This window comes from Streptomyces sp. A0642 (genome assembly GCF_004795105.1).
Lineage (GTDB): Bacteria > Actinomycetota > Actinomycetes > Streptomycetales > Streptomycetaceae > Streptomyces.
Genome location: NZ_SSBL01000035.1, coordinates 1 through 55,670, shown reverse-complemented (window position 1 = coordinate 55,670; position 55,670 = coordinate 1). Strand labels below are relative to the sequence as shown.

Sequence of the window (55,670 nt, the reverse complement as noted above, 5' to 3'; positions counted from 1 at the left end):
GCTCAAGAAGGCGTACGAGACGAGCCCCGAGACGGCCCGCTTCAACCTGTTCGCCCGGGGCGCCGCCGGGGAACTCGCGGAGGCCGGAAGTGCGATCATCCGCGACGACGCGCGAGGCCTCGCGCGTCAACTCGGCGTTGCCGCGTAGGGGTACAACTTGTACCCCTCCAGGAGGGGGTAGCGACTGTACCTGTCGCTACCCCCTCCGGCTTTTACGGTGGTCTCTCGACCACCCGCCTACCCAAGGTCTGGCGATGCCCGGCATGACCACCACACCACGCGGGTCGGGGTACCCCGGCTACAGCGAGACGATGACGCGCACACCCGAGACGGCAGAGAAGGCCCGGCGCTTAGCCCGCGTGGCTATGTGCGCCTGGAACATGGACGACGCGGGCGACAGCGCCGCACTGCTGCTGACCGAGCTGTTCGCGAACGCGGTCCGGCACGCTCGTGGCGAGTGCGTCCGGGTGATCATCGACCGTCCCGAAGAAGACCTCGTCTACGTCGCCGTGGTCGACCGCGAACCGTGGCTGGTGCCGGAGCCGCGCGAGGCGGGACCGGACGACATCGGCGGTCGCGGACTGGTGTTGGTCGAGGAGGTGTCGGACCGGTGGGGATACGACCTGATGGGCTCCGGACGCGTCCCGTGGGGCAAGCGCGTCTGGGCAGAGATGAAGGTGACGCCATGACGGAGAACGAGACCGGGAACGAGCCGTTGCCGTCGGTCGGCGACGAGGTGGTGGACGGCCTGACCCGCGCCGTCGTGACCGATGTGCGTGGCGGAGTCGTCTGGCTCCGGCACAGGACGGGCGGCGGCACGGAGTGGCCGGCGGAGGATCCGAAGCGGCTCAGGATTCGACGGACGCGCACCGAGATGATCGCGGCGGGAGACCTGTGAGGTCTTGCCGCAGCGGGCCGTAGCCCGCACTCGAACCCCGCTGCCCGCGTCACCCCCGTCGCGGGCAGCGGCTGGAGACGGCGCCCCGGAACCCACCCGTGAAGGGTTCCGGGGCGCCGTTGCGCGTTCCGGAATTCTGGAATGCCCCGACCTGCCGGTCGCACCCGCACGACGGGCCAGGCCGCCATCCGCTCCGACGCGCCGACCCTTTTTCCTTCCTCCCCGTGAAGGCCTTCGCAAGGTCGGGGGACGGAGGGTCAAGGTGGAGCGCCCGCACCGCAGACGCGTCCGTGAGGCACGATCGGACGTGGTGAGGAGCGGACGTACGACCTTGACGTGGAGGAGCCCGGCCGGACACTGGAGAGGCCGGGGAGGGATACCCCAGCAACGCGAAGGGCCCCGCACAGCGGGGCCCTTTCTCTTCGTTCTGCGCCGTCAGGCGGAGGTGCTCCCGGCGGCTGCCGTCTGCTGTTCAGCGGCACCGTTCTGCGTCGGTACGGGCGCCGTCGGCGAACCGGCCGAGGAGTCCGTCGAAGCCGTCTCCGGGGCTCCCTTCTTCGCCGTGGTGCGCTTGCCCCGCGGCCGTCCCTTGGGACGCTTCGCGGGCTCCTCGGCGCCGATCTCCCTCAGCTCATCCGCAGTCCACCCTCCGGCCTCCGCCGTCGCGAAGGCCTGTCCGTACGGCTCGTCCAGGGCAGCCAGCTGCCGCTGGAGTTCCTGACGCTGTCCCAGGATCTCCGCGAGCGGCTCGAAAGCCGCCTCGCGTGCTGCCTGCCGTTCCCTCATCCGCTGCATGATGTCGTGTGCGCTCGCCATGCCGTGATCGTACTGGCTCGCACTCGGGCGCGGGCGCGCGGGACGCCGTATCACCGCAGCGCACAGGCATTTTTGACGGTCAGTTGTTCCTACCTGACACCCTTCCGGCGGCCATAGCCACCGGAAGCAAGATGGAGCTTACTGGGCCCAGTAAGCGTGATCGCCGGTTTCCTGGCCACTATGGTGGCGGCCGGTGATCATTGGTCCGAGCACGGACCGGGGGTAGGAGAGGGGGCTGTTGTGGCAGAGCCATCAGCAGCGGGCCGCCGGCGGAGTTCGCCGCCGCGGCGGCGCGAGCGAGAGGCCGACGGCCCCCGTGACAACCGCGTCAAGGTCTCCTACAACGACAGCGAGCTGACGATCCTCAACGAAGCCGCGAGCCGCGACAACCAGGCCCTCGCGTCGTGGATCGCGAGCGCCGCTCTCGCCGTCGCCGAGGAGAAGGTCGTTCCCGTTTCGGCCGCCATGAAGGACGTCCTCGCCGACCTCGTGAAGGCGCGCACCCAGGTCACGCGTGTCGGCACCAACGTGAACCAGATCGCCCGCGTCTTGAACTCCGAGGGCGAGGTGACCGACCCGCAGTTGTCAGCCGCCCTGCGCGCGGTACAGCAGGCCGTGCGGCGCCTGGACGAGGCGACGCTCCAGCTGATGCGTGAACGCAGGAACCGGCTGTGATGCCGAAGCGGGCGCGCGACGGCACGGACACCTGGGGCCTGCTCGACTACCTCTACGGTCCGGGCAAGCGCGACGAACACGTCGATGCGCACATGGTCGCCTCGTGGGGCGACCCCTACGTCGAGGACCCGGCGCGGTCGACGGAGATGACCATCGCCGATCTGGCGCTCATGCTGGACGCCCCGGTCCACGCCCTTCTGGGCAAGCGGCCGGCGAAGCACGTCTACCACGTCGCGGTGCGCAACGCGCCCGAAGACCGGCTGCTCTCCGACGCCGAGTGGGCGCGCGTGGCCCGCGAGATGATGCACGTTGCCGGAGTCTCTCCGCACGGCGACGACGAGGCCTGTCGATGGGTGGCGATCAGGCACGCGGACGACCACATCCACATCGTCGCGACAGCCGCCCGCCAGGACGGGCGCAACATGTGGCTGCGCCAGGACATCGCGAAAATGCAGCAGGCCGCGCGACAGTTCGAGGTCGAGTTCGGACTGCGTCAGCTGACGCACCGCGACAAGACAGCCAGCGAGTGGCCGAAGACGGGAGAGGAGGAGAAGGCGGTGCGCCGAGGGCTCGCTGAGCCTGCCCGCCTCACTCTCCTGCGAGCCGTACGCGAGGCGGCCGCGGTCGCGGTCAGCGATGCTGATTTCTTCGCCCGCGTCACCGCCTCCGGCATCCGGGTCAAGCAGAGGGTCGCGCCCGACGGAAACGTCACGGGCTACTCCGTGGCGCTGCCGGGAGACCGCAATGCGGAGCAGGCGGCGGTCTGGTTCCCGGGTACCAAGCTGGCACCCGACCTGTCCCTGCCGCGGGTACGCGAACGCTGGCAGACGCCGACGGTTGTGCCGACGGTCGCAGCGGCCGAGATGTGGCAGGAGGCGGAGCGTCGGGTGCGCGCGGCCGCCGACCAGCTCGGCGCCGGCGGGCTGAGCCAGGGAGCCGGTGACGTCTCCGCACTCGGCGACCTCATCGTCATCGCCGCCGTCGTTTCACCGCGCATGGTGCGCGAGCGAATGAGGGAGGCCGCCCGCGAGTTCGAGCGCGCGTCCCGCGTCCCGGGTGACCGGATCCTGGAGGGGCAGGCGCGCACTCTCTACCGGGAGTCGTCACAGCTTTTGTCGCAGTCGGCGGCGGCACTCGGCCGCAACGACACCGCTGCCGGTCTCGGCTTCCTGCTCGCTCTGGTGAAGGCCATCGAGGCGTCCCAGCGCTGGCACCAGGCGCAGGACCATCGCGTCCAGGCGCAGGCCTCGGGGCGGGCCGGTCGGATGCTGCGCGAGGCGGTCGAGGTGACCGCCGGCGCGGCCGCCGCCCGCGAGTACCGGCCGCGCCCCAAGCGTTCGGCGGCACGGCCGGGCGGCCCCCGCCGGACACCCGTCGCGTCCGGCGAGCGGCCGATGGCGGGAGTGCTCCAGCAGGCCCTGCCCGAGCACGCGACTGCGGTGCTTGCCGATCCGGCGTGGCCCGCCCTGCGCAAGCGCCTGGTCGCGGTCGAGAAGACCGGCGAGGATCCGGTCGATGTGCTCGCCGCTGTAGCCGCTCGCCGGGAGATGACCTCAGCGGACTCCGTTGCAGAAGTGCTTACATGGCGTCTGGACGGGTGGCAGCGCCAGCGCGGTTCGACGGCGCCCGCCTCCGGTAAGAACCCGTCGCCGACGTCCACGGGGGGCACCGGACGCGCCGGTACAGCCCGCAAGACGGGGGCGCCCGGGCCGACACGTCGGCCGCCGGGCGACGAGCAGCGCAAGGGGCCGAAGCGGGCCCGATAACGAGGGGATGAGGCATGACGACACCAACGCCAGAGGAGCAGGCAAGCGAGGCCTTCGCGGCGGCCGCCGCCGAGGCGGTGCAGACCGCCAGGATGTCGTTCCAGTTGGTCATGGCCATCGCGGACGCGGTGCGCCGTCACCAGCAGAAGAAGGCCGGGAAGGAGGAGGAACTGCCGCCCGCCGAGAAGGCGGTGGTCGATGCCTCCGAGGAGATGAAGAAGTTCCTCCCGCCGGACATCAGCGCGGCGCTGATGGAAGGCGCGGACTGGCCGCAGCTCGCGCAGCAGCTCATGGCGCTGCGCAACGCCGGGGTCGACCTGGAGGCGATGCTCCCGCGCGTCGGCGAGATCACGGTGACGGTGCGGGACGCGGTCGCGGCGAACGCCGAAAGGATTGCCCGTGAGGGCACGGAGCCGTGGGCCAAGATGCTGCGGGAGACGATGCCGGCGGGGCCGGTGCGCGAGGCGATTCTGTCCTCCCCGGCGTGGCCCGAGATCGCGGCGAAGATGTCGGCGCTGGACGAGCGCGATGTCGACGTGCGGGCGATTCTCACGTCCGCGCACGAGGAAGGCATCGGGGTCGACCAGGCTGTTGCGAAGGTCCTCAGCGCCGCCGAGGCCCCGACGACGAGCCGCGACGCGATGCTGTCCTGGGGGCCGCTGACGACGGGTCTGGACGTCCCCAAGGACCTGGACCTCTCCGACCGGGAGCGAGCGCTTCGGCAGCTGGCCATCGACCCGCAGGAGAACGCGCGCTTCACGCGGATGGTGCGCGAGGCGATGCCCGGGATGGAGCGGGAGGCGGACCTTCTCGTGATGTCGAAGCAGTGGCCCCTGGTCGCCGCGCGGATGGCCAGGGGGGACGCGGGTAATCAGGTGGCGGAGCGTCTGGCGCGTCTGTCGAAGGACACCTCGTGGCAGGAGGGGCCGAAGTCACAGATGGGCGGTCGGCTGGTCCTGGCCGCCAACGACGCACTGCGTAAGGGGGGCGGCGGACCGGCGGAGTCCCGGGCGAAGGTGAACACCACGGCGGCCCGGTCGACGTCGCCGAGCGTGGGACCTACTAAGGCGACCGCGTCGAAGGGCGCGGCGCCTTCACAGCCCGGTGTGGCTCCGCACCGGGAGGCCGGGCCGGTCGCGAAGGGCGGCAAGACCCGGTAGTTGTTCACCGTCTGGACGCACGTGTGCCGCAGACCTTTTCGGGTCTGCGGCACACGTTCGTTTCGGGTCAGGGGCGGGTCGCGCCGACGTAGTCGCCCTGCGGCATCGCGGAGGTCAGCGGTGCGATGCTCACGGTGCGTCCGGTGCGCGGCGCGTGCAGCACGTTGCCGTCGCCCGCGTAGATCGCGACGTGGTAGATGAAGCCGCTTCCGCCCTTCGCCCAGAACAGCAGGTCGCCCGGCTTGAGGTCGCTGCGGGACACGGGGTGATCGGAGGTGGCGCCGTACTGTGCTTGGGCTGTCCGGGGCAGTTTCAGCTTCGGCCAGTACCCGTACTGGACGAGGCTGGAGCAGTCGAACCCGATGGTCTTGCTCGCGGCGCACGAGCCGTTGAGGTAGCCGTTGGTGCCGTCGCAGAAACCGGTCGAGGGGCCAGCCGGACCGCCGCCTCCGTACGCGTACGGAGTCCCCATCCGGGTGGCCGCCTTCCGCAGGGCGTCCGGGCCTGAACCGGACCCGGAAACCGTGAGCAGGCCGGGGCCTTCGAAGCGCTTCATGCCCGCGAGGATGACCTTCACGTAGTGGTAGGTCTGACCCTCCTTCTGGCCCTTCTCACGGGCGAACCAGATGGGAGGCACGCCGCCGAATCGCTCGACCGCGCCCCATCCGGCGTTGTAGCCGGCGAGCGCGAGGGCCTGGACTCCGCCGGGGTATCCGGAGGTCTTCGCCGACTTCAGCAGCGAGCACATCATGCGGCCCTGCGCGATGACGGCGTCACCGATGTCCCAGAGGGAGACCTCTCCGTTGCCGTCCGAGTCGCGCCCCCAGGTGGCCCAGGTCCCCGGCATGAACTGCGCGGGGCCTGCGGCGCCGACCTCGCTGACCGCCTTCTTGCGGTCGGTGCTGAATCCGCTCTCCTGGTAGAGCTGAGCGGCCAGCAGCGCCGGAGACATCCCCGGTTCCTTGCAGTCGGCGTCGGCCTTGAGGATCCACTTGCGGAACTCTTCGGGAACGCCCTGCAACCCGCCCCCGCCGTCGGTCGTTTCGGCGGCCGATGCGTCGTCGTCCACGATCAGCACTACCACCCCGATGAAGGCCAGTACGGCGAGGCCTATCACCGCGGCGACAGCCCCCATGATCACCTTCATGCGTCATCCCCCCGTGCGTGTTTCTCTTCTCGCAGTCGTGTCGCTTGTGTGACTTTTGCCGTACTAGATCACGATGCGATCGGCATGTGCGCCTCCATTGGGGCAGGGCCCGGGCCGTGGGCGGCGCCGCGGTTCCCGTAGGGTCGGATCAAGGTCTCGCATAGGTGCACTTCGCTCAGCGAAATATCGGCCTCGTCATTTCGTGCAGCGAAATAGGGGCGTCCGAGCGGGACCATTGGCGACTCGGGGGTGTGGCTGATGGGTTCGAATGCTGACGCGGCGAAGAAGGCCGGTGTCACCGACCGTGATGCGGCATCCGTTTCGAAGCAACCCTCACTTTGCGGGCAGAGCCCGCGCTTTCGCGCATTGCTGTAGAGCTGCACCTGCGATCTGACCTCCGGCTACCGCGAAAACACCGTCCAGGTTTGTCCGTGGTTCACGCTAGCCTCAGTGATCCCAAGAACCCAATATCGTGACTTAAACGAAGCTACACAGGGGGGAGTTGCGGCATGACCACTCAACAGGTGACGCCAACCCCGGGCGACGTGGCACCGGTTGTGCTCCGGTGGGCCCTGATGCCGGTAGACGGCAACGGCATTGCAGGAGCGACGGTTGCCCGAATGCTCGACGGCGACGCCGGCGGAGCCCGCGCCCGAATCATGATGCCGGGCGAGCGCGTCCCGTACGGGGTCGCTCCGGTCCTCGTGTCCGACACGACCCTGCACGGGGCCACGCGCGTGGAGGAGACCTTGCTGCGGTGGGGGGCCATGCCGAAGCCGTGGCTCGTGTGGGTGGCTGACGCGCCGGCGCGGCCGGTCCAGGACGCGCGCTTCTTGATCCGTGCCCTGGAGGGACGACTGGCCGGAGTGGCGAAGGTGCCGTACCTGCCTGTCCTGCGGGCCGTTAAGGGGCCTGACGAGGCCTTGGAGTACAAGGACGTCCAGTCCGCAGCCGAGAAGCTGCGGCGCACGATGGAGAGGAACTGATCATGGCCCTGGAACGGCTCGCCGCGACGATGTACCTGGCGGCGGATGACGACAAGAAGGAGGGCGGCGGCAACCTGATCCCCGGCGCCAAGCCGACGAAGATCCCCGGCATGGACGGACCCGTCGCTGAAATCTTCGGCTACGGCCTGTGGCTGCTGATCCTGGCCGGAGTCGGCGGCGCGGCGTTCGGCGTCTACAAGCTCGCCGTTGCGGACAAGAGCCGTAACGGTGGCGGGTCCGAGCCCTTCAAATGGATGGGAGGCGGCATCGCCGCCATTTTGTTGTCGAGTTCCCTGATCGCCATCCTCAACGGCATCGCAGGCTGAGGGGGCTGACATGGCACGCACCAGGGGGACATGGAACACCAAGGGCACGTGGCTCGCGGGCGTGGCGCTCGTCGCCGTACTCGCGCTGACGGCCTACGCCCTGCTCAGCGGAGGCGACGACGAGCCGGACACCCCGGCCAAGGGCGGGGCGAGCGCGAGCGCGAGCCCGTCTCCGTCGGCGACGTACGCGCCGCCGGACGACTGGACCGAGCCGGAACGGTGGTCGGCGCTCCCGCGGGGGGAGCGCACCGACGAACGGGGCAGTCAGGTCGGCTTCCCTCACACCACGGAGGGGGCGGTCGCGATGGCGGCCGCAGCCAACACCACCGTGGTGGAGGGCAGCACGTCCAACGTCGATGAGCAGCTGCGCCTCTACTACGGGTACATCGGGCAGGCCGACCAGTCCGCGGCGGCCGCCGAACGGGTCGAGCTGAGCGCGGGCGAGAGCGACAAGACCATCGCGCGGAGCATGGGAGTGAAGCCGGGGCAGCCGCTTCCGTCCGGCGCCTACGTGCGCAGCAGCGTGGTCGGCTACAAGGTGGTCAAGAAGTCGACTGACGAGGTCGGTGTGTGGCTGCTGTCCCGGGTGGTCCAGAAGGCGGGCGAAACCGTCAAGGAGGAGGGCTCCTACTCCCGCACCCTGGTTGGCGCGCTGTGGCAGGGCGGGGACTGGAAGCTCTCGGTGTCCGCCACCCGGCGCGCGCAGGATGCCGCTCAGGGCCAGTCGGAGCCGCAGATGGTGGCCCCCGGAGACGCCGGGTTCAACGCGGCCGGATGGACGGCCATCAGGGCAGCGTCGTGAGGGGCGAGCGGCGACTGGTGTCGTTCCTGCTCGTTCTGCTCGCCGTGTTCGGGCTGTCCGCATCCGCGGTGCAGCCCGCAGCGGCCGACGGGATCGTCGGCGGCGGCATCAAGGTGACCTGCCGGGTCGGCGCCGGTCCGCTCCTGGGCGCGGTCGACCTCGGTGCCGAGCTGCTCACCGGCTCGTCGCTGTGCGACAAGGTCGGAGAAGTCGGCTCGAAGGTGGTGGACGAGGCATGGAAAAGCGTCCAGGACTCCATCCTCGGAGACATCATCAAGAGCGCTGCGGACGTGACGAAGTGGGTGATCAAGAAGACGCTCACCGTCGCGTTGCTGGGCCCGTCGGTCGACCTTGAGGGGCTCGGGCTGTGGGGTGGCAACGCCACCTTGGCGGGCATGATGACCTGGCTCGGGCTGGTGATCGCCGCAGCCGGGATGATGTGGCAGCTGGGCAAGATGGCCCTGACCGGGCAGGTGAAACACGCCGGCCGGGCGATGACCGGCTGGGTGGAGAACCTGTTCCTGTCCACCATCGGCGTCTCGATGTTCGCCATCCTGCTGGTGCTCGGCGACGCACTGAGCGCCGGGGTGGTCAACGCGACCTTCGACGACGACGGCCAGGCCTACGAGCGGATCATCGCGGTTCTGCTGCCCACCGCGGTTTCCAACCCCATCACGCTGCTGTGTGTGGTTGCGGTGCTCCTGCTGATCGGCTTCATCCAGCTGGTCATGATCTTCCTTCGGCAGAGCGCGATCCCCATCATCTGCCTGCTGCTGCCCGTGGCCGGCGGCGGCCGCGTCGGCGGTGACACCACCCGCAAGTGGGCGCCGTCCCTGATCACCAGCGGCCTGGTCATCATCGCGTACAAGCCGACGGTGGCCATCATCATCTGCGTCGGCTTCGCGGAGTTCGGGCACGCGCAGACCCTCTCCGAGTGGCTGCGCGGAGCGGCCACCTTCGTCCTCGCGATCCTCGCCCCCGGCCCGCTGACGAAGATTTTCGCGCCCTTCGGCGCGGCAGCCGGCGCAGGGATGAGTGCGGGCGGAGCCAGCGGAGCGCTCAGCGCGGCCGCGGGCTACCTCGCAGGGAAGGCCGGAGGCGACGGTGACGGCGGAGGCGGCGGCGGAAGCCGTGGCGGCGGTGGCGGGCCGGGGCCGGATGGTCCGGACGACCCGGATGACCCGGACGACCCGGACGACAACCCGATCAGGCACGCGCAGCGCGTCGAACAGAGCATGGGCAGGCAGGGCGGCAGCCCAGGCGAGGAGACCGGAATCAACGTGCCTGGCCAGGTTGGACCCGAAGGCGTGGGCGTCGAAGGCCTCACGGAGGGCGCAGGTACCTCCGGCACCGCCGCGGCGGGGGCGGGCGCTTCCAGCGTGGCCCTCCCGGTGGCCGCGACGATCCAGGTTCTGGACGGTGTCAACGACGCGGTCCAGGGGGCCAGCGGAGCAGTGGGCGGAGGAGACCAGCAGTGAGTGCCCATGAAGTGCCGAAGACCTTGATGGTCGACGGCTTCCGTGCCCGCCGGAGCTTCGGCCTCGGCGGGCTGTCGCGGACCGCGACGATGATCGCGGCCGTGGCCCTGATGGCGGACGGACTGATCGCCACTCAGGTCCCGCTGTCCCTGCTGGTCACCCTGCCGGTGACCGGCATCGTGTTCGCCCTGGCGGCCGCCAAGCGGCACGGCATGTCCGCCCTGTCCTACTACTGGGCCAAGGCCTCCTGGAGGAGAGCGGCCCGGTTCGACGCCACCTCCTACCGGCGGCTGTTCCTCCCGCACCCGTACGCCCTGGACCTCCCGGGCGTCGGGGCCTCATCCACCCTGATCAAGGCCCACGATCCGACCTCCGGGCGGCCCGTCGGCGTCGTCCACAACCGGACGACCGGGCACATGACCCTCACCACCCTGCTCGCCCCGGGCGGCAGCCTCATGGCGCCGACCGGGGCCGTGCAGAGCAGCCTGCGCACCTGGTCGTCCGTGCTCGATGCGATGAGCACGGACGAACAGGTCAAGGGCGCGTCGGTGACGATCCAGATCACCCCGGGAGCGGGGGAGGCCCTCGGCGACGACGTGAAGGCCCGCCAGGACCCGAACGCCCCGCAGCTGGCCAAGCGGATCATCAACGAGCTGGTCCGTACGACTCCGCACGCGACCGCCAGCGTGGCGCCCTGGATGAGCGTCACCGTGGACCCGAACGCGACGGTGAACGCGCCGGCGGATCTCGCCGAGCAGGTAGCCGAAGCGCTGCGGGTGGTCGACGGGCTGGACCTGTCGGGGACCGGCACGGACATCGAGCGCCGGGCCACCGACATCGACCTCCGCCGGATTGTCCGCAGCGCGTACGACCCGGAGGTGTTCAACGCGAGGGACGCGGAGTTCGAGGACCTGTCGTGGTCGGAGTGCGGGCCGCAGGCCGCCGACGACGGGTGGGAGGAGTACGCGCACGACGGCGGCGTGTCCGTGAGCTGGGTGCTGCGGGAGATGCCGCGTCGGCCGCTGCCGTACAGCATGCTGCTGCCGCTGCTGGCCCCCGGCCGGTACCAGCGGCGCATCACCATCGCCTACCGGGTGCTCGACCCGTACGAGGGCGAGGCGGTGCTGGAGCGGGAGATCAGCCATGCTCACCAGCGCGCGCAGGCGACCGCCGAGGTGAAGGGCCGCGCGAAGTACAGCCAGCGGGCTGACGCCCAGCGAGCGGAGAAGGCGGCCGCCCAGGTCGCCAGCGGCTCCCAGGTGGCGGACTGGACGCTCATGGTCACCGCGACCGCCCGCAGCACGGCCGACCTGCCCGCCGCCCGCCAGGAACTGGCCCGCGCGATCAAGGCGACCCGAGGTATCCGCATGAGGCCCGCCTACGGTGCGCAGGCCGCGGTGTTCGCGGCCCAGCTGCCGATCGGCTACAACCCGCTGGTGAAGGACTGACGATGGCGCGCAAGCCCAAGCAGGTGCCCGTCACCACGCCCAAGCGTGTGGTGCGGGCGGTCGAGCAGGCCCCGAGCCGCGACGAGCGGCGGGTCGAGAAGAAGCTCCGGGGCCGCTTCGCCCCGCGGTTGGGGTGGGGCGGGCGCTTCGGCGGCCGCGTCCCGGTCGAGGACACGGGCACGGTCTACACCGGGCCGACGACTCAGGCCGGCGGCATCTATCCGTTCCTTCTGGGATCGGGCCTGCCGCCGCGCGGCGTGCCGGTCGGACGGGACGTGCTCACCGGCGAGTTGGTGTGCATCGACCCGTCCGGCTGGACCGGCAAGCTCACGACGAACCCCGGTATGTGGGTCATGAGCCAGCCCGGCGCGGGCAAATCCGCGCTGGTCAAGCGCGTGTGCCTGGTGTACTCGGCGTACGGGCACATGGTGTGCGTGCCCGGCGATGTCAAGGGCGAGTACAGCAACCTCATCAGCGAACTCGGCGGGTCGGTCGTGCGGATCGGTGACGGCATCGGCCGGTTGAACCCGCTCGACAGCGGCCCGCTCAAGGGCCGTCTGCACACGCTGTCCGCCGACCGCCGCGAGTCTCTGCTCGATGTCCTGAACGGGCGCAGGTTGGAGACGCTCGTCGCGCTGCTGTCCACGAAGCATGGACTCGGGCGGGCGCCGAACGAGATCGAGCGCAGTGCGCTCGATACCGCTGTCCAGGTCGCTTCCGCCGCACAGGAGTCGGGCAGCGACCCCGTCGTCTCCGACGTCGTCCTCGTCCTGCGGGCCGCCCCGGAGGAGCTGCGGACCAAGCTGGCCGCCGAGGGCGAGCGGTACCAGGACCTCACCCGCAGCGTGATCGCCGGACTCGACAACCTGATCGGCGGCCCGCTCAAGGGTCTTTTCGACGGGCAGACCACGACCCCGCTCGACATCAACGCCCCCGCGGTCTCCGTCGACATCAGCGCGCTGCGGGCGCGCGGCCATGACGTCGTGAGCGCGGGCATGATCGCCACGTGGGCCTACACCTACAGCGCGATCGACAGCGCCCGCAGCATCGGGCTGATGGACCGTTCGCTCGTGCTGCCGATGGACGAGATGTGGCGCGCGCTGCGGTCCGGGCCGGGCCTGGTGGACGCGATGGACGCGATCAGCCGCCTGAACCGCACGACGAATGACGTCACGATCTACGTGACGCACAGCCTTTTGGACGTCGAGGCGCTGCCGACGGAGACCGACCGGGCCAAGGCCAGGGGGTTGATGGACCGGTGCGACACGTGGGTGATCGGCGCATCCTCCGAGGAGGAGCTCCGCCGGGTCACCGGCAAGCGGTCCCTCACCGAGCAGGAGCGCATGATGATCGGCTCGTGGTCGTCGGCGACGTCCACCGGGCTCGACATCGACCCCACCTTCGATGACGCCGACGGCAACGCGGCCCCCGAGGAAGAGGGCACCCGCCACCCGGGCCGAGGGAAATATCTGATCAAGATCGGCACCCGGCCCGGCATCGCCGCGTCGCTGGAGCTGACCGCGACCGAGCAGCGGCTGTACCGCACGGACACCAACCGACGCAGGATCACCACGGGAGGTGGTAGCTGATGATGACGGAGAACGACCGCGCGTGGGCGGCCGGAGGCATCGTCCTCGGCGGTGCCGTGACGCTGGGGGTCTCGACATGGGCCGGGGGCGCGGCCGGCGCGCTCGTCACCGGCGACGAGGTGGCCGACTTCCCCCTGTCGGTGGTGGGTGCGTACCAGATGGCCACCGAGTGGTCGACGGTGTGGCCGCACTCCCAGACCGCGTCCACCATCGGCGCCGGACTGCTGGACGTGGCCGTCGTCATCTTCGTGGTGTGGGGGCTGCGGGTGGCGTTCCGCTGGCACCGCAACCCGAGCAGCCTGGCGACGCTGCACCAGGTGCGGGAGCTGACGCCGAAGCCCGCCGCTCGCACCGCGACCCGGCTCCGCGCCTCGCTGCGGGAGGTCAAGCCGAAGGAGGTTCTGCCCCGCGACCGAGGTGTGCTCCTCGGTGACCACATGCCGTCCGGCGTCGAGCTGCGCGGGTCGGACGAGGACACCTACGTCGCCATCATGGCGCCCCGTGCGGGCAAGTCCACGTCACTGGCCATCCCGGTTGCCGAAGAGGCTCCGGGCGCCCTGCTGATGACCAGCAATAAGGCCGACGTCTACGCCGCCACCCGCCACAGCCGTGCGCAGATCGGGACGACGTTCCTGTTCGATACCCAGGGGGTGGCACAAGCGGAGAGGGACGTGTGGATCGACCTGGTGGCCCAGGCCGAGACGCTGGAAGGTGCCGAGCGCCTGGCCTCCCACTTCGTCAATCAGATCACCTCGGAGCAAGCCGATCCCTTCTGGTCACAGGCCGCCGGAGACCTTCTGACCGGCCTGTTCCGGGCCGCGTGGTGGGAGGGCGCCACCGTCCGCGAGGTCATGAAGTGGCTGTCCGACCCGAAGGAGAAGTCCCCGCTTCGCGTGCTCTACCAGCACGAACCCGTGCTCGCGGAACAGGTCGATTCCTCCATCAATATTGCCGAAGAGACCCAGAGCGGGATCTACCAGAACGCGCGTACGGCGATGAGCGCGTTGAGGGACGAGAAGGTCCTGGCGTGGGTCACCCCGGACAAGGACCGGGCCAGGTTCGACCCCGAGGCCTTCGCGACGAGCAAGGACACCTTGTACTTGCTGTCGAAGAAGGGCGGGCCGTCCTCGGCGCTCGTTGCCGCGGTCGCGGACGCGGTCTTCACCGCCGGCACCGAGGCGGGGGAGCGGGCGGGCGGTCGTCTTCCCGAGCCGATGCGCGCCGTCCTGGACGAGGCCGCGAACATCTGCAAGATCGCGGACTTGCCCGACCTGTACTCGCACCTCGGCTCTCGCGGGATCACCCCGTTCGTCATCCTCCAGTCCTACCGCCAGGGTGTACGGGCGTGGGGCGAGGTCGGCATGGACTCGATGTGGAGCGCGGCCACCAAGAAGGTCATCGGCGTCGGCATCGATGACGCGAAGTTCGCCGGGGACATCAGCAGCCTGACCGGCGCGCACTACGTGGAGCGCGGCTCGTACTCCAAGTCGAAGGAGGGCCACAGCCACAGCTGGTCCGAGCAGCGCGAGCAGGTCCTCGACCCCGCCGAGATCCGTGCCATGAAGAAGGGGACGGCGCTGCTGATGGCCACCGGCATGCCGGTGGCGCAGATCGCCTTGCGCCCCTGGTACGAGGAGAAGGCGATGGCCCACATTGGCCCGCAGATGAAGGATGAGGAGTACGCCATCACCAAGCGGGCCGTGGCCGCGTACGAGGAACGGAAGGCGGCGCGCAGTGAGCGATGAGCCTGGCGAGGTCCCGGAGCTGAACGTGCCGGTCGGCATGTTCGAGGACATCGAAGACCTCAAAGCCCAGCTCGCGCAGCTGACGAACCTGGTCAAGACCCTCACCGGCGGCGAGGGTGCCGAGCCGGGCGAGGCCTCCGGCGACGACGAAGCGGCGGCCGGCGGGGAGGCCGACGAGGAAGCCGCGGAAGAGGACGAGTGGCAGTATCCGCCGTTCATCCTGCTGCTCGACCCTCCGGAGTACGACGACGAGCTGAGGGCCCTGGTCGAGTGGGTCGAGGGCGTACTCGTGCCCGGCTACCTCGCGGAGCCGTCGGCCGACGCCCGTTGGTGTCACCTCTGGTTCGAGCACAGCGTGGCCATCGCGCGCCTGCACGCGGTGTGGCTGGCCTGGCAGGAGCTGACGGACCCGGCATCGTGCGGGTACACCGGCCCATCGGTCTGGCACCGCGACCACCTGGACCCCGCCCTGCGAGAGCTGCGGGGCTCCTCCGGCCCGTTCTCGGGGTGCGTCAAGGGGGAGCACCAGATCGAGCACCGCCTCCCCAGCGTGGTGCCCAGCGCGTGGAGCCACGGCACTGACTGACCAGTCCCGCCGTACCGCCAGAGGGCCGCCGGACCGTTCGGCGGCCCTCTCCGCGTTTCAGCGTCAACTCCCGGCGTACGGTCTGGTCGTGGCGAGGGACAGGATCAACTCACCCCGGAAAGTCACCTCTTAAGAGGTGACTTTCCGCTAGGGTTGAGACATGACCACAGAAGCCGTCGCCCTCATCCCCGAGCCCGCTGGACCTCCGACCCTGGAAGCCGTGCCGGACCTGCCCGTCGCGACCGTCGCCGAGATCGCCGCCGGAATCACCGCCGCACTGGTGACCGGCTGGAACGCGATCCGCGCCCGGCACTCGGATGTCCCCGAGGCCGTCATCAGCATGGCCACGGGCGGCCGCGCGAGCGCCGTGGAACTGGCACACTTCGCGCCCCGCCGGTGGCGCCTGCGAGACGGCGACACCGAGCACCACGAGGTGTTCGTCACCGCCGAGTCGCTCTCGGGCGGCGCGCCCAAGGTCTTCGGACACCTGCTGCACGAGGCCGCCCATGCGGCCAATGAGCACAACGGCGTCGATGACTGCTCCGCCAGCCAGTACCACAACAAGGACTTCCGCACGAAGGCCGAGGAGCTGGGACTCGTCCAACGGCCCAACATCGACGCCAAATGGAAGAAGAAGTACGGGTCCGCCGGGACCGAGCTGGGCGAGGAGGCTGCGAAGACGTACGCCGACGAGATCGCCGCCCTGGACGCAGCGATCCACGCGACCCGCAGGCCCGACATCTTCGCCACCCGCTCTCGCGGCGGCGGCAACAAGGGCGGGACGACCGGCGGTGCGGACGGCGACACCGACGCCGGCGCGGACGGCGGAGCCCCGACCGGGAAGAAGGAGAAGGAGGACCGCAACTACGTCAAGGCCACCTGCGAATGCACCCCGCCCGCGGTCATCCGGGTCTCCCCGAAGACCCTTGAGCGCCGCAGCATCATGTGCGGCGAGTGCGTGTCCGAGTTCGAGGTGAGGGAGTCCGCCGAGTGATGGTGGTCTTTCTGGCCAGATAACCCGCGGGCCCCGGCGGTCCCCTCGCAGAGGGGGAGCCGGGGCCCGCGTCGTTGTGCGGCAGTGCCGCCGTGGTGCACCAGGTGCAGGCGCTACGGCAGCGTGGGGAGGTTCGGGGTGATGGGCTTCTGCGGGCCGATGTGCCGTGCGACCCGCGCGGCCGTCCGGCAGAGCGTCAGGACCTCTTCGAGGGTCCGGGAGGAGTGCTCGCTCCACACCTCGTAGTCGACGTACGGCGCCCCGGTGACGAGCCGGAGCAGCGTCTCCAGCACGGTGCGGGCCACGTACCGGGTGTCGGCGTCACCCATGCCGTCGTTGACGGTGCTGTCGAGGGCGTCGCGCAGGTGGTGGCCGGAGAAGGGGGCGTAGAGCTGGGGATCCCAGGTCTCGCGCTCCATCAGGCGTCCCGCGGCTTCGATGTGGAAGGCGACGTCCTCCCCGGTGAGTCGGTGGCCGCTCAGCCCGAACCAGGCTTCGGGGCGGGCGAGCTGCCGGGCGGCTTCCTCGGCGAGGGTCGTCAGGGTGCTGTTCATGGTGTTCCTCTCGGTTGGTGTCAGGCGAAGTGGCGGGCGGCGGCCGCGATGAGGCGGTCCGCAGCCGTCAAGGCGTTCTCGCGGAGAGTCTCGAGTGTCTGCTCGTCGGTGGCTCCGCGCAGAGTGCGCGTCGCGCGGATCGCCTCCTCGGCGGCCGCGGCGAGCGAGGGCACCAGGATCGACACCTGAACCCTCGGCGCCTCGATGGCGGACCGGGTGGCGTGGGACTCGGCACGGGCCGCAGCGATGGCCTGCGGGTCGGCCCCGGACAGCCGCAGGCCTTCCCGTACGGCCATGGCCCGGCGGTGGCCGGCGACGGCGGAGGCGAGGGCGGTGACGGCCTCCAGCTCCCGGTCGCGACGGTGGTCGTCCCGGGCCTCACTGCGGGTGGTGCGGGCGGTGCGGTGCTGGAGCACCCCCGCGACGACCGCACCAAGCAGCGTGCCCACGACCGCGATCACGGTACTCAGCACGAGCCCTCCTTGCCCGTCAGGAGGCGGCTGGCGGCGCGCAGGATGTCGGCGTGGTCGAAGGCCAGCTCAACCTCCAGGGCGGCGTTCAGGTCCATCCAGTACACGTTCGCCGCGTCGTCGTCGGCCACCGCCACGGTGTCGGCGGGCACCCGGGCGAGGTAGGCGTCCGTGCTGAACCGCCCGCGCGGGTCACGGCCGGGAGCGTCGAAGGTCCCGATCGGCGTCAGGTCGGCGGCGGAGACCCGAACGCGGGTCTCCTCGGCCAACTCCCTCGCAGCGCCCACCCGGGAGTCCTCGCCCGGTTCCAGGTACCCACCCGGCAGGGCCCGGCGGCCGGCGAACGGATCCCAGCGGCGCTCGATGAGCAGCACCCGACCCTTCGGGTCGACCGCCACCACGTCGGCCGTGTAGTGCCACGCGTCCTCTCCGTCGGCGGGCGGCTGCGTCACCACGGTGTCGCGGCGGGCGTCCCAGCCGGTGCAGTGCGTCCGCTCCCGGCCGTCCTCGTCGTAGCGGACCGAGATGTCCCACACGGGCCAGGTGCCGAGCGGGCGCGGGCCGCGCTCGATCGCCAGGACCTCGTACGTGCTCCCGGCGTGGCCGTGGTTGTACCGGCCGCCGACGACGCGGGGGCCGATCTGGGTGGCGATCCACTCCTCCCAGGTCATCTCGAATCCCTCCTCGCGGTCGCCCAGCAGCTCGGCGGGCATCGCGTTGTCGCACTCGTTGCAGTTGCTGCGGGCGGAGGGGTTGACGGTGCCGCAGGCCGCGCACGTCCACGAGGGGCGGCCGCAGTCGTGGCAGGCGTCGTACGTCGCCGGGTTGTCGGCTCCGCATCCGCAGCCCCACGCCGTGCGCGAGCGCTTCGCGGCGGCGAGGTCGGTCTCGTAGGTACTCATGGATCTCCTTCTCGTACGGGCCGGGGAAGTCCCGGCCCTGGTTGGTGGTCTTTCTGGCCAGATAAAGCGCGCTACACGGCCCGCAGGCGGCGCGGTGCGCTGACCGGGGGCGGGCTGCCCGGGTCGGGCCAGTCGTCGGCGCAGAGGCCGTAGGAGGGCGGCGTCCAGCTCGCCGGGGCGTACTGCGGGTAGACGTCCTCCCACGGCGCCGCGAAGTACGCCGGCAGCAGGCCGCCGCGGTTCGGGATCGGTTCGGGTGCGGCCGCGTTCTGCTCGCGGACCTGCTCCGCGACGCGTTCGGCGTGGTCGACGTGCCGCTTGCAGAACCAGTGCGGGATCGTCCAGCCGGTGCGCGGGTCCAGCTCCAGCACCTTGTGGTGGGAGTCGGCGCCGCAGATCCCGCGCTCGTTGCGGTAGTCGACCGGCGGGACGTAGTCCGGGCCGACGTGCACGATCGGCTCGGGCAGCGGCCGCAGCGGCACCACGGCCTCGTCGTCCATGGGGGAGGGGGCCGGGCGAGGCCGGTAGACGTACGGGCGCAAGCGCGGAGCCTCGCACCCCGGTGCCTGCCCGGGGCTCCAGTTGCCTGCCGCGCGGGGCGGCTCGTAGCGCGGGGCGTCGTCGGCGACCAGCGCGTCGAACCGCGGGCGACCCCCCTTGCGGCCCAGGACCCGGGCGGCGGTGTTCAGTACCCGGCCCGGCTCGCCGGGGGCGATGGCGAGGGCGTACGCCACGGCGAGCAGGAGCTCGCGCGCCGGCGGGGCGGCCCGCCGGTCGAGGTAGATGCGGTGGACGGTCTCCGCGTGCTCCGTGGCCCGGTCGAGGCGGGGGAGTTCGTCCGGCGTGCTCATCCGAAGACCTCCACCAGGCGGATCATCGCCGTCGGGTGCTCGCGCTGCCGCTGGCGCCGCACGTACTGGTTCCAGGTGCGGTTGTCGCAGCGCACCGGGATGCCGTCGCCCGGGTCGTAGTCGACCAGGCAGGTGGTGTGCACGTCCTGCGTGAGGACGTCGGCCAGGTCGTCGGCGTCGTACAGCGGCTTCTCGCCCCGCCACATGCGCTGTCGGTCGACCCGGGCCCGGGTCGAGGCGATGCGGACCTCCAGGGCGAGCGGGGAGAGCGCGGCCCACTCCAGCAGGACGTCGGCGTGGCACGGCTCGCTGGGCGCGCACGGGCACGCCAGGTCCATGCCGTGCAGCTCCGGCAGCCGGGCGAGGATTTTCTCCCGGCGCTGGTCGCCCTCGGTGGAGGTCCAGTTGGAGCGGCTTCCGCGCAGCCACGGGCGGAACTCGGCGATGGCGGTCTGCCGGGCCTCCGGCTCCTTGTAGCCGATGTCCACCAGCTGCGCGACGGTGAACGGGTTGCCGAAGTCGGACGTCCTGTCCACGATCATGCAGCCCTCGGGCTTGCGCCAGCCCTCGGTGCGCTGACGCTGGATACGGGTGCAGGTACGCATGGGATGGGGTCCTTTCTGCTGGTCAGAGGTGCGGTGCGGGCAGTCAGTGCGTCGGCCGCGCGTGGATGGGGATGTGGATCTCCCCGCCGCCGCAGTCGAAGTCGGACCAGTCGCTCTCGGGGGCGAGCGTCCATCCGTTGTCCGTCGCGGCGCGGACGGCTTCCCGGACCGCTTCGGTCCGACCGGGGTAGTCCCCGAGGTTCACCGAGGCGAGCGGCATCCCGAAGTCCGAGGTGTAGGTGTCCACCGAGGTCCCCCACCCCTTTCCGTAGTGGATGACCAGCAGGTGCGTCGCCACGAGTCCGGCCTTGGCGGCGAGTTCGAGGTACCGGGCGTGATCGGTCTGCATGACCAGCCCCTCGTACTCCGGGAAGAACTCGGCGAGGGCGTCGCGCGCCTCCTCGTCGCCCTCCTGCGCCTTGCGCAGCACGGCGACGGCGTCGGCGATCCGCTCGGCGGGGATGGTGTCGTTGCGCATGGTGGCTCCTGTCGGGGTGGGGACGATGTCGTGCACGGCGGTGAAGCCCTCACGGAGCAGGGTGTCCGAGGTGGCCTCTCGCGTGAGGTCGTGCTGCCAGCGCAGCGTGCTGTCGGGCACGCGCCGGTTGGGCGGCCGCAGCGCATTGCGGGTCAGGCAGGTGTCGAGGTCGGGCAGGAACCGCAGGGCGATGACGGGGCGACCGTGCCAGCGGGCCCGCCCGAGCAGCTCCTCACGGATGCGGGGCTCTACGTTCGTGCTGTCCAGGAACACCGTCTCCCCCTCGCTCAGGTGCCACTCCAGGAGGTAGTTCTGGCGCTCCACGGCCGCCGGCGTGACGGACTGGTCGCCCGGATCCCCGCCGATCTCGCCCCGCAGAGTGTCGAGGCACAGCACCACGTCGACCACCCCGACGGCCGTCGCAACGGCCGCGAGGGACGACTTGCCGGACGCAGCCGGGCCGATCGCGACCACGAGCGCCCCGGAAGGCAGGTTGAGGAGCGGAGACTTGGTCACAGCGGCTTCCCGTCGCAGTCGGTGTATCCGTCGGCGGAGACGTGCGGCTCGATGCAGCCGGCGTGGGCGTCGTCGCGGTCGTCGTCCTCGGGGTCGTCCACCTCCGGGATGTACGGGCGCGTGAGGTCCACGACCGCGAAGAACTCCCGGGCGGTCAGCGGCACGGAGGCCTGCGGCGTCGTGTCCGTCGCGGTCTCCGTGCCGGTCAGGTGGTCCACGACGGCGGCGAGTTCGCCCCGCCCCGCCGCTTCGTCGGCGTCGATCAGCCGCTGGAGCGCGTCCTTGACGGTGACCGTCGGGTCGACGCGCGAGGCCTCGGTCAGCGGGCCGTTCAGCGCCTCGTACCCGGCGGAGTAGCCCTCGTGGTAGCGGCAGAGGTCTTCGAGTTCCGCGCAGGCCGCGCAGTCCTCCCAGTCGGCGGCGTTGAACGGCTCGATCTCCATGGGCACCCTGGCCGTCGCGGGCAGCTCCAGCGCGGCGTGCGGCCGGGCGACGCCAAGCACGCGCGGAGCCCAGTCCTCGGGCAGGTCGCGCAGCTGCATGGCGAGCGCGGCGGCGACGCCCGGCTCCTGCTCGGTGAGCGCCCGCCACAGGGCATCAGCCCGGGAGGTCGAGTGTGTACCGAATAACGTCATGTCCGTTCCTTTCAGGATGAGTTGGTCAGAGGTGGCGGGCGGGCTCGGGAAGCGGCTCCCACTCGCCGGTCAGCCGGTCCAGGGCCACCCACGTGCCGTCCGCGCGCCGGTCGGCGTAGGCGTTGGTCTGCTGGCTGCGCGCGGTCCAGACGGCGACGCCGCCGGGGACACCGAGGTCGTCCAGGAACTTGCGCGCCTCACGGAAGGTGGTGGAGCGCTGCTCGCGCCCGGCGACCCGGACGACCTCCCCGTCGGGCTTGGTCCGGGTGGTGCTTTCCGTGGCGTAGAAGACCCTCTTGGCGTTGCGCGGGATGCGGGTGCTCACGCCTCTCCCTCCCCGTTCTCGGCGTGGGCTTCCGGGGCCGGGCCCATGCCCAGCCGCGCGAAGGCGGCACGGAAAGCCGTGACGTTCTCGCTGGTCATCGTGTACGCGATGGCCTTCTGCCAGCTGGGGTGTTCGGGGTCGTACCGGGGCGCGATGGGCGCCTCGGTACCCGAGGGCCACCACTTGCGGCGCACGCCCCGCGGCACCGCCCGGGACAGGGCGATGGTCGGGCCGCGCAGCTCGCCGTGGAACTCCACGCGCAGCTCCTCGGCGGACTTGTCGCCGTCGGCGTCCACGACGAGCTTGGCGAAGCGCAGCGCGTTGGCCGGCAGGGAGGCGAGGAACTGCTCCGCCCGCTCCGTGGTCCATGTGGTGTCGACCGTGGTGACGGTCAGCTCCGCCTTGTGCTGAGCGGCCAGCACGACCAGCTTCTCCGCGAACTCCTTGTCTGCGCCTTCGATGGTGATCTTCATGCGGACCTTCCGTGGTCGATCGTGCTGCGTGGGCGGGACGTTGCTGCGACGGGGCGCTTACGCGGACTCCGTACGGAGTCCGTCGATGACGCGCAGGTCGCCCTGGTGCTCGACCAGAGCGCTGCGCGCCTCCTGCTCCCAGGCGTTCAGGCGCATGGTGCGGCTCTCGCGTGCGGCCGCCTCGCGGTCGCCGGGGCGGATGTCGTCAGCGGCGTTCGGCAGCAGGCCCGGCACGATGTTGTCGAGGTGGTCGTGGCAGGGGCGGGTGAGCATCCCGCGGCCGACGCTCTCGCCCCAGCAGTCGAGGGTCCAGCACAGGCGGGTGACCGCCGAGTCGCCGTCCAGGGTGAGGGCGTAGCGCAGGCTGCTCTCCACGACGGCGAGGTACTCGTCCGGGTCGCCCGTGCCGCTGATCTCGACCGTCATCTGTGCGGTGGTGGGCGCACCGTTGAGGCTCATGGCGGCACGGTCCTCGGCGACTGCGGTGTAGAGCGCGATGGCGAGGTCGAGCGGCAGCGGGCTGTTCTCGGCGGTGCCGGTCGCAGCGGCGGCGACCAGTTCGGTGAGCGTGGACTTCATCAGCGTGTGCCTTCCAATGGATCTTTGCGGTTTCGAGCGGCCGGGGTGGGCCGCTAGCAACCCGTCCGGCGAATTCTTGCCCGGTTCTTCGGGTTCTACATGGGGAGTATGCCCCGCCGGCACCGACCCCGTATAGACCCCGCAGAATATTGGCGAAATTCTGCACTCGTTCGGGTGATGCGGTGGACCGGCGCGTCTCGGCTCGGATAACGTGCCATATCCGAGGCGATAAACCGGACATGACGACAGGTCAGCGAACGGTCCGCCGAGACGAAAGGAATCGAACGGACGTGCCCCAGACTGACGACCGGACCGACACGGTCCCCGACGCCACCCTCTACGAGTGGCAGCGCCGCGCACAGCGGCACCTCACCGACCTCATCGAGCACGGCGCGACCAACGACCTGCCCCCGCTGCTGTGGACGCTCGCCCCCAACGGCAACCTCATCGGCACGGCGGCCGGGGTCGGCTTCACCCCGGACCTCCAGCGCGACACGATCCGCCGGTGGGCCGACCACGTCGACGCCCGCGTGGACGTCGACTACACCACCGACGGGCGCGAGGAGCTGTACGCCGGGTGGAAGGACGACGAGCGCCGCACCCGCGGCTGCTTCCGCGCCACCATCTTCGTGCACCGCGAGGGCGCGTGATGCCGACCTTCCTCATCGTCACCGCCGTGGTGGCCGCCGCGTTCATGGCCCGGTTCTACGTGGCCCTGATGCGGGTGCACGCCGGACGGGCGAAGAACGTGTTCGAGGGCATGGCGCCGCAGCGGCTCGTCTACCGGCGTCTCAGCCGCCAGATCCGAAGGGAACACGGCCGATGAGCGACCTCACCAACGCGCCGGCGGCGGAGGCAACTCCCCTGTGCGACGGGCAGCTTGAGCTGTTCCGCCCGCCCGGCCCGCGCGTCGTCATCTCCTACGCCCGCCCCGACGGTGGCCCGCTCACCGACGCCGACTTCGAGCATCTCGCCCGGCTCGCCCGTGCGGCGACCACCACCCGAAAGAGTGGCTGACCCCATGCCGCTGAACGTGCCCGTCACCCTCACCACGCCGCCGATAGACCGCCGGTACACGGTGCACACCGAGCGCCAGCGCTGGAGCGCCGAGCAGCTCGCCGCCGAACCGGACGGCCGCACGGCGCTGGAGAGCGCAGTGCGCGAGGGCGTTCGGAAGGCCGCGTCCACCTGCGCCTACGCCCAGCTCACCGAACCGGACATCGACGTCGCCGAGCACCCGGACGGGTCGGTGACGATGACTGGCCGCGCCATGTGCGACGAGGCCGACTGCCACGACGTCGCCCAGCGGCACCACTTCGACGCAGCCGAGTCGATCGAGGCCAAGGCCGCCGCCGAATGGGTCGCGCAGAAGGAACTGGACTTCGCCCCCGGGGAACTCGCCGTCTACCAGGAGCGTGTCCGCACGGGCTACTACGACAAGCGACAGCAGCGCCGCGCCTCGATCGGCTTCGTGCTGGTCGGCGCGCTCTGCGTCGCCGCCGGCGCGGGCATGGGCCAGTACGACTACACCAAGCCCAAGGGCGCCTCCCCCGGCACCGACTTCACGGTGTGGGTCGCCCAGAACGTCGACTCCCTGTGCACCCACGTGGCGTTTCCCGCGGTCGTCGCCGGGACGCTCCTCGTGCTGTTCGGCTTCGCCCGTCTCGCCATCACCAACAACTCCAACTAGCCCGAGAGGCCACACCATGCCGCTGTCCGTACCGCTCCTCCTCGTGCCGGGAGAGCCGGACCGCCACTACACCGTCCACGTCCACCGTGTCGGCTGGAGCGTCCCGAACGTCTCCGTGCCGCTCACCGACGACCACCTCGCGGAGCTGGAGGACAACGCCCGCCGGTGCCTGCGCATGGTCTCCGAGTGCATCGCCGCCGAGCTGGAAGAGGCCGAGGTCGAGGTCATCAAGCACCCCGTCGGCGCCGAGGCGGTGGCGCGCGTGCTGTGCACCGAGGACGAGTGCGCCGCCGTCGCCGAGCAGTACCGCCGCGACGCCGACGAGGACGTCGAGGCCGAGGCCGCCCGCGCGTGGGCCGCCACCAAGCTCCAGGATCAGACCGTGGAACTCCTGCGGCTGCGTGAGGAGTTGGAGAAGTCCACGCCCGGCAAGACGCCCGCGGACATGCTCGCTGCGGTGCTGGCCGTCCAGCAGGAGCGCACCGGCGGCTCGACCGACCGTGTCCTGCTCATGCTGGACGAGGCCGCCTTCCTGTTCCGGGAGAACGGCCTGTTCACCGACCGGTCCCCGGAGGGGGTCCGCAGGGAGCTGGACCGGCTGATCCGACAGAACCGGAAGCCGTACCCGATCGAGTCCGGCGGCGAGGAGAAGACCTCGGGCGAGCTGCCCCTGGAGGTGTTCGCCAGGCAGAAGACCCGCATCGTAGACCTGGACGGCAGCGCCGACCTGACGGCGTGGGTCTCACCGTCGGCTGACGCCCCTCATCTGGACCTGCCGAACGCGTTCCATATGGCTCCCGAGCACCTGGTGCGCGAGACCGAGACGCTGGCCCGCTCCGTTGCCGCAGGCGAGACCCGCAGCGTCGGCGTGAAGCGGCTGGCGGAGCTGTGCGGAGAACTGGCCCGTCGGCACAACGCCGATCCGCAGCCCCGGCCGTGCCCCGGCCCCGGCGGGTGCCGTGAAGATGACGACCCCGCGCACAACCTGGTGCACCGGATCGGATACCGGCCCCGCGCCGTCCCGGCCGGCGAGGTGAGGACGGCCAACGTCACGTCCGGCCCGATGATGCCGCTGCACACCCTCCCGGAGACGCTGCCGGACGACAGCCAGGATCTCGTGCTCGTCTACCGCAAGGACACCCCGGGTCTCGGGCTGCTCGATGCCGTCCTCTCCGGCAGCGAGGCCGCCGTGCAGGACACCGTCACCGGCCTGCTGCGGTGGCTCACCGCGGACGGGAAGTGACGGCCATGGCACTCACCACCGTCACCCTTCCCGACGGCACCGCCGCCGTCGTCCACACCGAAGGCATCGCAACCACCAACGTCGCCCGGCACGGCGGCCGCACCGGGCTGATCAAGGACGTCCTGCACCACGTCGACACCGAAGCCGCGGTCATGGGCTGCACGGCACTGCGCCAGGCCAGCACGGTGGGCGAGAACGTCACCGTGGAGGACAAACCGTACGGCCTGTACGCCGAGGTGCGGGTCCTGTGCACCGCTGCCGAGTGCCGGGAAATGGCCGAGCACTGCGAGAAGGTCGGCGAACCCTTCGTGGACGCCCCCGCCGCCCGGGCGTGGGCCCTGGCGAAGGCCTCCGCCGACCAGGAGGCGCGGGACATGGTGCAGGAGCGGGCGGATGCCGCGGTGATGGACGCCAACCTCGCGGTGCTGCGCCAGTCCGACCCGGACGCCGACCGCCTCTTCCGTCCCGGCATCTTCAACGCCCAACTGGACGCCTCCGGGCGTGACATTGGGCTCGGTGCCGCGCTGGAGCAGTACGCGGCCGCCAAGCGCGACGAGGGCCGGATGGACCGGTTCGGCGCCCTGTTCACCGGGACCACCGACAACCAGGAAGACGCCTTCCTCCCCGCCGGCGCGATGACGGAGGACTCCCGATGAGCAGTGCCGACGCCATCGCCGCCCACCTGGACTGGCAGCCGTTCCGGCACGGGCCGGACTGCGCCAAGCCCGCGTGGGAGGTGGCCCAGCAGACCCTGGCCGACGAACGGCGCCCCCGCCGGGACGGCCCGGAGCACGCGTGCCCGAACGAGGAGTGCGGCCACCACGGGCACTACGACCGGATCACCGTGCGGGTGCTGTGCCGGTCCTGCGGCATCGCCCACCTGATCGGCGGCGAGGAGTACACCACCCGGACGACCACCACGGTGCGCACCGGCTACGGGCAGGCCCCGAAGAAGGCCGGTGGCCTGTGGCTCTACGCGGGCCCGCCGCTGCTCGACCTGCGGGACTACGTCACGCCCGGCGCCTACCTCTGCTCGCTGGAGAAGGTCGACCAGCTGTCGGAGAAGGACATCGTCGGTGTCATCACCGAGGGCCGGGGCAAGCGGGGCGCCACGATCTGGTCTGCGGCCGTCGGCCCTGATTTCCAGCAGGGCTACACGGTCTGGGCGAAGAACAGCGGCGACAAGCCGTTCAGCACCGTCGCCGCGGCGGCGAAGTGGGTGACGGCGGAGCTGAACGCGTCCGCCGCGATCGAGACCAAGGAGAACCAGTGAGCGCCATCGAGCAGATCGACGGCACGGCCGTCGTCACCACGTACTTCGAGGACCGGATCACCGCAGCGCAGAAGGAGGTGGAGGAGGCCCGGGCCCTGCTCGCCGCCGCCGAGGCCAAGGTCGAGGCGATGGAGAGCGAGCGGGACATCTTCGTCCGGGACGGCTCGCTGCACCCGGCCGCGTACAACAGCGACACCGGCCAGCCGGAGTGGGCCGTGTGCCAGTGGGCCCAGACCCGCATCGGCCGCGTCGCCTTCAAGGACATGACGACCGACGGTGACCGCGTCTACGACCGGCTGATGGCCGAGGAGAAGGCGGCCCACCGGTGGCTGCGCGAGCACGGCTACAGCGTTCCCGCGCCGTTCGGAGAGCAGGCATGAGCGAGGCATACACCGACCCGCACGCGGCGTTCAGGGCCGCCGAGATCCGCCGTCCCGACGACGTTCCCGCCGGCACGCCGCTGACCTCCCTGGTAGAGAAGCGGGCCGATGCCGGTCTGCGGCTGCTGAACACCAGCCTCCCCGAGGACTTCCCGCACCCGGTCGAGCGGGGCGACGCCGGGGACGCCCTGACCCAGCTCGCACTGGGCGAGGCGATCCGCCGGGACGTCCGCAGCGAGCGGTGCAGCACGGTGTGGGAGGCGCTGCGACTCGGGGCGACGTGGGACCAGGTGGCGGCCGCGCTCGACACCACCGAACTCGCGGTGGCCGACGACCTTCGGGTGTGGGCCGAGGGGCAGTGCACCCTCTACTACCAGCTGCTCGCGGAGAACCCGGACAACCGGATCGGCCTGGACCGCGAGACGCGCGACGAGGTGATGAGTCACGTCGCGTTCGCCCTCGGACGGGCCGCAGTCGACGCCCGCGACACCTACGCGGAGCAGGCGCCCCGACTGCGGTCGGCGGTCGCCGCGGCGCCGATGGTCGACACCGTGGGCCAGCTGCGGACGCTGCTGGCCCAGCTCCCCGACGAGATGCCGCTGTCCCTGGACGACCACCACCGGGCCCTGCCGGGCGAGGAGGACCAGGTGCACACCATCCATCCCCGGCTGGTGGGGACTGTCTCGGGTCTCGGCACTCCGGCGGAGAGCAAGCAGCCCGGGCTGATGCTCACCCAGGTGTACGTGCCCTTCCCCGCCGAGGAGGAGGAGCAGGCCGCCGTCGCCACCCGCGACGACCTGCCCGCCTACGACGAGTTCGCCCGTGCCGCCCACTACCTGGAGCGCGGGGAGCTGTCGCCCGGGTTGAAGGATGCCGCTGGGGTTCTGGACGAGGTCGCCCGCCTGGTGGGCGAGGTCGCGGCGGACTGCACGGAGCACGACGAGGACGGCTCGACCCTCCGGGTCGAGGCGAAGCGCATCACGCACGCTGCCGAGCGGGTCCGCAAGCTCAGCGGCGAGGTCGAGGCCGCCGAATGACGACCACCCAGGATCGCGGGATCGAGCTGGAGCCGGTGGAGGTGGTCGACGCCGAGCTGGTGGACGCCGACGACGCCCCCGGCGCCGGCGAGGTCGCCGTGCACGACCCGGTGGCCGCCGTGCTCGCTGCGCTGGACACGGAAGCCGCCGAGTACCAGTACCAGAACCGGCCGGACAAGACCCGTACCGGGTACGCCCGGGACTGGGAGCTGTGGGAGGAGTTCCACAAGTGGCTTGCCGAGCAGACGGGCGTCCGCCTGCCGCTCAGCACGATCACGGTGGGCACCTACGTCGCGTTCGTGAGGTGGCTGGACGAGGTCAAGGAGGCCGCGCCCAACTCGATCGAGCGTCGGGTGACCGGGGTTGCCTCCGAGGCTCGCCGGTACGGCTACGACGTGCCCAAGGCCGCCCGGGCGGCCGCCACCCAGGCGCTCAAGCCGCTCAAGCTGGACAAGAACCGGCAGAAGCGCGGCCGCGGGAAGGCCGCCGCGATCACCCCGGCCGACCTGCGGAAGATGAACACCGCGCCGCGCGAGCGCCAGCCGCAGCCGGACGCCCGGCGCCGCCGCGTGCTCGTCGTGCCGGATCTGGCCCGGCTGCGAGACCGGTCGCTGCACACCATGCGGTTCGCCGTCGCGGGCCGCAACGAGGAGATGAGCGAGCTGGAGGACACCGGCATCGTGCTCGTGGCTGAGGGCCTGGAGGTCCACGTCCCCAGCGTGAAGGGGCGTCCGGCCCGCGACGTCGTCGTCTCCTACGGGGAGAACGTCGACACCTGCGCGGTGCGCTGCTGGATCGCGTGGAAGGAAGCCAAGCTCGCCGCCGGCGCGGCCCCTGACGGGCCCGCGTACCTGCCCGTCGACCAGTGGGGCAACCTCGGCGCCGAGAAGCTGTCGCCCGACGGATGCGGCCGGGCGATCTCCCGTTCGGCGAAGTACGCGGGCATGACCGGGCGACGGATCACCGGGCACTCCGGCCGCCGGGGACTCGTCACCACCGGCCGCCGCAAGGGCAAGCGGACCGAGAAGCTGCGCGCACAGGGCGGCTGGTCACCGAACTCGCCAGTGTTCTGGGAGTACGTGGACGAGGGCGAGAAGTGGGACGACAACGCGACCGAGGGGATCGGGCTGTGAACCAGAGCAGAGGGCTCGGCGGGACCGTGTACGAGGGTCTGCCGCTGGTGGATGCCGTGCCGACCGGCATGCCGACGGCTGACGGACTGATCGCCGCGCTGGTCCTGGTGGTGAAGCCGGGCGTCGACCAGGCGGAGGTGGACGACTTCGTCACCCGCTACCGGCTGGTTCCCCGGGGCCAGACCGCCCGGGCCGTCGACTCGCAGGCCCGGTGGACGCTGGAGAGGGACGGGCGGGTGACGATACAGCTCCTGTGCGAGGAGAGCGCCGCACGCATCGTCATCCCGTCGGACCCCCGCATCCACCAGTGGACGGCCTTGGCACGGTACGGCGGCGGCAGCCTCTCGTTGATCATCGCGCCGGGCCTGCCCGACACCGACCTGACGACCATCGGCTATCACCTCGGGCCGTACGGCGGCCCGTACTGGCACATCAGCGTCGGCTGCATCCCGCTCTGACGCCCAATCACCTGCCGGACGGCACCCAGACCACGGTGCCGTCCGGCGCGCACCCAGCGGCACCGACCACTACCTGACCGCGCCGGTCGGTGCCGTGGCAGCGGGGGCCTGGGGGCCGGCGAAGGCCCCCAGCGGCCACCGGCCCCCGCCCCAGTCCTTTCCGTCCCTACCCGCAGGAGACAGCACGTGTCCGGCATCTTCGTCGCCACCCAAGCAACCGCGGACAACTGGCGGCACCTGACCGCCCTGGCCCGCAGCTACCAGCTCAGCCCCGCCCTGGAGGACGAGCGCTTCGAGCGCACCCTGCGGCGCATCGCCACGGGCGGAGACCCGATCAAGGGCGGCAGCGGCGCGCAGGTCGCCCTGTTCGGTGCCTCGCAGCTGCTCCAGCTGGAGGAACAGCACGGCCGCACCATCGAGCAGGCCATGTTCGCCCTGATCGACCTGGACGACGAGGACGTCTGGGACGCCCTGGGCGACGTGTACCAGAACAACTTCCCCGCGTACGAGCGGAAGGTCTGGGCGTTCGAGCGCGCCGGCGCCCCGCTGCTGGAACTGCTGCGCACCCTCGCCCGTGTCGCCGCGGTGCTCGACCCGGACGGCACGCTGCCCACGCTCGTCATCGACGGCGTCGAGCCCGGACCGTGGGCGGTCAAGCCGCGCCAGGTCGCGGAGTGGCGCCGTCAGCTGGTGGCCCGCGTGGAGGCTCCGGAGACGTCCGAGGGGACGGCCCGGGAGATGAGCGAGGAACAGCTCACCGCCCTCTTCCCGGAGGATCTGTTCCCCGGGCTGAGTCATGTGGAGCGGGCGCGTCTGCTGTGCGCGCAGGAGCGGGACCGGTTGCGCGGCGCGCGGATGTTCTTCGCCGATGCCGACACCACGGCGGTCGCCACCCGCAAGGCCGCCCGCCCGAGGAAGACGCCGCTCGACACCCGGCGCGTCCCCTCCCCCTCCGGGTTCCTCGTGCTCGACCAGCCGGTCGACTACGCGCCCGGCATGGCGCCGCTGGTCGCCGCGTCCTGGAGTCCCTGGCAGGTTCCGGGCAGGCCGGACGAGCCGACCACGTGGTTCCTGACGCTGTACGCGCACACGGCCGCGACACCGCCACTGGCCCCGATCGGCTTCGAGCGAATGACCGTCGGGGACGTGCTCGCCGAGACGTACGCCTCGCAGGAGAACGCCGACTTCGCCGCCCGCGCGGTCGTCGGCTGCTGGGACCTGATCACCCAGGAACGGGTGGGCAAGCCGGTGGTCGACGTCGCCGAGGAGAAGCGCAAGCCGGTGAAGCTCCGCGCCGACCGGCGCCGGGGGATCACCGACGACGGCACGGTGCAGCTGGTGACCATCCGGGGCCGCCAGGCTTCCGTGCCGCGTTCCCGGCGTGAGACGGACGGAACGGAGCCGACCCGCCGCTACGACCGCGGGCAGTGGTGGGTCCGCGAGCACTCGCGCGACCACTGCATGAACCCGGCTCTGCACCGCGAGGGCGGATGCACCCACGAGGACATCACCGTCCTGGACTACCCGAAGGGGCCGGAGGGCAAGCCGTTCCTGGACACGGTGTACGTGGTGCGGGGCGACTGAGTCGCCTTCTGCCCGTACGTACGGCGGCGGCCCCCGAGAAGTCCTCGGGGGCCGCCGTTGTCGCGCGGGGGGATCAGGGGGCAGCGAGAGCTTCGACCGCTTCGACGCTGAACGAGGTGACCTGTCCGCAGGGCCAGGGATCCCAGCGGTGGGACGGCGGGGCGGGCCGGGTCTCCGGCTCGTACCCGGCCGTGACCATCCGTTCCTCCGCCTCATCCTGGTGGTCCGGGCACACGTAGATCACGGCGTGCAGTGTGCCGAGCCGTCCCGGGCCGGGAGTCATCGCTTCGGCGATCAGGGAGGCGCCCGCGTCGCACGTCCAGCCGGCGCGAGCGTCGACCGTCCCCGCAGCGGGCCGGGTCTTGCCGATCGTCGGACCCGTGACCTGAGTTGCTGCCTGCGTCGAACCGTCCAGCGTGCCGATCTTCAACTCCATGGGTCCGATCCTCTCAGTGGCAACCGTAGGCGCGAAGGAGTTCGCGGGATGCGTCGTCTGCCGGGGCCAACGGGCGGGAGCCGTTGTCGGCGAAGGTGAGCCGGAGAACCTGTGTGGGGACGGGCTCCTTCGAGCCGTCCACCGTGCCGGGCCAGACCTCCATCGGGTGACCGCTGCGCTGCGGCACGGTGATGACCGACGCCGCCTGTTCCCCATAAGGCGTCCCGGCCAGGCAGGCGCCCGGACCGCCCAGTTCGTCGGTGTACCGCTGCGAGGCCGTCTTCCAGACCTCCGAGGCGAGAGCATGGACGCCCCAGACCGTAGCGGCCCCGAGCACCACGGCGACCGCGAAAATCCGGGGCGTCAACGGGCGGTAGCGGAAGCCCAGCAGGCGAAACCCCCACCACCCCACGACCGCCCCCGCCCCGCTGGCGGCCACGCACAGCAGCGGCCCCCAGGGCACGTTGCCGTACAGCAGATGCGCCTTCGCGGTGACGACGAGGGACGCCCCCACGGCGACAGCCCCACAGACCGCCGAGATCAGCGGCAGGGCGCTCTGCGGCACTCCCGACCGGCTCACCATCGGGTGCGTCATCACGTTCCCCCTCTTGCTCGTTGGTCCGGTAGGCAGGATTCCACAGGCGACCGACAGCCCGGGACGCTCCCGGACCGTCGGCCGCCGCGCTTTCGAGCGGGAGGACAGCGGTCACCCCGTACGGGTCGGGAGCGCCGCCAGCGGGGACGGGCGGCCCTTCGGCGTCGCACGGACCGCCGCCCAGTCGACGCGGGAGGAACGGAGCACTCGGTCGAGGTCCGCCTGCCGGTACAGCCGCACGACGGTGCCCTTGTGCCAGGAGGAGACCGTCGTCTCCGAGTGGGTCAGCAGGCCCGCGCGCACCAGGTGCTCGAAGTCCGCGTCGCGCAGCTCCAGGACACGGGCCGCTTCGTCACGCATGTGCAGCTGGCCGGCACGGGAGGCCCGTTCGACCTTGCGGCGGTCGGCGAAGGCCTCCAGGGTCAGCCCGCAGTACAAGGTGTGCCCCCGGTAGTCCCCGCGGGTTGGGAGGTGTCCCCGGCGGGAGAGTTCGGCGGCCGCCCCCGGGTTGACGGTGATGCCGAACCGTTCGGCGAGGTGCTGCTCCGCGCGGGCGGCACCGACGTCGGGGATGGTGCCGACCGCCGTACGGACGGCGTCGAGGCGGGAGGTGACCTCGTTGAAGACGGTGTCCGACCAGCGGCCGCCCGCGTCGGCGGCCGGGATCAGTCCCAGGCGCAGGGCCCGCTCGAACTGCCACTCGGCGAGGCCGATCCGGTCACCGAACTGGCGCGGTCCGTAGGAGGAGAGGGTTTTGAGGGGTGTGGTCACGTAGGTCGCTCCTTCGTCATGAGGGGTCAGAACTGCATCTGAGGGGTCAGAACTGCATCGTGGATTCCGGCAGGTCGTCAGGCGGGGGCGTGCCCCAGGGGTCGAACGGCGGCTCGTCCGAGTACAGGTGCGCGGGCGGGCGCCACAGCCGCAGCAGCGCCTCCGCGACGCTGTCGCCTCCGCCCCGTCCGACCTCGCGGCCGTCCGGCTCCGTGGCGACCGCGAAGTAGCCCTCGGGCATCGGTTCCTGGATCACGTCGCCCTCGTCATCGGTGGCGCCGTCCTGCCCGGGGTCGAACCCAAGGGTGATGGTGCCGCCCTCCCGCAGGAAGGCGTCCACCGTGATGCGTTCGCCGTCGGGCGGCAGGTCGACCAGGGTGAGGGCGGCGACCACCGCGGCGACCGGGCGCCGGTGACGGGTCAGGATCTGCGGGGCACCGTCGGGGAACCGGGTGGCGTCCGCGATCACGTCCGCCAGCTTGGGGCGGGCGGAGGTGAGCGGCCACACGGGGCAGCGGCCGGGGTCGGCGACCTTGTCCAGGGGGGCGATGGCGGCCCATGTCGGGTAGCCGAGGCTCGCCGTGGTGTCCATGGCGACCAGGGTGATCGCGCCGTCCTCGGCTGCGGCCACCAGCTGGCCCCAGCGGTTGCGTGCTTCCTCCACGCCGATCGGCGCGCCCCACTGCTCGACCAGTTCCTTGTACCGGGGTGGCACGCGGGCGGGAACACCGGCGGGCGGTATGGCAGTCGTCTCATCCATGACGACACCGTAAGGCGCCTTACGGGATTTCCGTAAGGCGCCTTACGGAAATTGACCGGATCGGAGTACGGAGTCGGATGGCCGGCGCGCACTTCCCGCCTTGGGATACTGGCGGGCATGTCCGGCATCACCGATCGCCCCAGTCCCGCCCCGACCGCGCAGGACGCCGCCCTCGCCGAGCGCCTGGCCACCCTTGCCGGAGAGGCCCTGTCGGGGCCGACCACGGAGGTGGCCGACCAGCTCCGCGCCCACAGCGCACACATCGCCCTGCTCGACCGGCAGGCGCCCGTCGTCGCGGAGCTGCTGAGCATGTGCCGGGCAGCGGCCGAGCGCTGGCAGGCGGGCGGCTACGGCCACTTCAGCGTCGCGCGGAACCTGCCCGCCGCGCCCCCGGCCATCGCGAGCCTGCTCCAGTCCGCGATCGACGGCGAAGACGACTCCCAGCTCCACGACCTGGTCGCGCGCACCTGTGCGGCCTCCACCGAGAACGCGCAGAAGCTGCTCGCAATCGGCTCCGGGGTGCACGCGTTGCTCGAAGCCGGGCCCCGCCGCTTCCCCGCCACGGCCGCCACGGAGCCGATCGACCCGCGACGCCTGCCCGACCTCCGGGCCCGGCTGATCAGCGCGCAGCAGGGCAAACCCGCCGTCAACCGGCTCGCCATGGCGCTGTTCGAGAACACCGGTACCCTCGTGCCGTTCCTGAACGGCGCCGACGACGCCGCCCGGGTGCTGCTCGCGCAGGAGAACGACCGGCTCGCCCGGGCGCGGCTGTACCACGTGGACGAGGAGATGACCGAGGCCGCCATCCGCAAGGCGGAGCGCGGCCGCAAGGGGCCGCTCGCGCCGCACCGGGTGCCCGCCACCCGAGGATTCATCGCCTTCGGCAAACCGCTCGTGCGGACCGTCCCGCAGGGCGAGGAACGGCCGGCGGACGTGGTCGCGGTGTCCTGGGGGCCGTGGGCCGCCGACTTCGCGCACGCCCCCGCGCACATCCAGCCGACCCCGGTCGCGGGCCCGCGTCAGCCGTTCTGGCGGTGGTTCGGGCCCGACGGCACCGTGCGCCACATCGAGGCCTTCGACGGCCGGGCGAAGCCGACGTGGTGGCTGACCTTCTGGACCCGTCCCACCCACGCCGTGCCCGGCATGCCGCCGCTGATGGCCGACAACGAGACCACGACGGGCGCCACCGAGACCCCGGGCCCGATGCACATCGGCACCACCGACGAGGTCGCCCACGTCGTCTACGCGTGCTGGGACTTCATCACCCAGGAACAGGTCACCAAGCGGCCGATCACCCAGCAGCGCGTCCAGCCACGCAAGCCGACCGACCTGCGCCGCGACCGGCGCAAGGGCGTCGCGGACGACTCCGCCGTCCACCTCGTCACCCTCCGGGGACGGCGCCCCCGCCCCGACGAGCCGACGCCGGCCGCGCCGGTGCCGAGCGGCCGGAAGCTGGACTACCGGCAGGTGATCGCCGAGTACGACCGCTCCCACTGCATGAACCCGCGCCTGCACCGCGAGGACCCCGACAAGCAGCACCACCACCACGAGGAGATCACCGTGGTCGAGTACGTGCGCGGACCCGACGGCGCCCCGATGCGCCCGACGAAGGAGTCCCGCACCGTCCACCAGCTCACCGCCGACGCCGCCGTCGACGCCGAGTAGACCAGCCGTCGCGTACGCAGCGGCGGCGCCGTACGACCTGAACACGCCCCACCCCGAAGGAACCTCGATGTCGAAGTCCACCACCGTCGCCTGCACGCGGTGCGCCGCAACCGTTCCGCGCCCCGCCGATGTGCAGTGGCGGCCCCTGTGGGACGCGGGATGGCGGTGGCTCGGATCGCAGAACCTGTTCTCCTGCCCCGACTGCCCGCCCCTGATCGTGGTCGACAGCGAGGGGCGGCACACGCGCGGCCCCGGCCTGCTCCCCTGAGCGCCTGCCCTGTTCCTGGGTCCTGCCCGGCCTACGGGGCGGCCCGTTGGCCGGGCAGGTAGACCATCACCCCGCCGACGATCGGCACGCACCGCGTATCGGCCGGGAGGCGGGAGACGAGGCCCAGGTTTTCGGCCTGTCCCGCCGTCCTGATGCGCTGGAGGTGGTTGCGGCCGTACAGGACGGTTCCGGGGTCCTCCAGCGTGCCGGTGATGCACAGCACCGGGTCCGGCAGGAACCTCCCGCCGTCAGCGCGGGCAACGGCCAGCTCGGCGTCGTTCGCTTCGGCCGCCGCATTCTCCAGGGGGGTCTGGCACGGCGGGCACACGATCAGCACCAAGCGGCCTCCCTCCCACTTCCCGGCCCATTCCTCGGCAGCCTTGGACGCGAGGTCTCTCGGCGCGTAGCAGCCACACCGGTTGCACCGCAGGCGCTTTCCCGTCCGCGCCCGCGGGCGCTTCTTTCCACTCATGCTCCGTCAACGACGGCCGGGCGGGGCGGTGCCGGTCCGGCCGGGACGCACTCACCCCTCAAACTCACCTCTTAAGATGTGAGTTTGAGCCGGGGCGGAATTGCCCACGAGCTGGGCGCGACGTCGCTACGCTGATCGCAGGGTGCGGCGCTCCCCCCGTGGCGCCGCACCCTGACACGACGAAGGGCCGCTCCGTACCCCGTTCCCGGGCGTACGGAGCGGCCCTGACTGTGTTTCGGCCCGCTATCCGGCTAAGGGGTAGGGGTCCGCGTCGCCGGAGGCGAGCACGGTGAGCCGTTCGGCGGCCGCGGTGGTCGCGGCGACGGGCAGGGCCAGGTCCTCGGGCATCAGCGAGGAGGGCTTGACGACGGAGACGGCTCCGTAGACGGTGCGGCCCCACATGACGGGCGCGGCGACCGCACTCCACCCGGGGACCTCCTCGCGGGAGACGGCGTAGCCCGACTCGCGCACTCCGGCGAGGGACGTGACGAACGCCGCGGCGGCGCGCTCGGTCCCCGGTCCGGCTCCGGCGGGCAGCGGCTGCTCCAGGATGGCGGAGACCAGGGAGGGGGGAAGGTGGGCGGCGATGACGCGGCCGGCGGCGCCCACGCGCAGAGACTGGCCCATCTCCACGAGGTCGGCGAGGGGGAGTCCGAACGACTCGAAGTCGTAGCGGCCCGGGGCACTGGCGGCGTAGGCCTTGCGGGGGCCGCCGTAGGGGGAGAGCACCCACAGGAGCGCGAAGCCGTCCACGACCCGGCTGAGGCGTTCCAGTACGGGGCGGGCGGCGGTGGCGTCGGGTGTGGTCGCCATGGCCTGCATGCCGATCCGGGCGGCGCCGGGCCCGAGCCGGTAGCGGCCGGGCGGCACCCGCAGGAAGATCGAGGTGGTTATCCCCGATTGCAGGATGCGGTAGACGACCGCGATGTTCAGGCCCGTGGCGGCAGCAAGCTCGCTGGGGCCGTGGTCGGTTCCTGGCAGAAGCGTGAAGGCCTGGACGACGAGCATGACGCGGTGGGCGTGAACTGTTCCGCCCGAGCGTTCAGCGGGTGCGTTTCCCGGCGTTGATTCGGTTGCGTGAATTTCCTTCGGCGTGATGCGGCTGAGCATGCTGTTCCTTGTCGCGCATGCCGCCCTTCCCCCGTGGGGTAGAAGTGGGCGGTCCTCCCCATAGGCCTGCTGCCCGCACGGCGTGGCCGGTCGGACGTGGCCCTTGAACCCCTAGACCCTCGTCACCCCCCATAGGTCACGGATCGAACAGGTGATCACAACCCTACATGCGCCACGCGGAAAGCTCAGAGGGTTTTACATCGCACCATTTCGGGTGGAAGTGCCGTGGATTTCGCCACGCGAAATGACACGAACGCATCACGCGAAATTGCATACTCAGGCATTCCCATTACCAGCGCTATTGCGCGGTGCGAAAAGCCTACGAGATGACGAGTATTGCGCGGTGCGAAAAGATTTGACAGGGCGAATAGGTCGCGCTTTGACTGCCCTTTCAAGGAATTCACGACACCACGGGGGAAGTGCTTTGAGTATTCGTATGCGCGCAGTGTCCGTAGGCCTGACCGCGAGCGTCCTGCTGGGCGGGGCCGTCGCCCTGGCCCCGGCAGCGAACGCTGCCGTCGGCTCCTCGAAGTGCAACATCAAGGACTCCAAGCCCGGAAGCGTGTGGGAGACCCTCTCCAGCAACGTGAACATCCGCAGCGGCCCGGGAACGAACTACAGCTCCTACGGCCAGCTCGCCAAGGGCACCGACTTCACCTACCACTGCACCTACAAGACCAGCGACGGCAAGAACCTCTGGTACTACAGCACCATCCGCCAGGGCGCCCACAAGGGCACCAAGGCGTGGATCTCCTGGAGGTACGTGGGCCTCGCGTAGTCCCCACAGCCTCCCGACAGGGAGGGCACCAACGCAGGGCGGGCACCCCCGGGGGCCCGCCCTGCACCGTTCACTCACCGACCGAGGAGAAGAGACGTGACAGCGCAACTCAGCGCCACGTGGGTCCGGGTGGCCGACCAGTGGGTGCGGGCCGACCAGGTCGTCGCCGTCCGCCTGGAGCCGCCCGCCGGCATCGTGCCCGGCGGCCGGTGGAGCGAGTCCGTCAACCAGCGACTCCTGGTGTGCACGACACTGCCCGCCGAGGAGGAGAGCGGCAAGGCGGTGTGGCAGGAGGCCGCCGTGTGCGCGAAGGGCCGGGGCGAGATAGTGGCCGGGACGCTCATGGACGCCATGCACACCGACAAGGCCGCGGGCAGCACCCGGTACGTGTACCCAGCCCGCTCGACCGAGGGAACCGTCCTGCACTGGCAGGCCAGCACGACCCTGCCCCAAGGGCCCGCACTCACCGGCCCCGCACCGCACGGCGCCCCCGCCATCACCGGCGGCATCGCCATGGCAGCCCGCGGAGCCTGACGTTCGAGGGCCCGGGCAACAGCAGTTCTCCATGCTGCTGAGGCCCGGGCCCCGGCCGTGCCGCACCGCGACGACCACCCCGGCCCACGAAGGCTTTCGGGGGCCGCCGAAGCGCGCGGGTTATCTGGCCAGAATGACCATCAACGGGCGGGGCCCGGTGACAGGTGGTCACCGGGCCCCGATCGGAAAGCGCGTCAGCGCTGCTGGTTGGGCTTGGGGGCAGCCTGCTGCTCGCCGCTGCGGCGGAGGTGTCCGGCCTGCTCGGCGCTGCCGTTGGCCGACTTCTTCGCCCCCTTCGCCGACCGCTTGGAGGTCGTGGTCGACCGGCCCCGCGCGGCCGCCGTGGAGACCCGCTTGGCCGCGCCGGGCATGGGTCGGGCGAGGGCTTCGCCCATCTTCCGCATCTCCGGGATCTTGTTCACGTCCGGCACCCCGCTCGCCGACGGCGGCGGCGTGCTGCCTCCGCCTCGGGGCCCGCGGTAGTCGAGGGCCGCGTCCCCCAGCCGCAGCAACGCATCGGCGCTCGGCAGGGCTCCGCGCTGCTCCGTGCTCCGCTCGTCGTCCCGCCGAAGCCGGTTCGCACCGGCCTGTGCCCACTCGGCGACCTTCTCGCACACGACGAGCGAGGCCCGGCGGACGAAGTCGCCGACCCGGCCGTCCTCCATCAGCTTGCCGAAGTGCTCGCCCGCGCGTTCCCTCATGACGCGCATCAGGTTGCCGAACGCGCCACGGACCGTCTGGAGGCGCTGCCACTCCGGCAGGTCCTGGAGGGCGGGTGCGTGCTCGTCCGCCTCCCGCAGTGCCGTGTTCACCGCGCTCGCTGCCTTCTGCGGGTCACGGTCTGCCGTCACCGCCTCCTGCTCGCCGGAGGACGGTTCGGCCGAGGGAGTGGACTCGGCGGCCGGAGCGGGCAGCACCGGCGCGGCCGGCGGCGCCTCGGGCGCGGACTTCGCCTCGGCGACGGCATCGGCGAGCATCTGCTGGAGACTGGCCAGGTCCGCCTGCACATCGGCGAACAGTTCCTCTCCAGAGCCCCGCTCGGCGGGAACGTGTTCGTCCCACGCCTCCTTGACGGCCTCGAACTCGCCGACGATGTCGAGCGGCCGATCCTCCGTCTGCCCGGCAGTGCTCTCCGCACCGGTGAACAGCGGCAGATCGCCGGTCGGCTCCGCAGCAGGAGCAGGCTCCACCGGGACGGCGGACTCCGCAACGTCGGTGGGCTCCGGCTTCCGCTCGCCCGGTCCGGAGTCCTCACCCGCGTCGGCGGCCGCCGGGATGACGGGCTCAGCGTTTTCGGGTGTCGCAGGACGGGCGGGTGTGGCCATCTCGGGGTCCTCCGGTACTTCGGGGCTCGGGGCGGGTGATTCGGTCTCGGTCGAGGCCGCGGCCTGTTCCGGGCTCGGGGGGCCAGCAGGTGCGGGCAGGGCACGCAGCTGCTCGTACGCGCCCGGCGTTGCCCGGGCCAGCACATCGAGGCGGCGGTTCCCCTCACCGTCTCCCAGGTAGCGCCACACCAGGAACTCGGAACCGCCGTCGGCCACCAGGTCGTCGGCGGCCCGCGCGAACGCCGGCGCGAAGTCCTCAACGGTGGCGGCGTCATGAGCAGCCTGGAGCAGACCATCCTGTTCGGCGGCCGTGGCCACCAGCCAGGCGGCGACCTCGTCCACGCTGGGGGTCATGCCGTCCCGCAGGACGTCGACCACCACGACGACGAGCCTTTCGCGTACGGCGCCGACGTTCCACGCCTGTGCGAGCGGGCCGTCGACCAGGTGCTCGGCGAGCCACGCGTGCGTCTCCTTGGTGGACACCAGCTGTTCCGCCTGCTGCGGTGCGCGCCGCAGCATGGGCACCTCCGCCGTGACCGGCAGCGGCATCCCCGGCATGTCCGCCGAGGTGATGCCGGGCAGGACGAGGCCTTGGGAGGCTTCCACGGTGTCGACGCTGAGAACGAGCTGCCCGTCGCCGGACTCCCGTAGCCCGAGCGTGATGACCGGCCCGCGGACCGGTTCCGGCGCCGCAGGGGTCGGCGGCGTCTGTTGCACGCTCTCCTCGCGGACCGGCTCCGCCGGCGCCAAGGGTGCGGCCGCGGCCTCCTGCTGCTCGCGCAGGGCCGCACGTTCGGCCTGGACCGCGTCCAGGGTGGCCTGGAGGCGGACGTGCATGCGTGCGGTGTCGAACAGCATGCGCGCGAGAGGGAACGCCAGGTGCTGCCGCTCATCGAGGGCGGGGTCCACGGGCAGTGTGCCGCCCCAGGCGTTGACCGCCTGCTGAACGGCGGTGATGTTCGCGGCCATCTGCCGGGAGCCGTGCGCGTCGATCTCCGCGGCAGCCAGGTCGTTGAGCCGGGCGCTCAGCACCTGGAACTGCGGGAGCTGCGTGTAGTCCGGGTCCACCCGGGCGACCGCGACGGTGATGGTGTCGAGGTGTTCCAGTGCGGCCGATCGCAGCTCGCCACGCAGCACGTCCACCCGCGTCAGCCGTCCGTCGTCGACGGCCGGGCCGGGCGGGGTGCCGTACGGCGTCCCGGTGAAGGCCGCGAACATCACGGCGCCCTGCTCCGCCGCTTCCTGTGGTGCCCCGTTCAGGTGCGTCACGTCGGCGGGCAGGCCGTCGACCGTCAGGCGTGCGAACCAGCGCCCGGAGGCCGACAGGCGTACGTCGGCGATCGTGGTCTCGCCGTACCGCAGTTCGCCGGAGGTGGGGCTCTGTCCGTCTACGCCGGTCAGGTGCAGCTCATAGGCGGGGTCAGCGGTCAGCGATGTGATGTCGGTGAACGGCTGAGGCTCGGGCGGGTCTTCGACCGGCACAGCGTCGTCGGTGTCCGTGGTGGACGGCGGCGTGGCCATCTCGCCCCTATCGGTGGTCGGTTCCGGATCCCCGGCGGGCGGCCCGGGCGGTGCAGGCGCTTCTTCGGCGGCCGCGGGAATGGGCCCCGCAGCGGGAGCCGGTTCGGGCTCCATCGTTGGGGGCTCCGGTGCGCGTTCCGGCTGTGCTTCGGTGGCTTCGTTCCGTTCGGGCGCCGGGGCGTCCTGCGGGGACGTCTCGTCAGCCGGTGGCCCCGGTGCAGGTGCAGGCTCCGCAGGTTCTTCCTGCGGAGCGACAGGTTCAGTCTCCGGCTCGGCACCCGCGAAGAGGTCGTCCACGGCTTCTTGGAACAGCTGCTCCCGGGACTTCTCCGTCTCGGTCTCTTCGGTCCCTTCCGCCGCTTCGGATGCTTCTGGCGTCACCTGGTTCGCAGACGGTTCCACCGTGGTCTCCGGTACGGCGGGATCGTCGGTGGGTGACTCCTGCGGTGCGGGTTCCGGCTCGCGGCGGCCGCGCCGGCGGCCCGGGCGTTGCGCGGGGGCGGGAGTCGGTTCACCGAAGAGGTCGAGCTGCACTTCCTCTTCGTCCGTGGCGCCTGCCGTCTCCGGCTCCGGGGCGGCCGACTCCGTGACGTCGGTGGCCGGGACGGGTTCGGGTGGCGTTTCCTGCGGGGCGACCGTGCTGTCCTCGGTGCCGATGGTGTCGAGCTGTTCCTCCGGGTCGGCGTCGGGGGTGGGCTCCGGTTCGGACTCCGCCTCGGTGGTCTGCTGCTCCGCCTCGGTGGTCTGCTGCTCCGCCTCGGTGGTCTGCTGCTCCGCCTCGGTGAGGGCAGCGTCCGGGACGGGGTCGGCGGCACGAAGCTCCGCGTAGACGGGGCCCGCCAGTTCGGCGTACAGGCCGTTGCGGTCGCCGACGGCGTCGTCGCCCTGCCGGAAGTAGGCGCGGACCCATTCGGGCCAGTCGGCCGGCGGGACGTCCGCCCACTGCTCGGTGGTCCATTCGTCCACCCAGGCGGCCAACGGGTAGATGAAGCTGTTCAGGTCGTTGGCCCGGGCCGCTTGCGCGAGCGTCGGGGCGGCCAGTGCCGCAGCGGTCATGGCCTCCAGCGCGGGCCCCCGCAGGGCCGGGTCGGTCAGGGTGCCGGGGAATTGCCGGAGCGCGGCCACCCGGTACGCCTCGGCGGCCGCCTCTGGCTCCATGGCGCCGGGTTCGACGGTGACCAGGAAGAGGGGGGCGACGTCCATGTCCCAGCCGTTCGGCCAGCCCTCGGTGTCGAAGACGACTTCCGCCTCGCGCCGGTGCTCCTTGTCGGCGTAGCCGCCAACGATGCCCACCCGGCCGGTGGCGACCCACAGGACGCGGTCTCCGACAGCGGGCTCCGGACGGTCGGTGCGCTCCAGTTCGTTGATGCGCCGCAGTCCGGCCGGGGTGATGTCGACGTTCAGCGTCGCCCCGTACTCCAGCAGTCCCGCGCCCATCAGCCGCTCGACCGTGGCGCCGTCGGCACGGACGCCGCCGTCGCCGATGACGATGCGGCTGGTGTCCCAGGTGACGCCGTCGTCGGCGACGCCCGCAGGCATCAGTTCCCTGCGCGCGGCGTAGAGGATCGCGAACTCGTCCGAGACGACGAGCAGGCCACTGTCCTCGTCCGGGGCAGGCTCCGGCGGGGCCGCGGGCGGTTCCGGGGCGGCCGGAGTGGAGTCGGCCGGGCCCTGTTCCTCGGTGACGTCCGCGACGGGGGTCTCGTTCGGGGCGGCGGCGGGTTCTCCCGGCTCCTGCTGCACCGTGGCCGGCGCCGCCTGCTCTGCTTGCTCCGGGGTGGGCGCGTCCTCGGCGGCCGCGGTCTGCTCTGCGGTCAGGACGGCAATGGTGGCCTGTGAGCGGGCGGCGAGGTGATGAGCCGCCGCGTACAGGTCCTGGAGCGGGTCGAGGAGGTCCTCGTCCACGGCGGGCTCCAGTGCCTGGCACCACGCGGCTACGCCGTAGACCCTTCGGACGATCTCGTCTGGTCCTCCGGGGACCGGTTCGCGCAACGCCAACCGGGCCCGGTGGTAGGCGAGGTGGAGTTCGGCGATGGGGTTGTCCGGGGTGCCGAAGCCGTCCGGCCGGGCGTCGCTGTCCTGCGCGAGGTAGGCCCGGACGGTGGGGTGCTGGCCCCATCGGGCGTAGGCGGCCTCCATCGCCTGCACGTCCGCCAGGTCGTCCTGGTCGGTGAACGGTTCGGCGTCGAAGAACTGCGGCACCTCGTCCAGAGTCGGCGGCGTCACGTTCAGCTCCGGCAGCCGCGCGGGCGGCTCGGGAGGCTGCTGACGCTCCTCGCGGGTGGCGTGCACCATGACGGTGCGTCCGGCGGCCGCGAGGACCCGCACCGCGTCGTCCACCCGCTGCCTGCGGGTGGGTTCCTTCCAGGTGCGGGGCAGGTACCAGCCGCCGGCGCGGCGGGAGTTCTTGAAGCCGCCGCCGGTCCACAGCGCCGCCTTCGCGGTCTCGTCCTCCGGGCTCACGCCGAGGACGAGGGTGTCGGAGCCGTTGTGGAGGATCCAGACCGGGTCACGGCCCTGATCGTCCGGTGACGGGCGGTGGACCTTGTCGCCGTAGACGACCGCGTGGTGGTTGGCCATGCGCTTGGCGACGGTGGCGCCGTCCTCGGTGCCGCGGACCACGTCGCCGTTCACGTCGCCCAGGTAGCGGTACTTGGTGTAGCTCCACTTCGCGGTGCCGACTTCTTCGCCCGGCTCGGTGTAGAGGCGGATGGTGCGGGCCACCTCGGTGTAGTGGTAGCCCTCGGCACCCGGGACCGGCTTGGCGTCCTCGGGGAGCTGCTGCTGGGACTCCTGCGGCGCGCTCTCCTCGGCGGCCGTGTCCACGTCGTTGGTGGTGTCCGCGGCCGGGGCGGGCGCGGCCGGCGGGCCGAACCGGTCGCGCGCTTCGGCCAGCTGCTCGTCGGTGGGCGGGGTGGTCTCGCGCAGCGCGTGGGCCAGGGCGTTCAGCGCCAGGGCCGCGGACTGGTTGCGCTCGTCGCTGCGGAAGTGGATTTCGCGGTCCAGGCTCCCGTGGCGCCAGGCGGGCAGGCTCGGGGACCGGTTGGCGGTGTCGTACGCGACAGCGGCGTCGATCCAGGCCGGGAGCTCCTCCCACAGGATCGTGGTGGAGACGTCGCCCTGCTCGATGGTCAACCCGTCCGCACGGGTCGAGAGGCGGACGTCTCCGTCGCCGCGCATCGCGGGCGGCAGCTCGCTGCTGGTGGAGGCGAAGAACGCCCCCGTCGGTGCTTGCTGCTGCTCGGCGATCCACTCCCGTACGCGGGTGGTGGGCATGGTGCCGGGCTCCATGCTGACCGGCTGTCCGTCGACCGCGACGGCGCTGACCAGCCCGCGCACCTGGTCCTCGCTGAGCACCGCCATGACGGCCCATCCGGCGGTCTGGTGGGTACGCGCGGGCTGCGGGCCGCCGATGTGGCCGATCATGACCCGGTCCCCGAAGGTGTTGATCAGGTCCTGCAAGGGCGCCTGCCCCGGAGGGCTGGCCGGCGGGTCCGCGGGGGCCGTGGTCGGCGTGACCGTGCCCTCGTTCGGCGGGGCGTCGGGCGCCGGAGCGTCCGGGGCGGAGTTCTCCGGTTCGGGCGCAGGGTCGGCGGTTCCACCCGAGGCCGGGGACGGGTCGGGGGTCGGGGTCGGTGGGGTCTGCTGTGCGTCGGTGTCCTGGTTCGTCTCAGCTTCGGGCGCGGGCGTGGGGGTGCTCTCCGGGAGCGGCGGGAGGTCGATGACCGTGCCGGGGGCGGCGAGGATCGCCTCCAGGTCGACGCTGCCCACGGCCGTACCCGTGCCGGTCATCACGTTGGTCAGGCTGATCGAGACATCCCGCAACCGATCGGATGCCTGTAGCCGGGGCAATCCGACGTGGACCATCGACCAGTCACCGAAGCGGCCGAAGCTGCGGTCGATACCTGCGAGTCGGTCGGCTGCGGAATCGATCCGGGCGACCAGGTCGTACAGGGGGTTGCGTACGTCCGGCTCGAAGCCGTAGCCGGGCCGCGTGATGTAGTCGGCGGCCGCCGCGGCGCCGTTCACGCCGTGGCGCTGGAGCAGCGGCTCGTAGTACCGCAGGATGGCCGCGGTCTCGACCATCTCCGGCGCGGGCGGCCCTTCGGGTTCGGCGGTGGCCCGCGCCTGCTGCCAGACGATCCAGGCGGCTTCGCCGATGAGCATCTGCCGGGTGTCGGCGGATTCGGGCTCCAGCCAGTCGCGCAGCCACGCCGGTCGGTTCTCTGGGAGGTTGGCGCGCTCCAGGGCCCAGTCCTGCGCCCACTCGGCGAGGGCGTCGCGGAAGCCGCTGTTGTCGTACTCGCCGTCGGCGTTTCGCGCCAGGGCGGTCACGTTCTCGTCGGCGGCCGCGGCCTCGGTCAGGACACGTAGGGCTTCCTGGTACTGCCCGAGGTCGGCGAGGTCGGGGGTGCGGATGTCCGTGCCCGTGTGGTCGATCACGCGGGCGCCGCCGATGATCTGACCCTCACTGCGGACGATGACGGTTCCCCCGGTCGCCCCGGCCATGACGGCGGCGTCGTGCATCGCCATCTCCGCCTCGGTCATCTCCGCGCCGGCGGCCCCGGGCTCGAACGGCGGGCCGTCCTGGCTCTCGTCGCCGGAGGAGACCGCGCTGTCGGAAATCTGGGCTTCCAGCGCTTCCTTGCGGGCGCGGACGTCCTCCAGTTCGGCACGACGGTCGAAAGGGCGGCCGATGTGGGAGCGGGTGTCCTCCAGTGCGGCCCGCTGCTTGGCGAGCTTCTGCTCGATCTCGTCGGGGCGGATCACCGCTTCGTCGGCGGCCTCGCTGAGCGCCTTGACGATGCGCCAGCTCTGGCCCTTGCCGAACCACGGCAGGTTCAGTCGGACGTCGACCTGGTGCTCACCGGCGACCAGGTGCGCCCACGATTCGTAGGCGACCGAGTTGAACTGCTGCCTGCGGATCCAGGTGAAGCCGACGTTCAGCCCGCGCCAGCGATACCCGGCGTCCAGGTCGAGGGTGGGCTTGGAGCCCTGCGCCGTCTGCGCGAGCACCCCGGCGACGTCTTCGGGGTCGATGAGTCGACCGTCCGCCGTGCGCCATGTGTCGTCGTCGCCCGCAGCCCTGATCGCGTCGGCCATGGCGCGCATGCCGGGCAGGCCCTGCTCAGCCGTCTGGATCGTCTCGGAGAGGACTTCGACCTTGCGCTTCATGCGCGCCTGCGCCTGACGGTGCCCGTCGGCCTCGTTGAGCAGGACCGTCAGCTCACCGTTGACGTTCGCCAGGTCCATCAGCAGCGGGTTGCCCGCGGCGATGGCCTTGGCCATCCCGAAGCCCGCGCCGACGGGGTCGATCTCCTGGATGACACGGCCGACCTTCTGGCCGGACATGATCTGCACGATGGGCCGCTGCTTGCGCTCCAGCTGCTGGAACATGTAGCTGTCGAAGCTGTTCAGCGCGATGTAGCGGTAGAACTCGACTTCCATGTCGATGTCGATGAGCTTGTTGCCGGGGCGGTGGAGTCGCCCCTCGCGCTGGGCCCACTCGTCCGGCCGGTGAGGCGGATCGGCGTGGTGCAGTGCCACGCCGCGGGTCTGGACGTTGACGCCCGTGGCGCCCTTGGTCGAAGAGGAGAACAGCACGCTGACTTCGCCCGCGCGGCAGGCGGTGAACAGCTGCTCCTTGGCGAGGTCGGAGTTGTAGTCGTGGATGAACTTGATCCGCTCGCGCGGGATCGGCCCGAGGCCTTCCTCGGGCATTCCGTCGATCAGGTAGCGGCGGATCTTCCCGTAGACCTGACTGCCCTTGTCCTTGCTGGGGGTGCCGAGGTCGCAGAAGAGGACTTGCAGCCCGCCGGCGACTCCCTCGGGGTCGCCGGGCAGCTTGAGGTCTTTGGTGCGGTGGTAGACCTCCAGCACGTTCTTCGCGATGGCTCCGGCCTTGCCCGGGCCGTCCGGTTCGACGCCGACCAGCTCTAGGTCGAGGGCGGCTTTGCGGCCGTCCGTGATGACGTTGAGCATGTTGTCTTCGTACGGCTTGACCTTGCCGCCCTGGATCTGGTCGATGCGGTCGGAGATGCCGCCGACGTAGCTGACCAGGTTAGGGGTGGCTTCGATCTCCACGAAGCGGTCGACGCGCTTGGGGCGCTTGATCTTGAAGGCTTCGGGCGGCCGGAGTTCGGCGACCTCCGAGAACAGGGCGAGGGCTTCGTCGGCGTTGGTGTACTCCACCGGGCGCCGCTTGAGGCGGAAGGAGACGCCGTCGACCCCGACCTCGGGCCGGGACTCGAAGTGGATGAAGTTCGCGGCCCAGGCGTCCGGGCTCGCCAGTCCGAGCTTCTCCAGGCGCTTGGGCATCGTGTAGTGCTTGAAGACGAACATCTCGCGCACCGAGTTCGAGATGAACGTGCCGCTGTAGAGAGCGGAGACGTTCTCCTTGCCCGTGCGCTCGCGGGTGACGATGAGTTTCAGGTCGAGGTCGGTGGCCCGCTTGGACGGCTTGCCGAGCGACATGCCCTCGGTCGTGGCCGGCAGGGCGAGGTTCTTGAAGAGGTGCGCCTCATCGACCTGGAGGAAGTCCACGCCCAGGTTCTCGTACGTGACACCGGCGTCGACGGCCTTGGAGCGCAGGTCGGTCGCGCGGGCGTCGAACCGGTCGACCATCTTGGCGATCTCTTTGATGCGCCGCTGGTTGCCGTCCTCGCCGTCGACCGCGCCCAGCGCGACGCGGTACTCGTTGGCCAGCTCCTCCAGGTACGTCGCTTCGGTGACCGGGTGGACCCCGAGGCGACCGAAGCTGTTGTGCGTCATGACGATCGCGTCCCAGTCGCCGGTGGCGCACCGGGCCGCGAACAGCATGCGCGAGCGGGCACTTTCGAGGTCCTTCTTGCCCGCCATGAGGATCCGGGCGTTCTGGAACAGCTTCTTGCCGTCGCGGGAGATCTGCTCCAGCAGGTGGTTGGGGACCACGATCATCGGCTTGTTGACCAGGCCGAGCTGCTTGAGCTTGACCGCCGTCATGAACATGGTGGCGGTCTTGCCGGCGCCGACCGGGTACGGGCACAGCGAGCCCTCGTCCGCGCTGAGCACGCGTTGGACGAAGTCCCACTGGTGCTCGTACGGCTTGAACTCCGGGTCCATGCCGTCGACCGTCAGGTGAGAGCCGTCGTGCTTGGGCAGCACCCAGGAGTTGAAGATGCGGTTGTAGTCCGCGGCCAGGCGGTCCGCCCGGTCGGGGTCCTCCCACACCCAGCTCGCGAAGCGGCGCATCAGCGCCGTCTGCTTCGACTCCGCGAGGAGCGTCGCCTTGTCGTTGCGGACCCGCCGCGACCCGCCGTCGGGCGTGCGGAAGCTGTCGTAGACCTTCGGGGCCTGCCCGTTCAGCGCCAGGTCGAGCAGCTCGAAGGCGTTGACGCGGTCGGTGCCCCACTCGCTGGTCGCGGCCTCCGGGAGCGTCATCGGCTGATCGACGCTCCACGTCGCCGTCTTCGCGACGTGGACGATGTCGACGCGTACGCCCAGCATCTCCTCGGCGAAGGCGGTGACGTCCTCCACCGGGATCCACGGGGCGCCGAGCTTGGCCTTGATGTCCTCCGGCGGCAGCGGTTCGGGCTGCACCTGCCGCAGCTCATCGACGTGCCGCTGGAGGTCGTCGCGTCCCTGCGACAGCAGGAACTCGGCGCGCTCCAGCTTGTCCACGACCTCACCGGACAGGTACGCGCCCTTGGTCAGCAGCTCCCCGGTGTCCGGCTCGTGGAAGACCAGGTCCCCGAGCGTGCCGGGGACCTGGTCCTCTTCGATCCCGAGCAGCTGCGCGATGGTGGGGACGTCGATCTTGTTCTTGAAGTTGAGGCACAGCGACAGGGCCTCTTCCGGCGTCTCCGCCGACGTCGGCCGCTCGATGCGCCGGTTGACCCGGCGGGTGAGCAGCGACGCCTTGTGTGCCGTCTGCGTCTCGTCGTCGAAGTCCTCCAGGGCCAGGACCGAGACGATGTCCGGGTCGCGACGGAACCCGCCCAGGCGCGGATACCGGCGGCTGACCGCCTTCTCCCCGGTCTCCTCATCGACCTGGCCCTCAACGACGGTGAAGCGGTTGATCGCTCCGTGCGCACGGAAGTAGACGTCGTAGAGCCGGTTCACCTCCGCGCGCAGCGGCTCCAGCTGCTCGTCGGGGGTGTCGTGGTTGGTCTCCGCCTCAATCAGCTTGAGCGCGGCATCGCGCAGCGCGATGAGCTTGGGCAGTTCCTTGCCCGCGCGCTCGACGGCGACCAGCTCGCCGTCGACCACCTCGTGCGGCTTGCCCTCCACCAGGTGGAAGGAGCCTTCCTTCCGGCCGTCCTCGCGAACGGGGAAGGGGAGGGTGTCCTCCGTGAAGGGCTGCGCGCCGACCGCGACGCGCCACTCTCGGCCCGCCGCACGGGCGGCGGCGGTGATGCTGTCGAAGGCGCCGCCGAGCGCGGCCGTGAGGTCCTGGTCCTCCGGGGCCTTCACCGCCAGGGTGTGCCCGTACTGCGCGGCCCGGCCCTGCTCGAACTCGCCGAGCACGTGCTCGGGGTGCCGGTGGAAGTAGTCGTTGACGTACTGGCCGGAGACCGTCGGGACCTCGGTGACCTCCATCCAGCTGTCGTCCACGGGCGCGTCGGTATCGCGCCGGCGGACGATGAGGATGTCGGCCAGGACCCCGGTGCCGCCCTCGGCGAGCGCCCCGTTGGGCAGCCGGACGGCGCCCAGCAGGTCGGCGTGCTTGGCGATGGCACGGCGAGCGGAGTCGTCCGCCGAGTCCATCGTGTAGCGGGAGGTCAGCAGGATGGCGACGCCGCCGGGCCGCATCGCCTGCACCGAGCGCCAGATGAAGTAGTTGTGGATCGAGTCGGTGACGGCCTTCGGCGCGGTCTTGTCGTGCACGGGGAAGTTCCCGTACGGCACGTTGCCCAGGACCGCGTCCACGCTGTTCGACTGGATCCCGGCATCCTGGAACCGCGCGTTGATGATCTGCGCGTTCGGGTGCAGCAGGGCCGCGATGCCCGCGGTGGTCGGGTCACGTTCGACGCCGTACCACTGGACCGGCATCCGGTCCGGGGTGTGACTGATGAAGGTGCCCGCGCCGCAGCCGGGTTCGAGGACGCGGCCGCCGTTGAAGCCGAGGTCCCGCAGTGCCGTCCAGCAGGCGTCCGCGATCCGGTCGGGGGTGTAGTAGGCGGTCGGTGTGCCCTGTTCGGCGTGCCGGTAGTCGCGCGGGGACAGCAGCAGTTGCAGCTGCTCGCCGATCTCCGACCAGGTGCCCTCGCGGTCGCCTGCCAGCGCCGGGGCCAGCGGGCCCCAGCCGGGCCAGTTCCTCAGTACGCGAAGGTCGTCCTCGGTCGGCTGCGTCTGGTCCTCGCGCAGCCGCAGCAGGGTCTCGATCGCGGTGACGCTCGCGCGGGCTCGTCCGATCGGCCCGAGGCGGCGCTCCGGCTCAGGGGCAGCGGCGACCGTTTCGACGGGGTGGGACATGTCGTTCTCCAAGCTGCGGGGCCCGGCGCAGCCTCAGCGCCGACGGCCCGGCGGGCGGTCGGGAGGGCAGCGAGCGCGTCAGGCCGACGCGGCGAAGGCCGACAGGCGCGTCTCGAACGCGTCGTCGTCACCCTCGGGCAGGCGCTGCGGCCCGTCCTCCCGGCTCGGCGTCAGGCCCGGGCTGGAGAGCACCATGTCGGCCCAGCGCGCCACCCGTTCGGGAGAGGGCACCAGGTCCTCCCCCATGAACCAGTCGCTCGTACCGGCCTCGGCGGGCAGCCGGAGCACCCAGCCGAAGGACTCGTCCCAGACAAGCTCGAAGTCGGCTTCCTCGTCGGCGTACGGACCGCTCTCCGGCGGCGCGAGCGTCACCGCGGCGGTGCGGACCGCCGGCGGGCGACCGGTGATGGCGTACGCCAGCACCGTCAGGCCGATGTCTTCGACCGCCGCGACCGCGGCATGGACGTAAGGCTGGTGATCGGTTCGGATCGTCATGAGCGCCACTCCCCCGTTGCTTTCAGCGGACGGGCACCCGGCCCGCCCCCCTGCCACCCGCACCGGGACCACCGGCCGGCGGCAGACGTACATGATCCCTACCTGACGACCATAACGACTCAGAAGCAACCCAATTAAGTTCCCGCCCCCGACATGCCCGCGAGCCACAGAGGGCCCACTCGTCCCGGCATTTATCTGGCTACATTTCCTTCATGGTGAGCATGGCGAAGGTGAAGTTCCACGTGGCCCTGACCAAGGCGTCGCACAGGGGGGTGATCGAGCACGCGAAGAACGAGCGGGAGCGCGAGGAGGGCTGGATCCGCGAGCGCCGAGACGAGCTGCTCGTCCCCGGCCTGTCCCGACGCGAAGCCGCTGCCGTCCGCCGCAGCATCCGGGCGGAGGTCACCAGGAGGCGCCGCACCGGCGAGTTCGGCGGCAACCGGGACGAGATCATCACCCGAGCCGTGCGTGAGGAGCTGATCGCCCGAGGGCTGGATCGCAAGTGGCCCAAGCCGCCGGAGGGGGAGATCGACGCCCCGGGCCGACGGTGGGGCACTCCCCCGAGCCAGCCCATGGGCGAGGGCGGCTACACGCACCGCCTCTCGATCAACCTGCCGTACACCCTCGGCGAGACCGTGCGACGCGCCGCGTACTGGACCAGCAAGGACGCCGTGGAAGGGCTCCAGGAATGGGCCGACCGCTGGGGCGACGGTGTCGACGTAGCTCTACGCGAGGCGGAACGCGACGGCATCCCTGCCGAACTAGCCCTCGCGGCCTCCGCCGGGAAACTCTCCGCGCCCCAGTCCGCGCTGGAGATCCGAGAACGACTCCGCACCCAGGTACTCACCACCGGAGACCTGCTCCGCGCTGCGGTGGACCGCGCAGTCAGTGACGGTCAACTAGAAGCCTCATGAACCCCGTTCGCAGGGCAGGTGTGGCGCCCCCGTGTCAGTGGCGCACCCTCCCTTTGCGCGATGCGCGGTGAACAGCCCTGCCTCTGGCAATATGACCGGGTCCGAGTACCCACAAGGGGAAGCCCACGGAGGTTCAATGCCCCCCTCACAAGCAGCTGCGGCCACGACTCGTCCGCACCGCGCGAAAGTCATCACCTTCTTTCAGCAGAAGGGCGGCGCCGGGAAGTCGACCGACGCCATCAACACGGCAGCGGTGATGGGGGAGAGCAATCCCCCTGAGCCCGGCAAGCCGTGCCCCGTCGTCGCGTGTGGCGTCGACGTCCAGGGCTCGCTGGAGGAGTGGGCCAGCAAGGTACCCGAGGAGCGACTCCCCTTCGATTACGTGATCACGAAGGGCAAGGTCGGCGAGCTTCGCAAGCTCGTGGAGGATCCTGACGTTTTGCGTATCGTCGTGGACACCCCCGGGTTCGCCGACATCGATCCCAACGCCCCGATCGATGCCGAGGACCCACTCGGCTTCGGGCCGGCGGCTGAGGCAATGCGCGAGGTCCTGGAACTTACCGACCTCGCCCTGGTGCCGATCGTCCCGGTGGAGACGCTGACGCATAAGCCGGCGGAGTTCACCGTGGAGCGCCTTCTGCGCCCCCGGGGCATCCCCTTCCGGTTGCTTATCAACAACTGGGACAGCGGGACCGACCGCACGAAGGCGGACCTCAAGGAGATGCAGGACTGGTGCCGGGAGCGGGACTACCCGTTCATGTCCCAGGCCATCCGCCGGTACAAGATGCATGCACAGGCGCCCGCCAAGGGGCTGACAGTGATCCAGTACCCGGAGAGCGGGACGGCCCTCCGGGCGCGAGAAGACTTCTACAAACTGGCTCTAGGTGTGGAGGGACTGATCTGATGGGCGGCCAGCGAAACGCCTCACCCACGGAGCGCTGGGAGTACAAGAGCGCCGTCGACATGGCGCAGGCGCTGCAACCGCTACGCCGCCCTCTCTCTGCGCAGCCGACGACACTCACGTCGGACGAGAAGGGGATGCTCGCGCAGTGCGTCGCGGCGGTCGACACCTTGCAGTGGGCCTTCTGGCTGGCAGGTAAGGCGCTGGAAAACATCAGGACCGGCAAGCTCTACCGCGCCGAGTGCGACTCCTTCGAGGAGTTCGTCTGGCGCCGTTGGCAGATGAAAAAGGCCTACGCCAACAAGCTCATCCGGACCTGGCGCATCGCCGAAGCCGTATTCGAACTGCTCTCGAACGAAGTGGCTCCAATTGGAGCCACTTCCAGGAAGAAGCCGACCCCGCTGAGCCTCAACGCCGAGAAGGCCCTCAAAGCGTTGAATCAGGCGCAGGTGTGGGAGCTTGTGCCAGTCGCGGACACCTGGGACGTGGACGCGGCCGTGCTCGTCTACAAGACCATGGTCGAGGTTGACGGCGTGAACGTGACCGCCAAGGTCATCAGCGGCGCAGTCGAGGCGCTCCCCGACGGGGATTTCGATGCGGAGCAGGTCATCGACCACGTCCGGAACTACGTGGAGTCTCTCAGCGAGGGTGACCCCGAGGAATCGGACGACGTCGACTTCACGGCTCAGGCAGAGAGGGCGGTGTCCTACCGGTGGGTTAAGCGTCTGGCGAAGAGGGACACGACCGCAGCAAGTCGGTATCTCGACAGCTTGCAGAGCCAGATCGACCGATGCCGCGCCGAACTACTTCCGGCACAGGCGGAACCGCAGCCCGCGGCGGCGGCCGAGCCCGACTCGGCGGAGTCCACACCGGAGGTGCCAGCTCAGTCTGGGGCCTCAGCGGCCTGACTTCCGGACACAAAAAAGCGGGCCCCGTCCGAGGACGGGGCCCGCTTCTTGTTGTCAGCTCAGGTATCGGGCGCAGGCCCTGGCGAACAGGGCAGTGAACGGGTCGTCGCCCGGGTCCTGAAGGAGTTCCCACCAGGCGAGCGCGACCAGGTCGGCCAGCTCCTCCGCGCGACTCTCGCCGTCAACCGGAATCGGGGGAGCGCCCGTAGCGCAGCGGGGGCCGGCGGCGGTGACCCATTCGGGCAGACCGCCGCCGGGAAAGCAGGCTTGCAGGGCGCCGTACAGGTCGGCGGGGATGGCGCGGCCGGTCACCGCTCAGGCCGTGGAGGGGTGACGGAGACGCGCCGTGGGTTGGACGAGGCGGCGCAGGAGAGGGTTCCGGCGGGCCAGGGCGCGCCACCGAGGCGGGTGGACGTGGTACCAGGCGCTACGGAAGGCGTCTTCCTCTACGGGGAAGCGCTGAGCGATTCCGCAGGTGCAGGCCCACCCGTACGGGAGTGGGTCGGAGTCGTCTCGGGTGGCGAGGGCGAGGACCTTGGTGTCGTCGTGCTTCCCCCAGAAGGTTCCTACCACCCAGAGCCCTGCCCGGCGGGCGGCGTCGACGGGGTTCAGTTCGGTTTCCATCCGGTTCTCCTTGGTCGAGGAAGCGGTCAGGTAGCGAGGGCCAGGAGTAGCGCGGCTCCCAGGGCGAGGAGCGATACGCCGGTGATGATCCCGGCGAGCCGTAGGCCCTTGTACTTTCGGCGGGCGATCTGCGAGAGGTGGATGATGTGGGTGACGCGGTCGCCCGGGTGCTGGAGGTCTTTGAGCAGGTCCTCGGGCGTGCAGAGGGACCAGTAGAGGAAGCTGCCGCGGGCGGCGCCTCCCAGTCGCGGGTGGACCACGATGAGGACAACGAGCATCGCGGCGATCAGGCCGACGGCGCCGGCGCCGACGAGGGTGGCGACGAGGGGCGGTAAGTCCTTCCCGGGCACCGCCGCGACGAGCGCGGCGAGCGGCAGCGAGAAGCTGGTGAGCAGGACGCCGCTCTTGGCGTCGGTCCTGCTGATCTCTGCGAGGACGGTGGCATTGGCCGCGTCCAGGCGGGTGTCGAGGTTGTCGGGCGTGGTCATCGAGTCCCTTACGTGACGGGGTCGGACGAAGGAAGTACGGGGTCGGCCGA

57 protein-coding genes (1 of these 57 running past the window's edge) are annotated in these 55,670 nt (G+C 71.0%); 34 read left to right on the top strand and 23 right to left on the bottom strand.

Annotated features, from left to right (window positions below; translation table 11 throughout):
* From E6R60_RS33320 to E6R60_RS33310, 3 genes are all read left to right on the top strand, one after another.
* Positions 1-148: the 3' end of a helix-turn-helix domain-containing protein gene (locus tag E6R60_RS33320; protein WP_136330447.1), read on the top strand. It extends 1,079 nt beyond the left edge of the window; only the last 148 of its 1,227 coding nucleotides appear in the window; the start codon falls outside the window, past its left edge; it ends in the stop codon at positions 146-148.
* Between the two features lie 115 nt (positions 149-263).
* Positions 264-689 (top strand): ATP-binding protein, encoded by a 426-nt coding sequence (locus E6R60_RS33315; protein WP_346766102.1) that lies wholly within the window; start codon positions 264-266, stop codon positions 687-689.
* A complete protein-coding gene (locus E6R60_RS33310; RefSeq protein WP_136330445.1) occupies positions 686-898 on the top strand; it encodes a hypothetical protein in 213 nt (70 codons plus the stop codon). Before E6R60_RS33315 ends, E6R60_RS33310 begins: the two co-directional genes overlap by 4 nt.
* A gap of 435 nt (positions 899-1,333) precedes the next feature.
* On the opposite strand, the gene E6R60_RS33305 is transcribed toward E6R60_RS33310, so the two are convergent.
* A complete protein-coding gene (locus E6R60_RS33305; RefSeq protein ID WP_136330444.1) occupies positions 1,334-1,714 on the bottom strand; it encodes a hypothetical protein in 381 nt (126 codons plus the stop codon).
* 240 nt (positions 1,715-1,954) lie between these two features.
* Between E6R60_RS33305 and mobC the strand changes: the two genes are divergently transcribed.
* The 3 genes from mobC to E6R60_RS33290 are packed head-to-tail and all read left to right on the top strand — an operon-like array spanning position 1,955 to position 5,315.
* Complete coding sequence (gene mobC, locus E6R60_RS33300) at positions 1,955-2,389, top strand: plasmid mobilization relaxosome protein MobC (RefSeq protein ID WP_168713721.1); 435 nt, start codon at positions 1,955-1,957, stop codon at positions 2,387-2,389.
* Complete coding sequence (locus E6R60_RS33295) at positions 2,389-4,155, top strand: mobilization protein (protein ID WP_136330442.1); 1,767 nt, start codon at positions 2,389-2,391, stop codon at positions 4,153-4,155. Before mobC ends, E6R60_RS33295 begins: the two co-directional genes overlap by 1 nt.
* A gap of 14 nt (positions 4,156-4,169) precedes the next feature.
* Entirely contained in the window at positions 4,170-5,315 is a 1,146-nt protein-coding gene (locus tag E6R60_RS33290; RefSeq protein WP_136330441.1) for a hypothetical protein, read from the top strand.
* Between the two features lie 67 nt (positions 5,316-5,382).
* Here E6R60_RS33290 and E6R60_RS37880 read toward each other — a convergent pair whose 3' ends face one another.
* Complete coding sequence (locus E6R60_RS37880; protein WP_136330440.1) at positions 5,383-6,462, bottom strand: bifunctional lytic transglycosylase/C40 family peptidase; 1,080 nt, start codon at positions 6,460-6,462, stop codon at positions 5,383-5,385.
* A 509-nt stretch (positions 6,463-6,971) separates the two neighbouring features.
* Between E6R60_RS37880 and E6R60_RS33280 the strand changes: the two genes are divergently transcribed.
* The 9 genes from E6R60_RS33280 (at position 6,972) to E6R60_RS33240 (ending at position 16,416) form a co-directional block, all read left to right on the top strand.
* Positions 6,972-7,448 (top strand): hypothetical protein, encoded by a 477-nt coding sequence (locus tag E6R60_RS33280; protein ID WP_136330439.1) that lies wholly within the window; start codon positions 6,972-6,974, stop codon positions 7,446-7,448.
* Between the two features lie 2 nt (positions 7,449-7,450).
* Entirely contained in the window at positions 7,451-7,774 is a 324-nt protein-coding gene (locus tag E6R60_RS33275) for a hypothetical protein (RefSeq protein WP_240802787.1), read from the top strand.
* A 10-nt stretch (positions 7,775-7,784) separates the two neighbouring features.
* Entirely contained in the window at positions 7,785-8,576 is a 792-nt protein-coding gene (locus tag E6R60_RS33270; protein ID WP_136330438.1) for a hypothetical protein, read from the top strand.
* Positions 8,549-10,054 (top strand): hypothetical protein, encoded by a 1,506-nt coding sequence (locus E6R60_RS33265; protein ID WP_136330437.1) that lies wholly within the window; start codon positions 8,549-8,551, stop codon positions 10,052-10,054. The genes E6R60_RS33270 and E6R60_RS33265 overlap by 28 nt, the downstream gene beginning before the upstream one ends.
* Positions 10,051-11,502, top strand: coding sequence for an SCO6880 family protein (locus tag E6R60_RS33260; protein WP_240802786.1), 1,452 nt, complete (start codon positions 10,051-10,053; stop codon positions 11,500-11,502). The genes E6R60_RS33265 and E6R60_RS33260 overlap by 4 nt, the downstream gene beginning before the upstream one ends.
* Before the next feature lie 2 nt (positions 11,503-11,504).
* Complete coding sequence (locus E6R60_RS33255) at positions 11,505-13,091, top strand: ATP-binding protein (protein ID WP_136330436.1); 1,587 nt, start codon at positions 11,505-11,507, stop codon at positions 13,089-13,091.
* Positions 13,091-14,836, top strand: a complete 1,746-nt coding sequence (locus tag E6R60_RS33250; RefSeq protein WP_136330435.1) for a type IV secretory system conjugative DNA transfer family protein — start codon at positions 13,091-13,093, stop codon at positions 14,834-14,836. Before E6R60_RS33255 ends, E6R60_RS33250 begins: the two co-directional genes overlap by 1 nt.
* The gene (locus tag E6R60_RS33245; protein WP_240802785.1) at positions 14,826-15,422 is read left to right on the top strand and encodes a DUF4913 domain-containing protein; all 597 of its coding nucleotides are present in this window, start codon (positions 14,826-14,828) and stop codon (positions 15,420-15,422) included. The genes E6R60_RS33250 and E6R60_RS33245 overlap by 11 nt, the downstream gene beginning before the upstream one ends.
* Positions 15,423-15,582: 160 nt before the next feature.
* On the top strand, positions 15,583-16,416 hold the full coding sequence (locus tag E6R60_RS33240; protein WP_136330434.1) for a hypothetical protein: 834 nt from the start codon (positions 15,583-15,585) through the stop codon (positions 16,414-16,416).
* Positions 16,417-16,529: 113 nt separating this feature from the next.
* On the opposite strand, the gene E6R60_RS33235 is transcribed toward E6R60_RS33240, so the two are convergent.
* The 10 genes from E6R60_RS33235 to E6R60_RS33195 form a co-directional block, all read right to left on the bottom strand.
* Positions 16,530-16,970: a hypothetical protein gene (locus E6R60_RS33235; protein WP_136330433.1), complete on the bottom strand. Its 441-nt coding sequence runs from the start codon at positions 16,968-16,970 to the stop codon at positions 16,530-16,532.
* A gap of 20 nt (positions 16,971-16,990) precedes the next feature.
* Positions 16,991-17,443 carry a protein kilB gene (locus tag E6R60_RS33230; RefSeq protein WP_136330432.1) on the bottom strand — a complete coding sequence of 151 codons (453 nt, stop codon included), beginning with the start codon at positions 17,441-17,443 and terminating at the stop codon, positions 16,991-16,993.
* Positions 17,437-18,342, bottom strand: coding sequence for an NUDIX domain-containing protein (locus tag E6R60_RS37990; RefSeq protein WP_346766101.1), 906 nt, complete (start codon positions 18,340-18,342; stop codon positions 17,437-17,439). The genes E6R60_RS33230 and E6R60_RS37990 overlap by 7 nt, the downstream gene beginning before the upstream one ends.
* A gap of 71 nt (positions 18,343-18,413) precedes the next feature.
* On the bottom strand, positions 18,414-19,193 hold the full coding sequence (locus E6R60_RS33220; RefSeq protein WP_136330431.1) for a hypothetical protein: 780 nt from the start codon (positions 19,191-19,193) through the stop codon (positions 18,414-18,416).
* The gene (locus tag E6R60_RS33215) at positions 19,190-19,798 is read right to left on the bottom strand and encodes a DUF4326 domain-containing protein (protein ID WP_136330430.1); all 609 of its coding nucleotides are present in this window, start codon (positions 19,796-19,798) and stop codon (positions 19,190-19,192) included. Before E6R60_RS33215 ends, E6R60_RS33220 begins: the two co-directional genes overlap by 4 nt.
* A 43-nt stretch (positions 19,799-19,841) precedes the next feature.
* On the bottom strand, positions 19,842-20,792 hold the full coding sequence (locus tag E6R60_RS36900) for an ATP-binding protein (protein ID WP_168713720.1): 951 nt from the start codon (positions 20,790-20,792) through the stop codon (positions 19,842-19,844).
* Complete coding sequence (locus E6R60_RS36895) at positions 20,789-21,427, bottom strand: hypothetical protein (RefSeq protein WP_168713719.1); 639 nt, start codon at positions 21,425-21,427, stop codon at positions 20,789-20,791. Before E6R60_RS36895 ends, E6R60_RS36900 begins: the two co-directional genes overlap by 4 nt.
* 25 nt (positions 21,428-21,452) lie before the next feature.
* Positions 21,453-21,752 (bottom strand): hypothetical protein, encoded by a 300-nt coding sequence (locus E6R60_RS33205; RefSeq protein ID WP_136330428.1) that lies wholly within the window; start codon positions 21,750-21,752, stop codon positions 21,453-21,455.
* Complete coding sequence (locus E6R60_RS33200) at positions 21,749-22,225, bottom strand: hypothetical protein (protein ID WP_136330427.1); 477 nt, start codon at positions 22,223-22,225, stop codon at positions 21,749-21,751. Before E6R60_RS33200 ends, E6R60_RS33205 begins: the two co-directional genes overlap by 4 nt.
* A gap of 57 nt (positions 22,226-22,282) precedes the next feature.
* Positions 22,283-22,804: a hypothetical protein gene (locus tag E6R60_RS33195; RefSeq protein ID WP_136330426.1), complete on the bottom strand. Its 522-nt coding sequence runs from the start codon at positions 22,802-22,804 to the stop codon at positions 22,283-22,285.
* 290 nt (positions 22,805-23,094) lie between these two features.
* On the opposite strand from E6R60_RS33195, the gene E6R60_RS33190 reads away from it, so the two are divergent.
* The 12 genes from E6R60_RS33190 to E6R60_RS33140 all read left to right on the top strand — a co-directional run bounded on the left by E6R60_RS33190 (position 23,095) and on the right by E6R60_RS33140 (position 31,602).
* On the top strand, positions 23,095-23,454 hold the full coding sequence (locus E6R60_RS33190; protein WP_136330425.1) for a hypothetical protein: 360 nt from the start codon (positions 23,095-23,097) through the stop codon (positions 23,452-23,454).
* Positions 23,454-23,630 (top strand): hypothetical protein, encoded by a 177-nt coding sequence (locus E6R60_RS36890; RefSeq protein WP_168713718.1) that lies wholly within the window; start codon positions 23,454-23,456, stop codon positions 23,628-23,630. Before E6R60_RS33190 ends, E6R60_RS36890 begins: the two co-directional genes overlap by 1 nt.
* Positions 23,627-23,821: a hypothetical protein gene (locus E6R60_RS33185; RefSeq protein WP_136330424.1), complete on the top strand. Its 195-nt coding sequence runs from the start codon at positions 23,627-23,629 to the stop codon at positions 23,819-23,821. The genes E6R60_RS36890 and E6R60_RS33185 overlap by 4 nt, the downstream gene beginning before the upstream one ends.
* Positions 23,822-23,825: 4 nt before the next feature.
* Positions 23,826-24,494: a hypothetical protein gene (locus E6R60_RS33180; protein WP_136330423.1), complete on the top strand. Its 669-nt coding sequence runs from the start codon at positions 23,826-23,828 to the stop codon at positions 24,492-24,494.
* Positions 24,495-24,510: 16 nt separating this feature from the next.
* On the top strand, positions 24,511-25,737 hold the full coding sequence (locus tag E6R60_RS33175) for a hypothetical protein (protein ID WP_136330422.1): 1,227 nt from the start codon (positions 24,511-24,513) through the stop codon (positions 25,735-25,737).
* Between the two features lie 5 nt (positions 25,738-25,742).
* On the top strand, positions 25,743-26,393 hold the full coding sequence (locus E6R60_RS33170; protein ID WP_136330421.1) for a hypothetical protein: 651 nt from the start codon (positions 25,743-25,745) through the stop codon (positions 26,391-26,393).
* Positions 26,390-27,010, top strand: a complete 621-nt coding sequence (locus tag E6R60_RS33165; RefSeq protein ID WP_136330420.1) for a hypothetical protein — start codon at positions 26,390-26,392, stop codon at positions 27,008-27,010. The genes E6R60_RS33170 and E6R60_RS33165 overlap by 4 nt, the downstream gene beginning before the upstream one ends.
* On the top strand, positions 27,007-27,390 hold the full coding sequence (locus E6R60_RS33160) for a hypothetical protein (protein WP_136330419.1): 384 nt from the start codon (positions 27,007-27,009) through the stop codon (positions 27,388-27,390). Before E6R60_RS33165 ends, E6R60_RS33160 begins: the two co-directional genes overlap by 4 nt.
* Entirely contained in the window at positions 27,387-28,427 is a 1,041-nt protein-coding gene (locus tag E6R60_RS37650; RefSeq protein ID WP_240802784.1) for a hypothetical protein, read from the top strand. Before E6R60_RS33160 ends, E6R60_RS37650 begins: the two co-directional genes overlap by 4 nt.
* Positions 28,424-29,560 carry a hypothetical protein gene (locus E6R60_RS33150; protein WP_136330418.1) on the top strand — a complete coding sequence of 379 codons (1,137 nt, stop codon included), beginning with the start codon at positions 28,424-28,426 and terminating at the stop codon, positions 29,558-29,560. Before E6R60_RS37650 ends, E6R60_RS33150 begins: the two co-directional genes overlap by 4 nt.
* On the top strand, positions 29,557-30,018 hold the full coding sequence (locus E6R60_RS33145) for a hypothetical protein (protein ID WP_136330417.1): 462 nt from the start codon (positions 29,557-29,559) through the stop codon (positions 30,016-30,018). Before E6R60_RS33150 ends, E6R60_RS33145 begins: the two co-directional genes overlap by 4 nt.
* A gap of 186 nt (positions 30,019-30,204) precedes the next feature.
* Positions 30,205-31,602 carry a hypothetical protein gene (locus tag E6R60_RS33140; RefSeq protein WP_136330416.1) on the top strand — a complete coding sequence of 466 codons (1,398 nt, stop codon included), beginning with the start codon at positions 30,205-30,207 and terminating at the stop codon, positions 31,600-31,602.
* A 73-nt stretch (positions 31,603-31,675) separates the two neighbouring features.
* Here the strand turns inward: E6R60_RS33140 and E6R60_RS33135 are convergent, their stop codons facing one another.
* The 4 genes from E6R60_RS33135 to E6R60_RS33125 all read right to left on the bottom strand — a co-directional run bounded on the left by E6R60_RS33135 (position 31,676) and on the right by E6R60_RS33125 (position 34,164).
* Positions 31,676-32,038, bottom strand: coding sequence for a hypothetical protein (locus E6R60_RS33135; RefSeq protein WP_136330415.1), 363 nt, complete (start codon positions 32,036-32,038; stop codon positions 31,676-31,678).
* Positions 32,039-32,051: 13 nt separating this feature from the next.
* On the bottom strand, positions 32,052-32,633 hold the full coding sequence (locus tag E6R60_RS37085; protein ID WP_206309580.1) for a hypothetical protein: 582 nt from the start codon (positions 32,631-32,633) through the stop codon (positions 32,052-32,054).
* A gap of 111 nt (positions 32,634-32,744) precedes the next feature.
* A complete protein-coding gene (locus tag E6R60_RS33130; RefSeq protein ID WP_206309579.1) occupies positions 32,745-33,404 on the bottom strand; it encodes a hypothetical protein in 660 nt (219 codons plus the stop codon).
* 46 nt (positions 33,405-33,450) lie between these two features.
* Positions 33,451-34,164 (bottom strand): type II toxin-antitoxin system Phd/YefM family antitoxin, encoded by a 714-nt coding sequence (locus E6R60_RS33125; protein WP_136330414.1) that lies wholly within the window; start codon positions 34,162-34,164, stop codon positions 33,451-33,453.
* A gap of 117 nt (positions 34,165-34,281) precedes the next feature.
* Between E6R60_RS33125 and E6R60_RS33120 the strand changes: the two genes are divergently transcribed.
* Positions 34,282-35,829 (top strand): hypothetical protein, encoded by a 1,548-nt coding sequence (locus E6R60_RS33120; protein WP_136330413.1) that lies wholly within the window; start codon positions 34,282-34,284, stop codon positions 35,827-35,829.
* 67 nt (positions 35,830-35,896) lie between these two features.
* Positions 35,897-36,097, top strand: a complete 201-nt coding sequence (locus E6R60_RS33115) for a hypothetical protein (RefSeq protein ID WP_136330412.1) — start codon at positions 35,897-35,899, stop codon at positions 36,095-36,097.
* 31 nt (positions 36,098-36,128) lie between these two features.
* Here the strand turns inward: E6R60_RS33115 and E6R60_RS33110 are convergent, their stop codons facing one another.
* Both E6R60_RS33110 and E6R60_RS33105 read right to left on the bottom strand, forming a co-directional pair.
* Positions 36,129-36,437 carry a hypothetical protein gene (locus E6R60_RS33110; protein ID WP_136330411.1) on the bottom strand — a complete coding sequence of 103 codons (309 nt, stop codon included), beginning with the start codon at positions 36,435-36,437 and terminating at the stop codon, positions 36,129-36,131.
* A gap of 375 nt (positions 36,438-36,812) precedes the next feature.
* Positions 36,813-37,577 carry an IclR family transcriptional regulator C-terminal domain-containing protein gene (locus E6R60_RS33105; RefSeq protein ID WP_168713717.1) on the bottom strand — a complete coding sequence of 255 codons (765 nt, stop codon included), beginning with the start codon at positions 37,575-37,577 and terminating at the stop codon, positions 36,813-36,815.
* A gap of 538 nt (positions 37,578-38,115) precedes the next feature.
* On the opposite strand from E6R60_RS33105, the gene E6R60_RS36885 reads away from it, so the two are divergent.
* Together E6R60_RS36885 and E6R60_RS33095 are read left to right on the top strand one after the other, a co-directional pair.
* Positions 38,116-38,457 carry an SH3 domain-containing protein gene (locus E6R60_RS36885; protein ID WP_168713716.1) on the top strand — a complete coding sequence of 114 codons (342 nt, stop codon included), beginning with the start codon at positions 38,116-38,118 and terminating at the stop codon, positions 38,455-38,457.
* 96 nt (positions 38,458-38,553) lie between these two features.
* Entirely contained in the window at positions 38,554-38,991 is a 438-nt protein-coding gene (locus E6R60_RS33095) for a hypothetical protein (protein WP_136330408.1), read from the top strand.
* Positions 38,992-39,185: 194 nt separating this feature from the next.
* Here E6R60_RS33095 and E6R60_RS33090 read toward each other — a convergent pair whose 3' ends face one another.
* A complete protein-coding gene (locus tag E6R60_RS33090; RefSeq protein WP_136330407.1) occupies positions 39,186-51,290 on the bottom strand; it encodes a hypothetical protein in 12,105 nt (4,034 codons plus the stop codon).
* A gap of 78 nt (positions 51,291-51,368) precedes the next feature.
* Complete coding sequence (locus tag E6R60_RS33085) at positions 51,369-51,785, bottom strand: DUF6292 family protein (protein WP_136330406.1); 417 nt, start codon at positions 51,783-51,785, stop codon at positions 51,369-51,371.
* Between the two features lie 212 nt (positions 51,786-51,997).
* On the opposite strand from E6R60_RS33085, the gene E6R60_RS33080 reads away from it, so the two are divergent.
* The 3 genes from E6R60_RS33080 (at position 51,998) to E6R60_RS33070 (ending at position 54,508) form a co-directional block, all read left to right on the top strand.
* Positions 51,998-52,699, top strand: coding sequence for a hypothetical protein (locus tag E6R60_RS33080; protein WP_136330405.1), 702 nt, complete (start codon positions 51,998-52,000; stop codon positions 52,697-52,699).
* A 136-nt stretch (positions 52,700-52,835) separates the two neighbouring features.
* A complete protein-coding gene (locus E6R60_RS33075; protein ID WP_240802783.1) occupies positions 52,836-53,603 on the top strand; it encodes a ParA family protein in 768 nt (255 codons plus the stop codon).
* The gene (locus E6R60_RS33070; protein WP_136330404.1) at positions 53,603-54,508 is read left to right on the top strand and encodes a hypothetical protein; all 906 of its coding nucleotides are present in this window, start codon (positions 53,603-53,605) and stop codon (positions 54,506-54,508) included. Before E6R60_RS33075 ends, E6R60_RS33070 begins: the two co-directional genes overlap by 1 nt.
* A gap of 54 nt (positions 54,509-54,562) precedes the next feature.
* Here the strand turns inward: E6R60_RS33070 and E6R60_RS33065 are convergent, their stop codons facing one another.
* From E6R60_RS33065 to E6R60_RS33055, 3 genes are read right to left on the bottom strand one after another with little or no spacing between them, the layout of a single operon-like run.
* Positions 54,563-54,820 carry a hypothetical protein gene (locus E6R60_RS33065; RefSeq protein ID WP_136330403.1) on the bottom strand — a complete coding sequence of 86 codons (258 nt, stop codon included), beginning with the start codon at positions 54,818-54,820 and terminating at the stop codon, positions 54,563-54,565.
* 3 nt (positions 54,821-54,823) lie between these two features.
* Complete coding sequence (locus tag E6R60_RS33060) at positions 54,824-55,132, bottom strand: hypothetical protein (RefSeq protein WP_206309578.1); 309 nt, start codon at positions 55,130-55,132, stop codon at positions 54,824-54,826.
* A gap of 26 nt (positions 55,133-55,158) precedes the next feature.
* Positions 55,159-55,620: a Pycsar system effector family protein gene (locus E6R60_RS33055; protein WP_136330402.1), complete on the bottom strand. Its 462-nt coding sequence runs from the start codon at positions 55,618-55,620 to the stop codon at positions 55,159-55,161.
* Between the last annotated feature and the right edge of the window lie 50 nt (positions 55,621-55,670).

Coding starts and splice junctions, on each gene's coding strand:
- E6R60_RS33185 (WP_136330424.1), top strand. CDS start 23,627: ATGAGCGACCTCACCAACGCGCCGGCGGCGGAGGCAACTCCCCTGTGC.
- E6R60_RS33220 (WP_136330431.1), bottom strand. CDS start 19,193: ATGAGCACGCCGGACGAACTCCCCCGCCTCGACCGGGCCACGGAGCAC.
- E6R60_RS33235 (WP_136330433.1), bottom strand. CDS start 16,970: ATGAACAGCACCCTGACGACCCTCGCCGAGGAAGCCGCCCGGCAGCTC.
- E6R60_RS33150 (WP_136330418.1), top strand. CDS start 28,424: ATGACGACCACCCAGGATCGCGGGATCGAGCTGGAGCCGGTGGAGGTG.
- E6R60_RS33255 (WP_136330436.1), top strand. CDS start 11,505: ATGGCGCGCAAGCCCAAGCAGGTGCCCGTCACCACGCCCAAGCGTGTG.
- E6R60_RS33055 (WP_136330402.1), bottom strand. CDS start 55,620: ATGACCACGCCCGACAACCTCGACACCCGCCTGGACGCGGCCAATGCC.
- E6R60_RS36885 (WP_168713716.1), top strand. CDS start 38,116: ATGCGCGCAGTGTCCGTAGGCCTGACCGCGAGCGTCCTGCTGGGCGGG.
- E6R60_RS33175 (WP_136330422.1), top strand. CDS start 24,511: ATGCCGCTGTCCGTACCGCTCCTCCTCGTGCCGGGAGAGCCGGACCGC.
- E6R60_RS33200 (WP_136330427.1), bottom strand. CDS start 22,225: ATGAAGATCACCATCGAAGGCGCAGACAAGGAGTTCGCGGAGAAGCTG.
- E6R60_RS33120 (WP_136330413.1), top strand. CDS start 34,282: ATGTCCGGCATCACCGATCGCCCCAGTCCCGCCCCGACCGCGCAGGAC.
- E6R60_RS33080 (WP_136330405.1), top strand. CDS start 51,998: ATGGTGAGCATGGCGAAGGTGAAGTTCCACGTGGCCCTGACCAAGGCG.
- E6R60_RS33275 (WP_240802787.1), top strand. CDS start 7,451: ATGGCCCTGGAACGGCTCGCCGCGACGATGTACCTGGCGGCGGATGAC.
- E6R60_RS33085 (WP_136330406.1), bottom strand. CDS start 51,785: ATGACGATCCGAACCGATCACCAGCCTTACGTCCATGCCGCGGTCGCG.
- E6R60_RS33125 (WP_136330414.1), bottom strand. CDS start 34,164: ATGGATGAGACGACTGCCATACCGCCCGCCGGTGTTCCCGCCCGCGTG.
- E6R60_RS37880 (WP_136330440.1), bottom strand. CDS start 6,462: ATGAAGGTGATCATGGGGGCTGTCGCCGCGGTGATAGGCCTCGCCGTA.
- E6R60_RS33075 (WP_240802783.1), top strand. CDS start 52,836: ATGCCCCCCTCACAAGCAGCTGCGGCCACGACTCGTCCGCACCGCGCG.
- E6R60_RS33090 (WP_136330407.1), bottom strand. CDS start 51,290: ATGTCCCACCCCGTCGAAACGGTCGCCGCTGCCCCTGAGCCGGAGCGC.
- E6R60_RS33180 (WP_136330423.1), top strand. CDS start 23,826: ATGCCGCTGAACGTGCCCGTCACCCTCACCACGCCGCCGATAGACCGC.
- E6R60_RS37990 (WP_346766101.1), bottom strand. CDS start 18,342: ATGAGTACCTACGAGACCGACCTCGCCGCCGCGAAGCGCTCGCGCACG.
- E6R60_RS33195 (WP_136330426.1), bottom strand. CDS start 22,804: ATGAAGTCCACGCTCACCGAACTGGTCGCCGCCGCTGCGACCGGCACC.
- E6R60_RS33295 (WP_136330442.1), top strand. CDS start 2,389: ATGCCGAAGCGGGCGCGCGACGGCACGGACACCTGGGGCCTGCTCGAC.
- E6R60_RS33240 (WP_136330434.1), top strand. CDS start 15,583: ATGACCACAGAAGCCGTCGCCCTCATCCCCGAGCCCGCTGGACCTCCG.
- E6R60_RS36895 (WP_168713719.1), bottom strand. CDS start 21,427: ATGACGTTATTCGGTACACACTCGACCTCCCGGGCTGATGCCCTGTGG.
- E6R60_RS33115 (WP_136330412.1), top strand. CDS start 35,897: ATGTCGAAGTCCACCACCGTCGCCTGCACGCGGTGCGCCGCAACCGTT.
- E6R60_RS33250 (WP_136330435.1), top strand. CDS start 13,091: ATGATGACGGAGAACGACCGCGCGTGGGCGGCCGGAGGCATCGTCCTC.
- E6R60_RS33070 (WP_136330404.1), top strand. CDS start 53,603: ATGGGCGGCCAGCGAAACGCCTCACCCACGGAGCGCTGGGAGTACAAG.
- E6R60_RS33170 (WP_136330421.1), top strand. CDS start 25,743: ATGGCACTCACCACCGTCACCCTTCCCGACGGCACCGCCGCCGTCGTC.
- E6R60_RS33310 (WP_136330445.1), top strand. CDS start 686: ATGACGGAGAACGAGACCGGGAACGAGCCGTTGCCGTCGGTCGGCGAC.
- E6R60_RS33215 (WP_136330430.1), bottom strand. CDS start 19,798: ATGCGTACCTGCACCCGTATCCAGCGTCAGCGCACCGAGGGCTGGCGC.
- E6R60_RS36890 (WP_168713718.1), top strand. CDS start 23,454: ATGCCGACCTTCCTCATCGTCACCGCCGTGGTGGCCGCCGCGTTCATG.
- E6R60_RS33315 (WP_346766102.1), top strand. CDS start 264: ATGACCACCACACCACGCGGGTCGGGGTACCCCGGCTACAGCGAGACG.
- E6R60_RS33165 (WP_136330420.1), top strand. CDS start 26,390: ATGAGCAGTGCCGACGCCATCGCCGCCCACCTGGACTGGCAGCCGTTC.
- E6R60_RS37085 (WP_206309580.1), bottom strand. CDS start 32,633: ATGACGCACCCGATGGTGAGCCGGTCGGGAGTGCCGCAGAGCGCCCTG.
- E6R60_RS33105 (WP_168713717.1), bottom strand. CDS start 37,577: ATGCTCGTCGTCCAGGCCTTCACGCTTCTGCCAGGAACCGACCACGGC.
- E6R60_RS33305 (WP_136330444.1), bottom strand. CDS start 1,714: ATGGCGAGCGCACACGACATCATGCAGCGGATGAGGGAACGGCAGGCA.
- E6R60_RS33060 (WP_206309578.1), bottom strand. CDS start 55,132: ATGGAAACCGAACTGAACCCCGTCGACGCCGCCCGCCGGGCAGGGCTC.
- E6R60_RS33280 (WP_136330439.1), top strand. CDS start 6,972: ATGACCACTCAACAGGTGACGCCAACCCCGGGCGACGTGGCACCGGTT.
- E6R60_RS33290 (WP_136330441.1), top strand. CDS start 4,170: ATGACGACACCAACGCCAGAGGAGCAGGCAAGCGAGGCCTTCGCGGCG.
- E6R60_RS37650 (WP_240802784.1), top strand. CDS start 27,387: ATGAGCGAGGCATACACCGACCCGCACGCGGCGTTCAGGGCCGCCGAG.
- E6R60_RS33270 (WP_136330438.1), top strand. CDS start 7,785: ATGGCACGCACCAGGGGGACATGGAACACCAAGGGCACGTGGCTCGCG.
- E6R60_RS33135 (WP_136330415.1), bottom strand. CDS start 32,038: ATGGAGTTGAAGATCGGCACGCTGGACGGTTCGACGCAGGCAGCAACT.
- E6R60_RS33265 (WP_136330437.1), top strand. CDS start 8,549: ATGGACGGCCATCAGGGCAGCGTCGTGAGGGGCGAGCGGCGACTGGTG.